Annotated in this window: 53 protein-coding genes and 1 tRNA gene (2 of these 54 running past the window's edge); 30 read left to right on the top strand and 24 right to left on the bottom strand. The window is 64.0% G+C overall.

What is annotated here, in order from left to right:
* Both OEZ71_RS16890 and truB read left to right on the top strand, forming a co-directional pair.
* Nucleotides 1–701 carry the 3' portion of a phosphodiester glycosidase family protein gene (locus OEZ71_RS16890; protein ID WP_412175645.1) on the top strand. The gene continues 40 nt to the left of window position 1, outside the view, so the window shows 701 of its 741 coding nt (coding positions 41–741); its start codon lies off the left edge, out of view; it ends in the stop codon at nt 699–701.
* 52 nt (nt 702–753) lie between these two features.
* Entirely contained in the window at nt 754–1656 is a 903-nt protein-coding gene (truB, locus tag OEZ71_RS16885; RefSeq protein WP_263741224.1) for a tRNA pseudouridine(55) synthase TruB, read from the top strand.
* Between the two features lie 9 nt (nt 1657–1665).
* On the opposite strand, the gene OEZ71_RS16880 is transcribed toward truB, so the two are convergent.
* The 5 genes from OEZ71_RS16880 to OEZ71_RS16860 form a co-directional block, all read right to left on the bottom strand.
* Nucleotides 1666–3012: an aminotransferase class III-fold pyridoxal phosphate-dependent enzyme gene (locus tag OEZ71_RS16880; protein ID WP_263741223.1), complete on the bottom strand. Its 1347-nt coding sequence runs from the start codon at nt 3010–3012 to the stop codon at nt 1666–1668.
* Nucleotides 3013–3058: 46 nt separating this feature from the next.
* A complete protein-coding gene (locus OEZ71_RS16875) occupies nt 3059–5038 on the bottom strand; it encodes an FAD-dependent oxidoreductase (RefSeq protein ID WP_263741222.1) in 1980 nt (659 codons plus the stop codon).
* Nucleotides 5039–5040: 2 nt separating this feature from the next.
* Complete coding sequence (locus tag OEZ71_RS16870; RefSeq protein WP_263741221.1) at nt 5041–7458, bottom strand: GcvT family protein; 2418 nt, start codon at nt 7456–7458, stop codon at nt 5041–5043.
* Nucleotides 7459–7489: 31 nt separating this feature from the next.
* Complete coding sequence (locus tag OEZ71_RS16865) at nt 7490–9037, bottom strand: trimethylamine methyltransferase family protein (RefSeq protein WP_263741220.1); 1548 nt, start codon at nt 9035–9037, stop codon at nt 7490–7492.
* 187 nt (nt 9038–9224) lie between these two features.
* Nucleotides 9225–10676 (bottom strand): aldehyde dehydrogenase family protein, encoded by a 1452-nt coding sequence (locus OEZ71_RS16860; RefSeq protein ID WP_263741219.1) that lies wholly within the window; start codon nt 10674–10676, stop codon nt 9225–9227.
* 196 nt (nt 10677–10872) lie between these two features.
* On the opposite strand from OEZ71_RS16860, the gene OEZ71_RS16855 reads away from it, so the two are divergent.
* Nucleotides 10873–11526, top strand: a complete 654-nt coding sequence (locus OEZ71_RS16855) for a peroxiredoxin (protein WP_263741218.1) — start codon at nt 10873–10875, stop codon at nt 11524–11526.
* 98 nt (nt 11527–11624) lie between these two features.
* On the opposite strand, the gene OEZ71_RS16850 is transcribed toward OEZ71_RS16855, so the two are convergent.
* Entirely contained in the window at nt 11625–12218 is a 594-nt protein-coding gene (locus tag OEZ71_RS16850) for a LuxR C-terminal-related transcriptional regulator (protein ID WP_263741217.1), read from the bottom strand.
* 144 nt (nt 12219–12362) lie between these two features.
* Here OEZ71_RS16850 and OEZ71_RS16845 point away from each other — a divergent pair, with 144 nt between their 5' ends.
* From OEZ71_RS16845 to OEZ71_RS16825, 5 genes are all read left to right on the top strand, one after another.
* Nucleotides 12363–13067 (top strand): CoA transferase subunit A, encoded by a 705-nt coding sequence (locus tag OEZ71_RS16845; protein WP_263741216.1) that lies wholly within the window; start codon nt 12363–12365, stop codon nt 13065–13067.
* Nucleotides 13068–13070: 3 nt separating this feature from the next.
* Nucleotides 13071–13694, top strand: coding sequence for a CoA transferase subunit B (locus OEZ71_RS16840; protein ID WP_263741215.1), 624 nt, complete (start codon nt 13071–13073; stop codon nt 13692–13694).
* Nucleotides 13695–13800: 106 nt separating this feature from the next.
* Nucleotides 13801–14811, top strand: coding sequence for a lysylphosphatidylglycerol synthase transmembrane domain-containing protein (locus OEZ71_RS16835; protein ID WP_318527855.1), 1011 nt, complete (start codon nt 13801–13803; stop codon nt 14809–14811).
* Nucleotides 14792–16105: an FAD-binding oxidoreductase gene (locus tag OEZ71_RS16830; protein WP_263741214.1), complete on the top strand. Its 1314-nt coding sequence runs from the start codon at nt 14792–14794 to the stop codon at nt 16103–16105. The genes OEZ71_RS16835 and OEZ71_RS16830 overlap by 20 nt, the downstream gene beginning before the upstream one ends.
* Nucleotides 16102–16839, top strand: coding sequence for an SDR family NAD(P)-dependent oxidoreductase (locus tag OEZ71_RS16825; RefSeq protein WP_263741213.1), 738 nt, complete (start codon nt 16102–16104; stop codon nt 16837–16839). The genes OEZ71_RS16830 and OEZ71_RS16825 overlap by 4 nt, the downstream gene beginning before the upstream one ends.
* Before the next feature lie 49 nt (nt 16840–16888).
* On the opposite strand, the gene meaB is transcribed toward OEZ71_RS16825, so the two are convergent.
* Nucleotides 16889–17872 carry a methylmalonyl Co-A mutase-associated GTPase MeaB gene (gene meaB / locus OEZ71_RS16820; RefSeq protein WP_263741435.1) on the bottom strand — a complete coding sequence of 328 codons (984 nt, stop codon included), beginning with the start codon at nt 17870–17872 and terminating at the stop codon, nt 16889–16891.
* Between the two features lie 125 nt (nt 17873–17997).
* Here meaB and OEZ71_RS16815 point away from each other — a divergent pair, with 125 nt between their 5' ends.
* From OEZ71_RS16815 to OEZ71_RS16805, 3 genes are all read left to right on the top strand, one after another.
* Nucleotides 17998–18726, top strand: a complete 729-nt coding sequence (locus OEZ71_RS16815; RefSeq protein WP_263741212.1) for a DUF3108 domain-containing protein — start codon at nt 17998–18000, stop codon at nt 18724–18726.
* Between the two features lie 8 nt (nt 18727–18734).
* Nucleotides 18735–21191 (top strand): ATP-dependent helicase HrpB, encoded by a 2457-nt coding sequence (gene hrpB, locus OEZ71_RS16810; RefSeq protein WP_263741211.1) that lies wholly within the window; start codon nt 18735–18737, stop codon nt 21189–21191.
* A gap of 116 nt (nt 21192–21307) precedes the next feature.
* Nucleotides 21308–22213, top strand: coding sequence for a sulfite exporter TauE/SafE family protein (locus tag OEZ71_RS16805; protein ID WP_263741210.1), 906 nt, complete (start codon nt 21308–21310; stop codon nt 22211–22213).
* Here OEZ71_RS16805 and OEZ71_RS16800 read toward each other — a convergent pair whose 3' ends face one another.
* Entirely contained in the window at nt 22214–23209 is a 996-nt protein-coding gene (locus OEZ71_RS16800) for a sterol desaturase family protein (protein ID WP_263741209.1), read from the bottom strand.
* Between the two features lie 96 nt (nt 23210–23305).
* Between OEZ71_RS16800 and OEZ71_RS16795 the strand changes: the two genes are divergently transcribed.
* Complete coding sequence (locus OEZ71_RS16795) at nt 23306–24241, top strand: LysR substrate-binding domain-containing protein (protein ID WP_263741208.1); 936 nt, start codon at nt 23306–23308, stop codon at nt 24239–24241.
* 129 nt (nt 24242–24370) lie between these two features.
* Here the strand turns inward: OEZ71_RS16795 and OEZ71_RS16790 are convergent, their stop codons facing one another.
* Nucleotides 24371–25159, bottom strand: coding sequence for an enoyl-ACP reductase FabI (locus OEZ71_RS16790; protein ID WP_263741207.1), 789 nt, complete (start codon nt 25157–25159; stop codon nt 24371–24373).
* Between the two features lie 6 nt (nt 25160–25165).
* Entirely contained in the window at nt 25166–26395 is a 1230-nt protein-coding gene (gene fabB / locus OEZ71_RS16785; RefSeq protein ID WP_263741206.1) for a beta-ketoacyl-ACP synthase I, read from the bottom strand.
* A gap of 171 nt (nt 26396–26566) precedes the next feature.
* Between fabB and OEZ71_RS16780 the strand changes: the two genes are divergently transcribed.
* Nucleotides 26567–27499 (top strand): homocysteine S-methyltransferase family protein, encoded by a 933-nt coding sequence (locus tag OEZ71_RS16780; protein ID WP_263741204.1) that lies wholly within the window; start codon nt 26567–26569, stop codon nt 27497–27499.
* 23 nt (nt 27500–27522) lie between these two features.
* Here OEZ71_RS16780 and fabA read toward each other — a convergent pair whose 3' ends face one another.
* Nucleotides 27523–28032 carry a bifunctional 3-hydroxydecanoyl-ACP dehydratase/trans-2-decenoyl-ACP isomerase gene (gene fabA / locus OEZ71_RS16775; protein WP_263741203.1) on the bottom strand — a complete coding sequence of 170 codons (510 nt, stop codon included), beginning with the start codon at nt 28030–28032 and terminating at the stop codon, nt 27523–27525.
* Between the two features lie 156 nt (nt 28033–28188).
* On the opposite strand from fabA, the gene irrA reads away from it, so the two are divergent.
* On the top strand, nt 28189–28614 hold the full coding sequence (gene irrA / locus OEZ71_RS16770) for an iron response transcriptional regulator IrrA (protein ID WP_263741201.1): 426 nt from the start codon (nt 28189–28191) through the stop codon (nt 28612–28614).
* A gap of 45 nt (nt 28615–28659) precedes the next feature.
* Here irrA and OEZ71_RS16765 read toward each other — a convergent pair whose 3' ends face one another.
* Complete coding sequence (locus OEZ71_RS16765) at nt 28660–29529, bottom strand: glycosyltransferase family 2 protein (protein ID WP_263741199.1); 870 nt, start codon at nt 29527–29529, stop codon at nt 28660–28662.
* 131 nt (nt 29530–29660) lie between these two features.
* On the opposite strand from OEZ71_RS16765, the gene miaB reads away from it, so the two are divergent.
* Nucleotides 29661–30983 (top strand): tRNA (N6-isopentenyl adenosine(37)-C2)-methylthiotransferase MiaB, encoded by a 1323-nt coding sequence (miaB, locus tag OEZ71_RS16760; RefSeq protein ID WP_263741198.1) that lies wholly within the window; start codon nt 29661–29663, stop codon nt 30981–30983.
* Nucleotides 30984–31039: 56 nt separating this feature from the next.
* Here miaB and OEZ71_RS16755 read toward each other — a convergent pair whose 3' ends face one another.
* On the bottom strand, nt 31040–31963 hold the full coding sequence (locus OEZ71_RS16755) for an aldo/keto reductase (protein ID WP_263741196.1): 924 nt from the start codon (nt 31961–31963) through the stop codon (nt 31040–31042).
* Nucleotides 31964–32150: 187 nt separating this feature from the next.
* Here OEZ71_RS16755 and OEZ71_RS16750 point away from each other — a divergent pair, with 187 nt between their 5' ends.
* Nucleotides 32151–33053 (top strand): AraC family transcriptional regulator, encoded by a 903-nt coding sequence (locus OEZ71_RS16750; protein ID WP_263741195.1) that lies wholly within the window; start codon nt 32151–32153, stop codon nt 33051–33053.
* A gap of 69 nt (nt 33054–33122) precedes the next feature.
* On the opposite strand, the gene OEZ71_RS16745 is transcribed toward OEZ71_RS16750, so the two are convergent.
* The 4 genes from OEZ71_RS16745 to OEZ71_RS16730 all read right to left on the bottom strand — a co-directional run bounded on the left by OEZ71_RS16745 (nt 33123) and on the right by OEZ71_RS16730 (nt 35970).
* Nucleotides 33123–33923, bottom strand: coding sequence for an ABC transporter substrate-binding protein (locus OEZ71_RS16745; protein WP_263741434.1), 801 nt, complete (start codon nt 33921–33923; stop codon nt 33123–33125).
* Nucleotides 33923–34639: an ATP-binding cassette domain-containing protein gene (locus OEZ71_RS16740; RefSeq protein ID WP_263741193.1), complete on the bottom strand. Its 717-nt coding sequence runs from the start codon at nt 34637–34639 to the stop codon at nt 33923–33925. Before OEZ71_RS16740 ends, OEZ71_RS16745 begins: the two co-directional genes overlap by 1 nt.
* Complete coding sequence (locus OEZ71_RS16735) at nt 34633–35337, bottom strand: ABC transporter permease (RefSeq protein WP_263741191.1); 705 nt, start codon at nt 35335–35337, stop codon at nt 34633–34635. Before OEZ71_RS16735 ends, OEZ71_RS16740 begins: the two co-directional genes overlap by 7 nt.
* A gap of 126 nt (nt 35338–35463) precedes the next feature.
* The gene (locus tag OEZ71_RS16730; RefSeq protein WP_263741190.1) at nt 35464–35970 is read right to left on the bottom strand and encodes a DUF2478 domain-containing protein; all 507 of its coding nucleotides are present in this window, start codon (nt 35968–35970) and stop codon (nt 35464–35466) included.
* Between the two features lie 39 nt (nt 35971–36009).
* Between OEZ71_RS16730 and OEZ71_RS16725 the strand changes: the two genes are divergently transcribed.
* The 4 genes from OEZ71_RS16725 to OEZ71_RS16710 are packed head-to-tail and all read left to right on the top strand — an operon-like array spanning nt 36010 to nt 40115.
* Nucleotides 36010–36906: a formate dehydrogenase accessory sulfurtransferase FdhD gene (locus OEZ71_RS16725; protein WP_412175644.1), complete on the top strand. Its 897-nt coding sequence runs from the start codon at nt 36010–36012 to the stop codon at nt 36904–36906.
* Nucleotides 36899–37504, top strand: coding sequence for a molybdenum cofactor guanylyltransferase MobA (gene mobA, locus OEZ71_RS16720; RefSeq protein WP_263741188.1), 606 nt, complete (start codon nt 36899–36901; stop codon nt 37502–37504). The genes OEZ71_RS16725 and mobA overlap by 8 nt, the downstream gene beginning before the upstream one ends.
* Nucleotides 37501–37995, top strand: a complete 495-nt coding sequence (mobB, locus tag OEZ71_RS16715) for a molybdopterin-guanine dinucleotide biosynthesis protein B (protein ID WP_263741187.1) — start codon at nt 37501–37503, stop codon at nt 37993–37995. Before mobA ends, mobB begins: the two co-directional genes overlap by 4 nt.
* Nucleotides 37992–40115 (top strand): molybdopterin-binding protein, encoded by a 2124-nt coding sequence (locus tag OEZ71_RS16710; RefSeq protein ID WP_263741185.1) that lies wholly within the window; start codon nt 37992–37994, stop codon nt 40113–40115. Before mobB ends, OEZ71_RS16710 begins: the two co-directional genes overlap by 4 nt.
* Here OEZ71_RS16710 and doeB read toward each other — a convergent pair.
* From doeB to eutB, 4 genes are read right to left on the bottom strand one after another with little or no spacing between them, the layout of a single operon-like run.
* Nucleotides 40112–41101 carry a N(2)-acetyl-L-2,4-diaminobutanoate deacetylase DoeB gene (gene doeB / locus OEZ71_RS16705; protein WP_263741183.1) on the bottom strand — a complete coding sequence of 330 codons (990 nt, stop codon included), beginning with the start codon at nt 41099–41101 and terminating at the stop codon, nt 40112–40114. The genes OEZ71_RS16710 and doeB overlap by 4 nt on opposite strands.
* Nucleotides 41102–41105: 4 nt before the next feature.
* Nucleotides 41106–42293, bottom strand: coding sequence for an ectoine hydrolase DoeA (gene doeA / locus OEZ71_RS16700; RefSeq protein WP_263741181.1), 1188 nt, complete (start codon nt 42291–42293; stop codon nt 41106–41108).
* An 18-nt stretch (nt 42294–42311) separates the two neighbouring features.
* Entirely contained in the window at nt 42312–43304 is a 993-nt protein-coding gene (gene eutC / locus OEZ71_RS16695) for an ectoine utilization protein EutC (RefSeq protein WP_263741179.1), read from the bottom strand.
* 2 nt (nt 43305–43306) lie between these two features.
* Complete coding sequence (eutB, locus tag OEZ71_RS16690; RefSeq protein WP_263741178.1) at nt 43307–44299, bottom strand: hydroxyectoine utilization dehydratase EutB; 993 nt, start codon at nt 44297–44299, stop codon at nt 43307–43309.
* 95 nt (nt 44300–44394) lie between these two features.
* Here eutB and OEZ71_RS16685 point away from each other — a divergent pair, with 95 nt between their 5' ends.
* The 3 genes from OEZ71_RS16685 (at nt 44395) to OEZ71_RS16675 (ending at nt 47931) form a co-directional block, all read left to right on the top strand.
* The gene (locus tag OEZ71_RS16685) at nt 44395–44877 is read left to right on the top strand and encodes an Lrp/AsnC family transcriptional regulator (protein ID WP_263741432.1); all 483 of its coding nucleotides are present in this window, start codon (nt 44395–44397) and stop codon (nt 44875–44877) included.
* Between the two features lie 190 nt (nt 44878–45067).
* Complete coding sequence (locus OEZ71_RS16680; RefSeq protein WP_263741177.1) at nt 45068–46543, top strand: NAD-dependent succinate-semialdehyde dehydrogenase; 1476 nt, start codon at nt 45068–45070, stop codon at nt 46541–46543.
* Nucleotides 46544–46557: 14 nt separating this feature from the next.
* Nucleotides 46558–47931 (top strand): aspartate aminotransferase family protein, encoded by a 1374-nt coding sequence (locus OEZ71_RS16675; protein ID WP_263741176.1) that lies wholly within the window; start codon nt 46558–46560, stop codon nt 47929–47931.
* A 104-nt stretch (nt 47932–48035) separates the two neighbouring features.
* Here the strand turns inward: OEZ71_RS16675 and OEZ71_RS16670 are convergent, their stop codons facing one another.
* Both OEZ71_RS16670 and OEZ71_RS16665 read right to left on the bottom strand, forming a co-directional pair.
* Nucleotides 48036–48278, bottom strand: coding sequence for a hypothetical protein (locus OEZ71_RS16670; RefSeq protein ID WP_263741174.1), 243 nt, complete (start codon nt 48276–48278; stop codon nt 48036–48038).
* 127 nt (nt 48279–48405) lie between these two features.
* Nucleotides 48406–49266, bottom strand: a complete 861-nt coding sequence (locus OEZ71_RS16665) for a hypothetical protein (RefSeq protein WP_263741172.1) — start codon at nt 49264–49266, stop codon at nt 48406–48408.
* A gap of 180 nt (nt 49267–49446) precedes the next feature.
* Between OEZ71_RS16665 and OEZ71_RS16660 the strand changes: the two genes are divergently transcribed.
* The 3 genes from OEZ71_RS16660 to OEZ71_RS16650 are packed head-to-tail and all read left to right on the top strand — an operon-like array spanning nt 49447 to nt 52020.
* A complete protein-coding gene (locus OEZ71_RS16660; protein ID WP_263741171.1) occupies nt 49447–49962 on the top strand; it encodes a PepSY domain-containing protein in 516 nt (171 codons plus the stop codon).
* A gap of 43 nt (nt 49963–50005) precedes the next feature.
* Nucleotides 50006–50665 (top strand): response regulator transcription factor, encoded by a 660-nt coding sequence (locus OEZ71_RS16655; protein ID WP_263741170.1) that lies wholly within the window; start codon nt 50006–50008, stop codon nt 50663–50665.
* Nucleotides 50665–52020, top strand: a complete 1356-nt coding sequence (locus OEZ71_RS16650) for a sensor histidine kinase (RefSeq protein WP_263741168.1) — start codon at nt 50665–50667, stop codon at nt 52018–52020. The genes OEZ71_RS16655 and OEZ71_RS16650 overlap by 1 nt, the downstream gene beginning before the upstream one ends.
* Nucleotides 52021–52163: 143 nt before the next feature.
* Here OEZ71_RS16650 and OEZ71_RS16645 read toward each other — a convergent pair.
* Nucleotides 52164–52253: transfer RNA gene (locus OEZ71_RS16645), tRNA-Ser, on the bottom strand.
* A 242-nt stretch (nt 52254–52495) separates the two neighbouring features.
* Between OEZ71_RS16645 and OEZ71_RS16640 the strand changes: the two genes are divergently transcribed.
* The 4 genes in view from OEZ71_RS16640 to OEZ71_RS16625 are tightly spaced (at most 20 nt apart) and all read left to right on the top strand, a layout consistent with a single transcriptional unit that may run on beyond the window.
* On the top strand, nt 52496–53542 hold the full coding sequence (locus OEZ71_RS16640; protein ID WP_263741166.1) for an SPOR domain-containing protein: 1047 nt from the start codon (nt 52496–52498) through the stop codon (nt 53540–53542).
* Nucleotides 53543–53562: 20 nt separating this feature from the next.
* On the top strand, nt 53563–54732 hold the full coding sequence (locus OEZ71_RS16635; RefSeq protein ID WP_263741165.1) for a D-alanyl-D-alanine carboxypeptidase family protein: 1170 nt from the start codon (nt 53563–53565) through the stop codon (nt 54730–54732).
* Nucleotides 54733–54740: 8 nt separating this feature from the next.
* Complete coding sequence (gene tmk, locus OEZ71_RS16630; RefSeq protein ID WP_263741163.1) at nt 54741–55352, top strand: dTMP kinase; 612 nt, start codon at nt 54741–54743, stop codon at nt 55350–55352.
* On the top strand, nt 55349–56034 hold the 5' portion of the coding sequence (locus tag OEZ71_RS16625) for a DNA polymerase III subunit delta' (RefSeq protein ID WP_263741162.1). The gene runs 445 nt beyond the window's last position; only the first 686 of its 1131 coding nucleotides appear in the window; it begins with the start codon at nt 55349–55351; the stop codon falls past the right edge of the window. Before tmk ends, OEZ71_RS16625 begins: the two co-directional genes overlap by 4 nt.

The following is a 56034-nucleotide window of genomic DNA, read 5'->3' as shown; positions in this document are numbered from 1 at the left end:
CTCTGGCAGGTGCCGCGCAGGCGGATACCTGCCGGATGACGGACCATGACGGCCAGTCCTATGCGATCTGCGAAGTCGCGGCGGGCGAAGGTCTACAACTCTTCCTGACCGGGACCGACGGCCGCCCGATGGGGACCTTCGACCGGCTGCGCGATCAGGTGGAGGCCGGGGGCGAACGGCTGGTCTTTGCCATGAATGCCGGCATGTATCATCCCGACCGGGCCCCGGTCGGGCTTTTTGTCGAAAACGGGCGCGAGGTCGCAACGATCGTCACGCGCGAGGGGCCGGGGAATTTCGGGCTGTTGCCGAACGGGGTGTTCTGTATCGGCGAGGATGGCTTTGCCGTGGAGGAATCGCGCGCCTTCGCCATCGCACCGCCTGATTGCGCCTATGCTACCCAGTCGGGCCCGATGCTGGTCATCGACGATGCCCTCCATCCGCGCTTTCTGCCCGATTCCGACTCGCGCTATATCCGCAACGGCGTAGGCATCAGCACTGACGGGCAAAGGGCGGTCTTTGCCATCTCGGATGCGCCGGTCACGTTCCACGAATTCGCCCGCCTCTTCCGTGACGGGCTGGGCCTGCCGAATGCGCTTTACTTTGACGGCAAGGTCTCGCGCCTTTACGCACCCGAGATTGGGCGCGACGATATCGGCTTTCCGATGGGGCCGATGGTGGGGCTTGTCGTTCCCGGGCGTTGACGCCGCCCGCCGCATTCGGTAGCTGGCGTCCTTCTTCGGGAAGGAATGAGACATGGCACGCAAGAAAGGTCGCGACATTTCCGGCTGGCTGGTGGTGGACAAGCCTGCGGGCATGACCTCGACCTCGGTCGTGAACAAGGTGCGCTGGGCGCTCGACGCGAAGAAGGCGGGCCATGCCGGAACGCTCGACCCCGAGGCGACGGGCGTGCTGGCCGTGGCGCTCGGCGAGGCGACGAAGACCGTGCCCTACATCACCGACGCGCTGAAATGCTACCGCTTCGCCGTGCGGCTGGGCGTAGCCACCAATACCGACGATGCCGAAGGCGAGGTGATCGCAACATCGGACAAGCGCCCCACGGATGACCAGCTCCGCGCAGCGCTGGAACCGTTCCGGGCCGAGATCATGCAGGTGCCGCCGCAGTTTTCCGCCGTGAAGGTGGACGGCGAACGCGCCTATGCTCTTGCCCGCGCGGGCGAGGAGATGGAACTGGCCGCCCGCCCCCTCTGGGTCGAAAGCCTTGAGATGATCGCGCGGCCCGATGCTGATACGGTCGAACTGGAAATGGTCTGCGGCAAGGGCGGTTATGTCCGTTCCATCGCCCGTGATCTGGGCGCGGCTCTGGGCTGCCACGGCCATGTGATCTGGTTGCGGCGCGAATGGTCAGGACCGTTCGAAGCCGTTGACGGGGTGAGCATCGAGAAGATCGACGAACTGGCCAAGACCGACGCGCTCGATGCGCTTCTTCTGCCCTTGGAGGTCGGGCTGGTCGACCTGCCGGAACTGAAGGCGACGCCCGAAGGCGCGGCGCGGCTGAAAAACGGCAATCCGGGCATGGTCTTCGCCTCTGACGTGGACTGGGGCGACGAGGCCTGGGCCAGCCATCAGGGCCGCGCCGTCGCGGTCGGCGTCTACAAGTCCGGTGAACTGCACCCAAGCCGTGTCTTCAATCTCTGAATTGCCCGGTCAGGCCCCGGTCACATCATCAAGGAACGCGCCCGCGACCTCGACATAGCGGTCGATATCGGCCGCTTCATGCGCGAAACCAACCTGCGGCGCGGCCGAGATGATCGCCTCCCATATTCCGCGATTGGCCATGAACAGCCGCCGTGCGGCGCTGAATGACCGGTCAAGCGAGGGTTTCGCCTCGGTATAGTTCCGTGGCGCTTCCGGCGTAAGACAGAACCCCGCCCGCGGCCCGAGTCGGAATGAACGCCAGGGCAGTCCGTGCCGGGCGATCAGACCGTCGAGCCCGTCGGCAAGGCGGGTTCCGAGCCGAGCAAGGCGGGCATATCCCTCTTCGGTTAGGATCTCGTCCAGACCGGCACGGGTCGCCGATACGCTGAGTGCGTTGCCAAAGAGCGTTCCGCCGATGGCCAACCCGTTGCGGTCACGCGAAATGGATTCAAGCTGGTCTTCGACGAACGCGCCGATCTCAGCCGTCATGCCGTAGCAGGCGAAGGCCACACCGGTGCCAAGGCCCTTGCCAAGGCACAGGAAATCCGCGGTCAAGCCATCGCCCGGCGCGAGGCCGCCATAGGCGAACTGCCAGGTATGGGTCTCATCGAACGCAAAGAGCGTGCCCGCCGCACGGGACAAAGCATGCGCGTCGGTCAGAAAACCCGGCTCGGCGATGACCAGCGTGCAATTGGTCAGCGCGGGTTCGGTCATCACCAGCGCGACGTCCCCGCCCGCAAGTGCGGCGCGCAGGGCATCGGGGTCGTTAAACGGGATCACGACGGTGTCGCGCACCGAGGCTGGCGCCAGTCCCAGAGCGTCCGGCGGGCCATCCTCGGCCAGCGTGGTGTCGAGATGGCCGTGATACTTGCCCTGAAACACCACCACCTTCTGCCGCCCCGTCATGGCGCGGGCGATACGGATGATCTCGGTATTCGCCTGCGAGGCGCTGAGCGTGTACTGCCAGAACCGGAAACCCGTCCGGCGTTTCAGCTCCTCCGCAACCGCAATCGCATCCTCTGACGGCATCAGATACTGCACGCCCCGCGCCGCCGTTTCCGCGGTAAGACGGCTGACGGCGGTCGGTCCGTAACCGATGGTGTTGCTCAGATCGGCGAGGTTGAAGTCGATGTAACGGTTGCCGTCGGCATCCTCGAAGGCGCTGCCTTCGCCCCCGACCGCGCAGATCGGCGGATGCGCGAAGAGACCCGCCATCCAGGCCATCGGCACGCCATCAGGCATCACGTCGCGCGCCCTTGCGATCAGTGCTGCCGACTTCGGCGTTCTGGCAACGAATTCCCGATACTCTCTCTCGAACACGGCGTTCAGCCGTGCCGGATCGATCCCTGCGACCATACCCTTCCCCCCCCGGTGTTCATCGAACGGGCAAAGTATGCGTCCATCACAGGTTCAAGGCTATCTTTCTTCCCTCGTGGAAGGCATAGGGCGCTTGCCGGGGGGCTGAGGCATCTCCGATGAGGTGGGTCTCAATGCCGCCGAGCTCGGCCGAGAGCGGATCGAAGGCGCGGTTCGTCGTGGACATGACGAGGGCCGAGGCCTCCAGCCGGATGTCAGTGCCGGTCAGCATATTACGGACCGTCGCCGCCTGCCCATGCCATTCGGAGATAAGGTGTTCGGTCAGGAAGGACACGCCGAGGCCCGCGAGGCGTGGCCGCAGCGGGATGTCGGACGAGGTCCGCGCCAGTTCCTTGCCGATGAAGGGTTCCGGTGTGACGATCGTGACCTTGTGGCTGCGCTCGGCCATGGCCCAGGCGGTGCCGAGCCCGCGCCAGTGACCCCCTTCGTCATAGAGGATGACGTGATCCCCGAGTTTCGCCTCTCGGCGCATGACCTCCTCGGGCGACCAGACATTGCCCCGATCGATGCCGGGCAGCCGGTCGGCTGCGGGCATCCAGCGCTGAAACCCATCCTCGTCCGGCAGCGAGCCGGTCGCCAGCACCACGGCGTCCGGTTCCAGCGCGCGGATATCGTCTGCGTCCACATAGCTGTTCAGATGCAGCCGCACTTGAAGCTTTTCGAACTGGCGTTCATACCAGTCCATCAGGTCGAGAATCTGGGCGCGGCGCGGCTGTTCGCCCGCCAGCCGGAACTGGCCGCCGATGCGGGGCTGCGCCTCAAATATATCGACGCGGTGGCCGCGTTCCGCCGCCACCCGCGCGGCTTCCAACCCGGCGGGACCGGCACCGACGACGACCACGCGGCGAGGTTTTTCGGCAGGTGTGAAGCGGTCGCCGCCCCATTCGAATTCGCGCCCCGCCGAGGGGTTGATCAGGCACGAAATCCAGTAGTCGCGGCTGCGACGCCCCCAGCACATCTGGTTGCAGGAGATGCAGCCCCGCACATCCTCGGCCCTTCCCTCGGCCGTTTTCTTCGCCAGATGCGGGTCGGCGATCTGGCCGCGGACGATGGAAACGAGGTCAGCCTGACCCGAGGCGATCACCGCCTCGGCATTTTCCGGTGTGCGGATATGCGCCTCGGACGTGACCTTTGCGTGTTTGACGACTTTCTTCAGCTCTTCGGTAAAAGGGGCCGTCAGCTTTTCGGCGTAGAGGAAGGTCGGCATGAGGCGCTGGAAATCCAAATAGCCGCCATGGCCGCAGGTGACATAGTCGATATGGCCGGTGGCGTCGTGCAATGCCACGACCTCGGCCAGGGCCTCGCCCTGAAGCGTCACGTCGTAGGCATCGGAAGTGCTGATCGCGAGGCCGATGATGAAATCCTCGCCGCAGGCCTTGCGGATGCCCTCGATGATCGTTCGCGACATGCGGGTGCGGTTCTCAAGGCTGCCGCCCCACTTGTCATTGCGCTTGTTCGACCATGGGGTCCAGAACTGGTCCAAGAGGGAATGGTACGCCCCCCAGACCTCCACCCCCTGAAAGCCGCCTTTCTGGCAGCGCACGGCAGCGGCGATGTGGGCCTCTATCAGCTCCTCGATCTCGGCCTCGGTCATCGCGTGCGAGCCGTCCGAGTCGTGATAACTCGGCCCGCCCGACGGCCCCCAATGGGGTGAAAAGCTCAGGTCGGAATCACCGTGCGAGCCGATGTGGTAAAGCTGCTGAAGCAGCACCGCCCCCGCCTCTTTCACCGGTTCGGTGATCTTGCGGAAATGCGGGATGACGTCATCCGTGCCATGGCGGAAGTTGCCTCGGGTGAGGACGCCGGTTCGATGGACCGGCATCGGTTCGGCCACGATCATCGCCGCGCCGCCGAGCGCGCGTTCGAGGAGATAGGCGCCGAACCGCTCGCCGGGCAGGCCCTCGACCGACATGTTCGCTGTATGGGCGCCGAAAACGATACGGTTGCGAAGCGTATGTCCCCGAAGCTCGATCGGGGACATGAGGCGGGGGTGGGCGGTGGTCATGCTCAGCTCCTCATACGCTCGCCGGCTGCGTCGTAGAGCGGCTCGGCCACGACCTTCGCGGCACAGAAGGTGCCGTTGATCTCGACCTGCAGCGCGGTTCCGTCGTCGGCCGCCGCGGGCGGCACATAGCCAAGCGCCACGGACTTGCCAGCATGGTGGGCGTAGCCGCCCGAGGTCACATGACCGATGCAGGCGCCGTCTTGCAGGATAGCCTCGTCGCCGACCACGTCACGGTCAGTCTCGATGACCATAGTGACGAGCTTCGCCTTCGGCCCGCTCTTCGCCTCGGCCTCGGCCGCCGCCTTGCCGATGAAGTCCTTCTTCCAGTCGATGAAGGCGTCGAGCCCGCTTTCCGCAGCGGTGTAGTCGGGGCGGAAGTCCATCGTCCAGACCCCCCAGCCTTTCTCAAGCCGCAGGCTCATCAGCGCCCGCGCGCCGTAGGGCTTCAGCCCGAGATCGGTACCTGCCGCTTCAAGCTCTTCCCAGAGCTTAAGCTGATACTGCGGCGCGACATAGATTTCGTAGCCGAGCTCGCCCGAGAACGAGAGGCGCATCAGGATCGCCGGCACACCGCCGACGAAGGTCTTGCACACGTCGCGGAATTTCAGCGCGTTCGCGGAAACGTCGTCGCGGGTGACACGCTCGAGAAGCTTCCGGGCATTCGGCCCGGCGATGGCGACACCGTGCAGGCTGTCGGTGATGTTGGCGTAAGCGACGCCCTCCCCCGGCAGGTGACGGGTGAACCAGCGGCGGTGCATCTCCTGCGCCGCTCCCGAGCCGAGCAGGAGGAAGTGATCCTCTGCAAGGCAGGTGACGGTCAGGTCGCCGTAAAGCTTTCCGTTGTGGGTGAGCACGGGCGACAGCGCCACCCGGCCGGGCTTCGGCAGCTTGCCCGCAAGCATCCGGTCAAGGAAGGCGCGCGCGCCCGGCCCCTTGATCTCGTGCTTGCCGAAGTTGGCGATCTCGATCATGCCGACCGCCTCGCGTACCGCCTTCACCTCGGCCGCGACATAGGCGTGGCTGCGGTTGCGGTCGAAGGTCGGCGCCTCGTGCGCGTCATCGGGACCGTTCGCGAACCAGAGCGCGTGTTCGAGCCCAAAGGACGTGCCCATGACCGCACCGCGCCCGACCAGCCGGTCGTAAAGCGCGGTGGTCTTCTGGCGACGGCCCTTCGGCAGGGTCTCGTTCGGGAAGGTCATCACGAAGCGGCGCTCGTAGTTCTCCGACGACTTCACCGTGCCCCAGTCGGGCGTCGCGAAATCGCCGAAACGGGCAATATCCATGGCCCAGACGTCGATCTCGGGCTCGCCCTCGATCATCCATTCGGCCAGACACTTGCCGACGCCGCCGCCCTGGCAGAAGCCCGCCATGACGCCGACCGCCGCCCAGTAATTGGTCAGCCCCGGCACCGGGCCGATCATCGGGTTGCCATCCGGACCGAAGGTAAAGGGACCGTTGACGACGTTCTTGATCCCGGCCCGCCCGAGCGCCGGGATGCGGTCGAACGCGAGTTCCAGCCGGTCGGCGATTCGATCGAGATCGGGGGGCAGAAGTTCGTGCCCGAAATCCATCGGTGTACCGCCCACCTTCCAGGGCGTCGATTTCGGCTCGTACGTGCCAAGGAGCATCCCATTCCTCTCCTGACGGAAATAGATGTTGGCCTCGTAGTCGATGCCCGCGGGCAACCGCTCACCCGCCTTCATCCGCTCGGCAATTTCGGGGATCTCCTCGGTGACGAGATAATGGTGCTCCATCGGCTGCACCGGCAGGTGGATGCCCGCCATCCGACCCGCCTCGCGCGCCCAGAGGCCGGCCGCGTTGACGACATGCTCGGTGTTGATTGTGCCCTTCTCGGTCACGACGTCCCAGCTGCCGTCCTTGCGCTGGCGCGTCTCGATCACCGGCGTGTGGGTGTAGTATTTCCCCCCGTGGACACGCGCCGATTTCGCATAGGCGTAGCAAACGCCGGACGGATCGACATCGCCGTCGAGCGGATCCCAGAGCGCGGCGATGTAGTGCTTGGGGTCGATCAGCGGGTGGCGCCGCGCGGCCTCCTCGACGGAGATAAACTCCTGGTCAAGGCCCATGTAGCGGGCCTTTGACCGCTCGCGCTTCAGATAGTCGTACCAGACCTCGTTCGAGGCGAGGTAAAAGCCGCCAGTGTTGTGCATCCCCACCGACTGGCCCGAGGTCTCCTCGATCTCCTTGTAGAGATTGATCGTGTAGCCCTGGAGCCGGCTGATGTTCGGGTCGGACGAGATCGTGTGGATCTGGCCGGCAGCGTGCCAGCTCGAGCCGGACGTCAGCTCGTCGCGTTCCAGAAGGATGACATCCTTCCATCCGAACTTGGCGAGGTGGAACAGGATCGAGCAGCCGACAACGCCGCCGCCGATGATGACAACACGTGCGTGAGATTCCATGAATAGTCTCTTGGTTCGTTAGGTTTTGGTCTCAGTACCAGGCGTCTGGCATCGAGGCCTTCTTCTTCGCCATGAACTCTTTCAGCGCCTCGTCGATGCCTTCATCGAGATGCGGCGCTTCATATTCGCGCAAGCGCTGCTTCCACAGCCGGTTGGCCCGCGTCGCCGCATCGTCGCTGCCCGCCGCTTCCCATTTCTCAAAGGGCTCGTTATCGGCTGTCTCGCTGTCCCAGAACGCGGTCTCGTAGTTCGCCATCGTATGCGAACAACCGAAGAAGTGGTTGCCGGGGCCAACCTCGGCAAAGGCGTCGACGGCCAATTCGTTGTCGTCGATCTTCACCCCGTCGAGATAGGTATGCAGCGCGCCGCAAAGATCCGCATCGAGCATAAACTTCTCGTAGGACATCGACAGCAGGCCGTCGAGGAAGCCCGCCGAATGCATCAGGAAGTTTGCACCGCAATGCACCGCGGCGAGCATCGACATCACGCCCTCGGTCATCGCCTGCGCGTCAGGCAGTTTCGATGTCGTGAAGTTGCCCGAACAGCGCAAGGGCAGGTTCAGCCGCCGGCAAAGCTGACCGATCACCATCGAGCCGATCGCCGGTTCCGGCGTACCGAAGGTGGGTGAGCCGGAGCGGAGGTTCATCGATGAAAGGAAGTTGCCGAAGATCACCGGGGCGCCCTTGCGCTCAAGCTGGGTGAGCGCGCAGCCCGCCATCGTCTCGGCCAGCGACTGGGCAATGGCACCAGCGGTGGTAACCGGACCCATCGCCCCGCCGAGGATGAAGGGCACGACGATCGCGGCCTGATTGGCGCGGGCATAGGCGCGCAATGACTTGGTCATGGTGCCGTCCCATACGAGCGGCGAGTTGACGTTAACGTTGCCGAGGATGACGCAGTTCTGGTCAACGAAGTCATTGCCGAACACGATGCGCGCCATGTCGATGGAATCCTCGCTGCGCTCTTCGGCGGTGACCGAGCCGGAAAACGGTCGGTCGGAATAGCGAAGATGGGAATAGACCATGTCGAGGTGACGCTTGTTGACCGGGATATCCGTCGGTTCGCAGATCGTGCCGCCGGAATGGTGGAACCACGGGGACGACTGCGCCAGCTTCACGAAATTCTCGAAATCCTGGATCGTGCCGAAGCGGCGGCCACGGTCGAGGTCCATCACGAAGGGGCAGCCGTAAGACGGGGAAAAGACGACATTCCTGCCGCCGATCTGAACCGTGTTCTCGGGATTGCGGGCGTGTTGGGTGAATTCGGCGGGCGCGGATTTCAGGATCTCGCGCAGCATGCCGGGCTCGAATTTCACCAACAGGCCATCGACCTTGGCGCCAGCACGCTTCCAGAGTTCGATCGAGGTATCGTCGTCGCGAAACTCGATGCCGGTTTCGGCCAGGATGCGGTCGGCGGCCGCCTCGATCTTCACAAGGTTCTCTTCCGACATGATGTCGTAGGTCGGGATGTTGCGGGTGATATAGGGCCGCCCCAAACCCGTCGCCTTATGCGACCTTTCGCGCCGCCGCGCTTCGCGCCCGCCATGCCTGACCCGTGCGGTTGCGTCCTGACCCGTCATGCTTCTCTCCCAAAAAAGCGCGTCCCTCTCAATTCTAGGGGCAGCGCGACCGTCGGGGAAAGTAGCCATGGCGACATTCGACCGGGGTGAAATGTCGTTTTGAACCGGCAGGCCTCTGGTGGCCCGCCGGCGTCAGCTGGCGCGGTCCGGAGGGGCTCGATGCCCCGACCGGACCGGGCTGGTCAGCCTATTCGGCCGCGATGTCGCTGGCCCAGCCGGAGATCGCCTTGACCTCCAGGAATTCCTCGAGGCCCCAATGTCCGCCCTCGCGGGCGCGGCCGGAGGCCTTGACCCCGCCGAACGGCGAGCCTGCCCCGCGGCTCTGGCCGTTCATCTCCACCATGCCGGATTTCAGAGCCAGCGCCATGCGGTTGCGTTTGGCGCCGTCCTGGGTCTGGACATAGTTCGTCAGGCCATAGGGCGTGTCATTGGCGATCCTGACAGCATCCGCCTCGTCCTCGAAGGGGATGATCGACAGGACCGGGCCGAAGATCTCTTCGCGCTCGATCGTCATGCCCGGCTTCACATCGGCAAAGACGGTGGGGCGGACATAGTAGCCCTTGTTCATGCCCTCGGGCAGGCCGAGCCCGCCCGCGACCAGTCGTGCGCCTTCGTCGATGCCCTTCTGGATATAGCCCTGAATCTGCTCCCACTGGCGCTTGTTCACCACCGGGCCGATATGGCGGCCGGGTTCCGAGGCCGGGCCGACCGTGACCGATTTCGCGACCTCGGCCGCCTCATCGACCACGCGGTCATAGACCGAGCGTTCGACCAGCATGCGCGACGGCGCGTTACAGCTTTGACCCGAATTCTGCATCATGTGGATAACGCCGCGTTTGACCGCCTTTTCATCGGCATCGGCGAAGATGACATTGGCGCCCTTGCCACCGAGTTCCAGCGTCACGCGCTTCAGCGTCTCGGCAGCGGCCTTGGAAATCGCCTTGCCTGCACGGGTCGAGCCGGTGAAGGAAATCATCTCCACATCCGGATGTTCCGACAGCCGCGCGCCTACGCCCATGCCGTCACCGTTCACCAGGTTGAAGACGCCTGGCGGCACGCCCGCATCATGGCAGAACTCAGCGAAGATCATCGCGTTCAGGGGCGATTCCTCGGACGGTTTCAGTACGCAGGTGCAGCCGGCCAAAAGCGCCGGAATGGCCTTCAGCGCGATCTGGTTCATCGGCCAGTTCCACGGCGTGATCAGGCCGACGACGCCGATCGGCTCAAGCGAAATCCGGTCATTCGGGGCATGGGGGCCGAGGGGTTTGACCCATTCGATTTCATCAAAGGCCTTGAGGAAATTGTTCAGATGCCAGGGCAGGCAGGGCGCCTGACTGCCCTTCGCCATGTCGATGGGGGCGCCCATCTCACAGGAAATCGCCTCGGCCAGTTCATCCTTGCGCTTTTCATATTGCTCAAGGATGCGCACCACGACCGCGCGGCGTTCGGCCGGGGGTGTTGCGGCCCAAGCCGGGAACGCGGCCTTGGCGGCGGCTACGGCGGCGTCGGCATCAGCCGCCGAACCGAGCGTGATCACCGCACAGGGCTCCTCCGTCGAGGGGTCGATGACCGGGCAATCGCGCGGGGCAATCGGCGCGGTCCAGCGCCCGTTGATGTAGAACTCGCGTTTCTCGATCATGGCAAACCTCGTCTGTTGGCGGCGGGACACTACAGCAGCGAATCCTCACCGCAAGGGTTGCGCATAATTTGATCAAATTGTTTTTGCCGTCAATCCCGGCTTTTTGTCGCGGCTTGACCAATCATGGTGCAATCGCATCGCTGCGGGCTTATGTTTGGTTCAACACCAAGAATGATGAACAGGAAAGGAGCATCCGATGGGGTTGCGCATCAACGACACCGTTCCCAACTTTACCGCCCAGACCGATCAGGGCGTCATCCAGTTCCATGACTGGATTGGCGACAGCTGGGCCATCCTCTTTTCCCACCCGAAGGATTTCACCCCGGTCTGCACCACCGAGTTCGGCGCCGTCGCACGGCTGGCCGAGGAGTGGAGGAAGCGCAATACCAAGGTGATCGGCATTTCAGTCGACGGGATCGAGGAGCACAAGCGCTGGAAGAACGACATCCATGTCGCGGGCGGCGCCCATCCCGGCTTCCCGATCATCGCCGATGACGGGCTGCATGTCTCGAAAGCCTTCGACATGCTGCCGCACGAGGCTTACCTGCCGGAAAACGCCACCGCCAATGACAGCCAGACCGTGCGGTCGGTCTTCATCATCGGGCCGGACAAGAAGCTGAAGCTGTCGATGACCTATCCAATGAATGTGGGCCGCAACTTCGCCGAGGTGCTGCGCGCGCTCGACGCGCTTCAGACGGCGAATGGCAAGGGCGTGGCGACACCTGCCGACTGGGTTCCCGGGGGCGACGTGATCATTCCGCTGTCCAATGACGACAAGGCGGCGAAGGAAAAGTTCGGCGAGTTCAACGCCGTCCTGCCCTATCTGCGCTATACGAAAGTGCCGGAATAAAACGGACCAAACGGGGCGCCGTCAGTTCGGTCGCGCGCCCTGTCCCGCACTTCCCGTTCGACGAATTCGTGTGACTTTGCCGACTTAGCGGGCAGCGTCTAGCCTCCCTGCCCGGCTGCGGTATCGGGGTCAGGTGTCATCAGAAGTTTGCGGACCAGCTCGAAACTGTTACGGACTTGCATCTTGCGGATCATATTGGCGCGGTGCACCTCGACTGTCCTGTGCGAACAATTCAGCGCCAGCGCGATCTCCTTGCTGGTGAAGCCGTTGACCAGATACCGCGCCACGCGTTTTTCGGCCGCTGTCAACGGCCCGAACTGCGCCGCCTTGCGGTCGGTGGGGCGATAGGTCCAGATCGCCAGCCGTTGCGGGTCGGCCCGGTCTAGCGCCGCGCCGCAGCCCTCCATCCAGACGACCTGCCCGTCCTTGCGGCGCATGAAACGTTCGTCCTGATAGACGGGCTGTTCCATCAATGCCCGCCGCGCTCTCTCTCCTATGACCTCATAATCGCTCTGGCCAGGATAAAGCAGGCGGATCGACTGCCCCTCCAACTCGGCAGGGGTCCAGCCGAAAACCTCGAGAACGCGCAGGCTCGCGCGCAGGATCACCCGGTCCTTGAGGATCAGCGTCGCATCCGGCGCGTGCAGGAAGGCAAGCCGTTCGTAGTCGCGGGTCATGGCGGATGCGGGCATGACACCCCCCTCAAAATACGTATCTCTCTACGTATTCTTACGGATGGCAGTCCGTAGTGCAATCCGTCACGGTCGTGCCGACCAACGGCGCCCGCGCCTCGCGGCACGGTTGCCCGTACCCAGAACATCGGAAGGAGGATGCCGGTGAAGAAAGTCTATGGAAGCGCGAAAGAGGCCCTCGACGGGCTGCTTTTCGACGGCATGTTGATCGCGGCGGGGGGCTTTGGCCTCTGCGGCATTCCCGAACTTCTGATCGCGGCCATCCGCGACGCGGGCACCAAGAATATCACGGTCGCCTCGAACAATGCAGGTGTTGACGGCTTCGGCCTCGGCCAGTTGCTGGAGACCCGGCAGATCAAAAAAATGATCTCGTCCTATGTCGGCGAGAACGCCGAATTCATGCGCCAGTACCTGTCGGGTGAGCTGGAGCTGGAATTCAACCCGCAAGGCACACTCGCCGAACGCATGCGCGCAGGCGGCGCGGGCATTCCCGGTTTCTACACCAAGACCGGCGTCGGTACGGTGATCGCCGAGGGTAAAGAGCATAAGGACTTCGACGGCCAGACCTACATCCTCGAACGGGGGATCGTGGCCGACCTCTCCATCGTCAAGGCATGGAAAGCCGATGACACCGGCAACCTCGTCTTCCGCAAGACCGCCCGCAACTTCAACCCGCCTGCGGCCACCTGCGGCAAGGTCTGCGTCGCTGAGGTAGAAGAGATCGTCCCGCGCGGTAGCCTCGACCCCGACAAGATCCACCTGCCTGGCATCTACGTGCACCGGATCATTCAGGGCACACAGGAAAAGCGCATCGAAAACCGCACCACCCGCAAGCGTGAGGAGGCCTGAATCATGCCCTGGGACCGCAATCAGATGGCGGCGCGCGCCGCGCAGGAACTGGAAGACGGCATGTATGTCAATCTCGGGATCGGCATCCCGACGCTTGTTGCCAACTATGTCGGCGACAAGGACATCACGCTGCAATCGGAAAACGGCATGCTGGGTATGGGCCCCTTCCCCTACGAGGGCGAGGAAGACCCCGACCTGATCAATGCCGGCAAGCAGACGATCACCGAGCTTTCCCGCACATCATATTTCGACAGTTCGCAAAGCTTCGCGATGATCCGCGGCGGCAAGATCGCGGCAGCGATCCTCGGCGCGATGGAAGTGGCCGAGAACGGCGACCTGGCGAACTGGATGATTCCTGGCAAGCTGGTCAAGGGCATGGGCGGCGCGATGGACCTCGTGGCCGGGGTCGGCAAGGTCATCGTGGTGATGGACCACACGTCGAAGCACGGCGAATCGAAGGTGCTGAAGGAATGCACCCTGCCCCTGACCGGCAAGGGCGTGGTGGACCGGATCATCACCAATCTCGGCGTGTTGGACGTGGTTCCGGGCGGGCTTAAGATCGTTGAAGTGGCCGATGGCGTGACCGAGGCCGAGTTGCGGGCAGCGACCGAAGCAACGATCGTCTGACAATTTCATCGCGGCCGGGACAGCGATCCCCGGTCGCGATATTGTCAACTTGACCGAAACAAATCCATATTGCTGCCCTAATCCGTTGCTAGCCACCGGTGCAATGATGAGCGCCGATCTGCCTTCTCCGAAAGATACGCTCCGCAGACCCGAACGGCGTCTGCGGGACCGCCTGATCATGGCGGGTCTTGTCGTGTTGTTCGCCGCGGGGCTGATCGGACTGGCCGCCGCCACCGGATGGGAAGAAACCCGCGCCCAGATCGCGCGTCTCGCGCTTTGGCAAGGCGCGGTTCTGCTGGCCCTGTCTCTAGTGAACTACGGGTTTCGCGGGTTGCGCTGGCACCTCTTCGCGCGGCGCCTGGGCCTCGTCACCACCCTTGCGCAGGACATGCGACACTTCCTTGGCGGCTTCGCCATGGTGGTGACGCCCGGACGGGTGGGCGAACTCGTCCGCATGCGCTGGCTGAAGCGCGAGACCGGGTGGAGTTTCGAACGCACCGCGCCGCTTGCGCTGATGGACCGCGCCTCGGACCTCGCGGCAATGGCGCTGATCCTCGGCCTCTCCATTTCGCTCGCGGCGACCGGCGTCGCGGGCGCGGTACCCGTCACGATCCTTGCCCTGACGGCGGCCTTCGTTGCGACTCGGCCAAGGCTTCTTGCCGGGATTGTCGGGCTCGCCTACCGCCTGACTGGCCGCCTGCCCCGGCTTTTCGGCAAGACCCGCCGCGCCGCAAGGTCGCTCGCGCGCTTCACCGGCCCTTCGACGATGATCCCCGCCCTCGCGCTTGGCATGTTGGGCTGGGCCGCCGAGGGCTATGCCTTTCACTTGCTTCTGGGCTGGATGGGCACCGATATCGGCCTGATGAAGGCTGTCGCGATCTTTGTCTTCGCCACGCTCGCAGGCGGGCTGACCGGCGCGCCGGGTGGCGTCGGCGGGGCCGAAGCCGCGATGATCGCGCTTCTGGCGCTCGACGGCGTGGCGATGGAAGTATCCGTCCCGGCCACCGCCATCATCCGCGTCACCACCTTGTGGTTTGCCCTGATCCTCGGCATGGTCATCTTCCCCTTCGCCGAACGGATTTCCCTGAGAGAGAGCCATGCGCTGGAAAACGACTGATTACACCGGCTGGGGCCGGGCCCTGACGGCGAGCGGAGACATTGCACGTCCCGAACGGCGCACGGCGCTTGAGGCTATCCTGAAGGACGGGCTGGTCCCGGCCATCGGCATGCGCCGCAGCTATGGCGATGCGGCGCTGAACGATGGCGGGCGGGTGATCGACATGACCCGGCTCGACCGGATGCTTTCCTTCGACACGACAACCGGCATTCTCGATGTCGAGGCCGGGGCCCGGATCGGCGAGATCGCTGCGGCCTTCGCTCCCCGGGGCTGGTTGCCAGCCGTTATGCCGGGCACGGGTTTTGCCACGGTTGGCGGCTGCATCGCACAGGACGTGCACGGCAAGAACCACCACAAGGCCGGGTCCTTCTGCGAACACGTCGTTTCACTGACACTTCTGACCGGCACCGGCCCGGTCGAGGTTTCACCCGAAAAAACGCCGGACCTCTTCCGCGCCACGGCGGGCGGGCTGGGCCAGACCGGGGTGATCGTCTCGGCACGGCTGAAACTCCTTGCGGCCAAAGGCGACGTCATGGTCGTGACCGAGCGGCGCATCGCCGACTGGGACGAGTTCCTCGTGCGCCTCGATGCATCCGATGCCACCTACACAGTCGGCTGGATCGACGCCACGGCGACCGGCGCGAACCTCGGGCGCGGCATCCTTGAGGAGGGTGAGACGGGTTCGGGTCTGATCACCCAGCGCGGCAAATACCGCAAGGTCCCGTTCAACGCGCCGCATTTCGCGCTGTCCGCGCCGATCGTAAAGGCCTTCAACTCGGCCTATTACCGCCGCGTCCCGGAAACCGGGCGCACCGTCGTACGGCCGATCTCGGATTTCTTCTTCCCGCTCGACAAGATCCACGACTGGAACAAGCTTTACGGCAAAGCGGGCTTTCACCAGTTCCAATGCGTCGTGCCCTTGGGCGCAGCCCCGGCTTTGCGGGAAATGCTGGAGGAAATCGCAGGCTCCGGCCTCGCCTCGCCGCTTGCGGTGCTGAAACGCATGGGACCGGGCCGTGCAGGCTATCTGAGCTTTCCGATGGAGGGCTATACGCTCGCCGTAGACTTTCCCAACCGCGCCGCGGCGCGTGACCTCGCCAAGCGGCTCGAGGGCCGCACTGCCGCTGCGGGGGGACGCATCTATTTCGCCAAGGACAGCCTTGCCGAGGGCACCGATCTGGGTGCGATGTATCCCGACCTGCCGGACTGGCAGGCCGAGGTCGCAAAGCTGGACCCCGAGGCGCGTCTTGCCACGGACCTGACCCGCCGACTGTCCCTGAGGAGCGCCCAATGAACTCGACATGGATCATTCTCGGCGCGACCTCTTCAATGGCCCGCGCCTTTGCCCGCGCCGTCGCCGCCGAAGGCGCGGCCGTCCTGCTGGCAGGGCGGGACATCGACGATCTGATGGTGATGGCGATCGATTGCCGCCTGCGCGGCGCGCGTCTTGCCGAACCCGTCATGTTCGACGCGCGCAAGCCCGGTGGCTTTGCCGACCTCATCGAACGAATGGAGAAGGAAGAGGGCGAGCTGAACGCCGCCGTGTTCGTCGGCTCCATGCCCGAACAATCCGCGATCGACGAGGACCCGTCGCTGATCGACGGCGTCATTGCCGACAGCCATACCGGCCCTGTGCGGTTCCTGCAGATGCTGGCCCCCCTGATGGAGGCGCGCGGCGGCGGCACCGTTGTCGGGGTCGCGTCGGTCGCCGGTGACCGGGGGCGGCTTGGCAACTATGTCTATGGCTCGGCCAAGGCAGGCTTCGCCACCTATCTTTCGGGCCTTAGGAACCGACTGACGCGGGCGGGCGGACATGTCGTGACCGTCAAACCCGGCTTCGTCGATACAGCGATGACCTGGGGCCTGCCGGGCATGTTCCTCGTCGCCACACCCGAGGCGGTAGCGAAGGACATCCTGACGGCCGTGCGGAAGCGGAAGAACACGATCTACACGCCGTTCTTCTGGCGTTACATCATGCTGATCATCCGCCATATCCCGGAGCCGATCTTCAAGAAGATGAAGATCTGAAGCGTGAGCTTTTACAGGTAAGGTGGGCTTAAACCCACCTTGCAAGCGCCTATTCGCGGGCATTCTGCAGACCGCGCAGCATCTCCGCAGCCGCCTGCACCGGCGCGGCTTTGCCTTCGGCCACCGCGCGGCCCAGATCCTGCATCCGCGCCCGCGTCGCGGGATCGGAGGTCAGCCGGGCGAGCAGGCCCTGGCGAACCTCTTCCTCGAACCAGTGCCGCGCCTGTTCCGCCCGGCGTGCCGCGAAATGCCCGTTCGCCCGGCGCCAACCGGCCAGTTCCTGCATCTCCGCCCAAGCTTTATCCAGACCCGTCTCCTCCGCCGCCGAAACACAGAGTGCCTTCGGGAACCCCTCGGGGTCCTGCGCCCGCTTGCGCAGCAGCCGGAGCGCGCCGGCATAGTCGGCGCAGGTCCGCGTCGCCGTGTCCTTCAGCGCACCGTCAGCCTTGTTCACGAGGATCAGGTCGGCCATCTCCATGATGCCGCGCTTCACGCCCTGCAATTCATCGCCCCCGGCGGGCGCGAGCAGCAGGATGAAAAGGTCCGACATCTCGGCCACGACCGTTTCGGACTGGCCCACCCCCACCGTCTCGATCAGCACCACGTCAAAGCCCGCCGCCTCACAAAGCGCGACCGCCTCGCGCGTGCGCCGCGCCACACCGCCGAGATGGGTCTGGCTGGGCGAGGGGCGGATGAAAGCGTTGGGGTTTCGCGAGAGCCGTTCCATCCGTGTCTTGTCGCCAAGGATCGAGCCCCCCGACCGCGCGGAAGAGGGATCGACCGCCAGCACGGCCACCTTCAGACCCTGCCCGGTCAGCATCGTCCCGAACGCCTCGATGAAGCTCGACTTGCCGACGCCGGGCGTTCCCGACAGCCCGATCCGAAGCGCCTGACGCGCGGTTCCGAGCGTGTCCAGAAGTGCTGCCGCATCGGCCCGGTGATCTTCGCGCCGGCTTTCCACCAGCGTGATCGCCCGCGCCAGCGCCCGCCGGTCGCCTGCTTCCACCTTCGCGGCAAGCTCATTCAACTCGATGTTACGCAAATGGCGGCCTTTCGCTGACGGAACGGGGTTGTGAGTTGACCTCACCGGGGTTTTCTTGCCTGTTCGGATGCGCCGATGTCCAGAGCCACGGCGAGAAAAAGACAACGGGCAGAGTGATGACGATTGCAATCCGTACCCTTGGCGCAACGGCGCTGATCCTTGCATTGACGCAGGCGCCTTTGCGCGCCGATCAGACCGACAGCGCGATCTTCGACCTGACGCTGAAAGGCATCTATGCCGGTACGCTGTCGGTTTCCGGCTCCATTCAGGGCACCAGCTATGCCGCGTCCGGCGTCCTGAAATCCGGCGGCCTCGTCGCCCTGGTCAAGAAGGTGCGCTACGATGCCCGATCGGCGGGTCGTGTCTCGGATGGCCGCTTCACCCCGTCCCGGTACGAGGAGGACGCCGATACCGGAAGCCGCCAATCGCAATCGGTGATGGAATACATTGCCGGCGTGCCGCAGGTGAAGAAATACAACCCACCCCGGACGGAAAAGGAGGGCGGTGTCGACCCCGCCACGCAAGGCGGCACCCTCGACCCGCTGACCGCGCTTTACGCGGCTTTGCGCGACGTGCCCGAGGGCGAGGCCTGCAAGCTCGCCGTTTTCATGTTCGACGGCAAGCGCCGCAGTCAGGTCGTGCTGGGCGATCCGAAGCCCGATGGCTCCGGCGTCTCCTGCCCCGGCGAATATCGCCGGCTGGAGGGGTTCTCGGCCCGCGAGATGGCGGAGAAAAGCCGCTTTCCCTTCATGATGCATCTGGAGCCTCTCGGGAACGGCATGCTGCGAGTCACCGAGATTTCGATGGACACGCTCTATGGCAAAGGCCGTCTGAAACGGCGATAAGCGCCGGTGTGAAGGATCGTTTGCCGATAGACGAAGCGCTGCCCGCGCTGACCGACGCGCTTCGCCGCGCGGGCCGGGCCGTCTTGCGGGCGCCCCCGGGCGCGGGCAAGACGACGCGGGTTCCTCTGGCCATGCTGGAAGCCGGGTTGACCGATGGCCGCATCGTCATGCTGGAACCCCGCCGCCTGGCAGCCCGCGCCGCCGCCGAACGCATGGCCGAGACTTTGGGCGAAAGCGTCGGCCAGACGGTCGGCTACCGCATCCGGGGCGAGGCGAAAGTGTCGACGGTCACGCGGATCGAGGTCGTGACCGAAGGCATCCTGACAAGGATGATCCAGTCCGACCCCGAACTGACCGGCATCGGCGCGGTGATCTTCGATGAGTTCCACGAACGCTCGCTGAACGCCGATCTGGGGCTCGCGCTGGCATGGGAGGTGCGGCAGGCTTTGCGCCCCGACCTCCTGATCCTCGCAATGTCGGCGACGCTCGATGCCGCCCCGGTCGCGGCGATGCTGGACGATGCGCCCGTCATCACCTCCGCAGGCCGGGCCTTTGCCGTGGAAACCCACTGGCTGGCGCGCCCGGTTGACAAGTCAATGCGGTTCGAGGCGGCTGTCGCGGGGCTCGTCACTCAGGCGGCCGAAGAGACCGACGGCGGCATTCTCGTCTTCCTGCCGGGCGAGGGCGAAATCCGGCGCGTCGAAAGCCTCCTGTCCCGCCGCCTGCCCGCCGGATGCGCCATCCGCCCCCTTTTTGGCGCGATGGACTTCGCCGCCCAGCGTGCCGCCATCGCGCCCATGCGCGAGGGGCGCAAGGTGGTGCTTGCCACCTCCATCGCCGAAACTTCGCTAACGATCGAAGATATTCGGGTCGTGGTGGATGCGGGCCGTGCCCGCCGGGCGCGGTTCGATCCGTCTTCCGGCATGTCACGGCTTGTGACCGAGCGGGTGACGAAGGCCGAGGCCGAGCAGCGGCGGGGCCGTGCGGGCCGTGTGGCCGAGGGCACCTGCTACCGGCTCTGGACGAAGGGTGAAGAGGGCGGCATGGCCCCCTTCCCGCCTGCCGAGATCGAGGCAGCGGATCTCTCAGGCCTTGCACTGGAACTCGCGCTCTGGGGGTCCGATGGGGCGGACCTAGCCTTCCTGACGCCACCGCCCGGCCCGGCTTTGGCCGAAGCGCGGGCGCTTCTCACCGATCTCGGCGCGCTCGAAGGGGCGGGCCGGATCACCGATCACGGCAAGGCGCTGGCCGCCCTGCCGCTGCATCCCCGCCTTGGCCATATGCTGCATACGGCAGGACCGGAGGCCGCGTCACTGGCTGCGCTTCTCGCCGAACGCGATCCGCTGCGCGGCGCGCCCGCCGATCTGGCCCTGCGTCTTGCCGCGATCCGCGACCCCAAGGGTTATGAGGCCGACCATCCCCACCGGGTGGACCGGGGCACGGTGGAACGCATCCGCACCGAGGCGCGACGCCTCTCGCGCCTGACCAAGCCCGTGACCGAAACCTACAGCCCCGCCGAGATGGCCGCGCTCGCCTATCCCGACCGGATCGGGCTGCGCCGCAAGGGCGATGCGCCACGCTATGTGCTGTCGGGCGGCAAGGGCGCGGTCGCGAACGATGCTGACCCTTTGGGCGCGGAGCGGTTGATCGTCGTCACCGACCTCGACGGTGACCCGCGCGAGGCGAAGGTCCGGCAGGGCATCGCCATCCGCGAGGCTTCGCTCCGCCGCCTCTTGGTCGAACGGATCGGCTGGCAGGATGTCTGCGAATGGTCGCGGCGCGAAGGCCGCGTGGTGGCCCGGCGTCAGGAACGGCTGGGCGCGCTGATCCTCGACGACCGCCACTGGCCGGACGCAGACCGCGAGGCTATGGCCCGCGCAGCACTCGACGGGCTGCGCCAGATCGGCCTCACATGGTCCGAACCCGCCCGCCGTTTCCGGGCGCGGGTGGAACTCTTGCGCCACGAAGGTGCCGACCTGCCCGATTTCGGCGATACGGCCCTTCTGGAACGCGCCGGAGACTGGCTTCTGCCCCATCTCGCGGGCAAACGCACCGAAGGCGAATTGCGCAATCTGGACCTGACCGAGCCGCTGCGGAACGCATTGACATGGGACCAGCTTCAGCTTGTCGACCGCCTTGCGCCGGGGCATTTCGAAACCCCGCTCGGCCGCCGTGTGCCCATCGATTACGAGGGCGACCACCCCGGTATCGCGATCCGGTTGCAGGAGATGTTCGGCGTGACCGAACATCCCACGGTCGGACCGAAACGCCTGCCCCTGCGCATTACGCTCCTCTCGCCCGCGCAGCGCCCGGTCCAGACCACGCTCGACTTGGCCGGCTTCTGGGCCACCTCCTATGCCGATGTCAGGAAAGACATGCGCGGGCAGTATCCCAAGCACCCATGGCCCGAGGACCCGACAGAGGCGGAACCGACGCTGAGGGCCAAGCCGCGCAGCAGGCCCTGAACTCTGGACCTATCAGCGCCACAGCTCTGGCGCGATGAAAGGCGCGCGCTGCATTTGACACAGACAGCAATGGGATGCATGACGCTGCGGCATAACCCGGCCAGCGCGGCAACCCAATGCATCTCTACCTGCCCATCGCCGAAGTATCGGTCAACGTCTTCCTCCTCTTGCTGATCGGCGGAGGTGTTGGCGTGATGTCGGGCATGTTCGGCGTCGGCGGCGGGTTCCTGATCACGCCGCTTCTTTTCTTCATCGGCGTACCACCAGCAGTCGCCGTGGCGACCTCGGCCAACCAGATCGTCGCCTCTTCCGTTTCGGCGATCCTCGCCCATATCCGCCGCCGGACAGTGGATTTCCGAATGGGCTGGATACTTCTGGGTGGCGGCATAATCGGATCCGGCCTCGGGATGGTGGTTTTCAACTACCTCAAGGCTTTGGGTCAGGTGGAGCTTCTTATCCGGCTCTTCTACGTCATCTTCCTCGGCGGCATCGGCGCCCTGATGTTCGTCGAAAGCCTGCGGGCGATCCTGCGGGCGCGCGACGCCTCGCGCCCGGTCGTCACCCGGCGGCCGCGCGGCTGGGTCACGGCTTTGCCCTTCAAGATGAAGTTCCGCACCTCGGGGCTTTACATCTCGGTCATTCCGCCCCTGGCCGTCGGTGCGCTGGTGGGCTTCCTTGCCGCGATCATGGGCGTCGGCGGCGGCTTCATCATGGTGCCCGCCATGATCTATATCCTCAACATGCCGACCAAGGTCGTTGTCGGCACCTCGCTTTTCCAGATCATCTTCGTCTCAGGCTTCACCGCGATGATGCATGCGACGACGAATTACAGCGTCGACATGATCCTTGCCGTGCTTCTGCTAGTCGGCGGCGTCATCGGCGCCCAGATCGGCGCGGGAATCGGCGCGAAACTCAAGGCCGAACAGTTGCGCATCCTTTTGGCGATCATGGTGCTGGGCGTCTGCGTCAAGATCGCGCTGGAACTCGGGCTGCGACCGGACGAACTCTACTCTCTCAAGTGATCACCGCCCGATCCGCTTACGACGTTCCTTCATCCGCTCATGCGCCTCTGCCGTGCCGTCGTGGAACGATCCGAACCACTTGTCCCAGGGCATTTCCAGATTGCCGTAATTCACCTCGAAATAGCGGTGATGCATCTGGTGATGGAAGGTGCCGAGAGCAAGTCGTTTGCGGTCCTTCACCAAAAGGTTCTCGAACCCGGTATGGGACGTCGCTGCGGTCAGAGACTGATGCTGCATGTGAAAGAGGATGTGCAGTGGATGGGCCGGGACGATGAAATGAATCAACACACTTGAGAAAAAGATCAGATGCTCCACAGGATGCATCGACAAGCCCGACCACGGGCCGACATTGACATTGCGATGATGGAGCGCATGGGCCAGCCGGTAAAGCGGCCCCCAGTGCAGCGCCCGATGCACCCAATAGAAATGGAGCGAAATCCAGACTGGCGTCAGCAGGAACAGGGCCACGAACCAGACCGGATGCGCCCCCCATGTCAGGACCGGCGCCCAGCCATTGCCCATCGCCCAGAACATCAGGACCTCATAGCCGGTCCAGAACCCGACGCCGCTCGTCAGAGTCCAGAACATGTTGTCGCGCACCTGCCCGCCAAGGGTGAATTGCCGCCCTTCGCGCGCAAGGTCGCGGGGGTCGTATTTCAGCCGGTCCCCCTGCTTGCGGAAGGTAAAAAAGAACAGGTGCAGACCGCCCGCGACCAGAGTGATAAGGATCAGGTTTCGAAGCCAGATCCCTATTATCCAGCCGGGCGCGAGCGTCTGGGTTACCTCCAGCGAGGGCTGGAACCACGCCCATGAAACCAAAGCTATCCCGACCAAAATCGCGTTTTCGGCGAATGCGAGCCAGCGTACAGCCAGCCAGTGAACCATCCGCACAGGATCAGGCGGCCACGAAAAGAATGGTGACACTTGGATCGGTACTTCTGGGATATGGTGCCAGCCTTTCAGCGCCGGGCCGGTTGTGTCGTTGTGGTTGGTCATGGCGGTTCCTCCTGATCGGGGAAGGATGCCGCAACTGCATTTTCTTGAAAAACAGATTTAATCTGTCATTTTAGACTAAAAATCAGAGGTTCTAACATGCAAGGCGATCTGCGCCTGTCCCTCCGTCTTATGCGCGCCTATCTGGCCGCGGTGGATCATGGCTCAATCGCGGCTGCGGCCGCCGCTCTGAATGTCGCGTCCTCGGCCGTGGCGACCGCCATCGACAAGGTGGAGGCAGAGTTCGCCACGACCCTTGTAACCCGGACCCGTGCACGCGGCGTTACGCCGACCACAGCCGGGCGGCTTCTGGCGGATCGCATCAGGGCGCTTTTGGAGGACTATGAGGCGGTTATGTCCGAGGGCCACGCGCTAGGTTCCGCGCTCACGGGTGAGTTGCGCATCGGTTACTATGCCCCGGTTGCACCAGCCTTCCTGCCCGGGATCGTACAGCCGCTTCTGGCCGCTCATCCCGGCCTGACGGCGCATTTCCGCGACTGCGACAATGACAATGCGCAGGCCGGGCTACTGGACGGAACGCTTGACGTCATCATTTTCGCAGGAGGCGAGGTTCGCGTGGGCATCGCGACGGAAGTGCTGATCGAGGTTCCACCCTACCTGCTGGCCCCTGCAGGGCACGCGTTCACCTTACGCGAACATGCATCCCTGAAAGATCTCGAAGGCGCGGACCTTGTCCTGCTCGACCTACCGTTGGCCGGGGCCTATACGCGACGGTTGTTCGAGGCGGCGAATGTCACGCCGCGCATCGTTGCAACGGCCAGCACGACCGAAATGGTCCGCAGCCTTGTCGGTGCGGGGGTAGGTCTGGCGGTATTGAACATGCGGCCCCGGACGACGGTCAGCTATGGCGGCGACGAACTGACCGCCGTTCCGCTCAGCCCGGCAGCGCCGGGCCTGATACTGATGGCCGGATATGTCGACGGCCGACCGCGCCGTGTTGTCACGGCGTTCCTCGACGCGCTTCGCGACTGGTTCTCGGGCCCGAATGCCCATGCTCTAACCGTCCGGGGATAAGTCGTCCCCGACAATGCCTTCAGGCCGTACGCACCCGGCGGCACCGTGTGAGACTTAGACGACAGGCGGCATCAAAAAACCGAATAAAAGGACCGGCAGATGCGCCGGACCATCGCTGGTCGCTTGCGCTCAGAGGTTTTCCTGCTGCGGCATGCCGAGGACGTGGAAGCCGCCATCGACGCGGATGATCTCTCCGGTCGTGAAGGCGCCGTAGTCCGAGCACAGATAGACCGCCGTACCACCGACCGATGCGAGCGTGGCATTGGAACGTAGGGGCGCATTCTCCTCCGTGTGCCGGAAGGTCGCCCGCGCGCCGCCGATCGCGGCCCCGGCGAGTGTCTTCATCGGACCGGGTGACACCGCGTTGACGCGGATCTTCTGGGGCCCAAGGTCATTGGCGAGATAGCGCACCGAGCTTTCAAGCGCCGCCTTGGCGACGCCCATCACGTTGTAGTTAGGCGTCACCCGGTTCGACCCGCCATAGGTCAGCGTGATCAGCGACCCGCCCTCGGGCATCAGGTCGGATGCGCGTCGGGCCACGTCGATGAAGGAAAAGCAGGAAATGTCGAGCGAATGCTTGAAGTTCGCGCGGCTCGTATTGATAAACCTTCCCGTCAGCTCGTTCTTGTCGGAATAGGCGATGGCATGGACGAGGAAATCCATCGTCCCCCAGCGGTCCTTCAGCTTGCCGAAGCAGGCCTCAAGGCTCGCATCATCCGTGACGTCGACGTCAACGAGGAAATCCGATCCGACGGAAGCAGCCAGCGGCTCCACCCGTTTGCCAAAGGCCTCTCCCTGATAGGAAAAGGCCAGTTCCGCGCCTTCGGCGGCCAGTGCCGAGGCAATGCCCCAGGCGATGGAGCGTTCATTCGCGACGCCCATCACGAGGCCGCGCTTGCCCTTCATGAGATCTGCCATGGGAAGTTACCCCTGATACTTGCTCATCACGAGCGTGGCATTGGTGCCGCCGAAACCGAAGCTGTTCGACAGGACGGAATCAAGCTCCACACCCTCGCGGTATTCGGTGCAGATCTCTTCCGGCTTCAGTTCGGGATCGAGCTGGGTCACGTTGGCCGAGGCGGTGATGAAATTGCCGTTCAGCATCAGAAGCGAATAGATCGCCTCGTGCACGCCGGTCGCACCCAGAGAATGGCCGGTCAGCGATTTCGTCGAAGAAATCGGCGGCACGCTCCCCTCGCCAAAGACCCGGCGGATCGCCTTCACCTCGGTCACGTCGCCTGCGGGCGTCGAAGTGCCGTGGGCGTTGATGTAACCGATCCTGCGGTCCTTCGGCAGGGTCGCAACGGCCAGCCGCATGGAGCGTTCGCCACCCTCACCGGACGGCGCCACCATGTCGTGCCCGTCCGAGGTCGCGCCATAGCCGGTGACTTCTGCATAGATCTTCGCGCCGCGCGCCTTGGCATGTTCCAGCTCTTCCAGCACGACAACCCCGCCACCACCACCGATGACGAAGCCATCGCGGGTCGCGTCGAAGGCGCGGGACGCGGTTTCGGGCGCGTCGTTGTATTTCGACGACATCGCCCCCATCGCGTCGAAGAGGCACGACAGCGTCCAGTCCAGCTCCTCGCCGCCGCCGGCAAAGACGATGTCCTGCTTGCCCATCTGGATGAGTTCGGTGCCGTTGCCGATGCAATGGGCCGAGGTCGAGCAGGCCGAGGTGATCGAATAGTTCACGCCCTTGATCTGGAACGGTGTCGCCAGACAGGCCGAGTTCGTGGACGACATGCAGCGCGTGACCATGAAGGGGCCCATGCGCTTCGGGCTGCCCTTTTCGATGACGATCTGATGCGCCTGAAAGAAGTTCGAGGTCGACGGCCCGCCCGACCCCATGACAAGGCCCGTGCGCTCGTTGGAAACGTCAGTCTGCTCCAGCCCGCTATCGGCAATGGCCTGTTCCATGGCGAGGAAGTTGTAGGCCGCGCCCGGACCCATGAAGCGCAGGTTGCGCTTGTCGATATGGTCCTCCAGCACGATCTGCGGCATGCCGTGAACCTGACTGCGGAAGCCATGTTCGGCATATTCCGGGGCGAAGACGATGCCGGACTTTCCGGCCCGCAAGCTGGCTTCGACCTCGGCGGCATTGTTGCCGATGGGAGAGACGATTCCGATCCCGGTAATAACGACGCGGCGCATGCGGCCTCCTTGATCCCGTTTCTGCCTGTCTAGGATAGGAGGGGGAAAGGGGCAAGCCGTTAGAGGTAATGTTGCTGGCGGCGCTCAAGGTGACAAATCCCGCCCGTTTCGCTAATTTTTGGTGCAGGGACAGGGGGAAATCAGATGTCAAACGGGCAAACGCTTCCACAAATGAACGGTACGGACATGACCTGTGGCGGCGGCATCGAGACCTGGCTGCAATATGTCGATGGCTTCAAACTTCGGCACTTCTGCCTCTTCGAATTGCTCGACGACAAGCGCGGCCTTGCCTGCCTGACGGACTATCATCGCAAGCTTGTCGAAGCGGCGGTTGAAAACGGGTTCGGCGTGATCAACGAGGGCCTTCACTACCGCGCGAGCCGCGACTGGGGAGAACTGATCGGCTATTCCCGCGAGGGGTTGGAAGAGATCAACATCCGAGGCATCGAGTTCTACAAGGATTTCGCCCGTGAATATGGCAGCCCCGAAACGCCGATGACGGTGGGCGGCGTCATCGGGCCGCGCGGCGATGCCTATGATGTCGGCCGGACGCCGGAAGCAGCGGAATCCGAGGACTATCATTCCGAACAGGTTCTGACGTTCAAGAAAGCGGGTGCGGACCAGATCAGTGCGCTCACCCTGTCAAGTGTCCATGAGGCAATCGGAATCAGCCGCGCGGCGAAGGCGGCAGACATGCCCGTTGTAATCTCGTTCTTCGTGAAGCTCGGCGGAAAGCTGTCGGGCGGCGAAACGCTGGAAGAGGCGATCACGCGCGTGGATGCGGCGACCGGCAGTGCGCCCGCCTATTACATGATCAACTGCACCCACCCGTCAGAGTTCGAACCGGCGCTTACACCCGGTGACTGGACCGGGCGGCTTGGCGGCTTCATGCCGAACGCCGTGGCGATGGATACGCTGTCGCTCTGCAAGCTCGGTCATCTCGAAGATGGCGATCCCGAAGAGCTCGGCGGTCAGATGGCCGATCTCGCCCGGCGTTTCCCGCATATCCATGTCTGGGGCGGCTGTTGCGGCACCGACGGGCGCCATATCGGTGAAATCGCGCGGCAGGTGCGCGGGGTCCGCGCGGCGATGGCGGGCGGATAGCGCCTCCGCCCGTCCGACGGAAATTAGGCCTCGCTCAACGCAACCTTCATGTCCTTGACGAGATAGATGGTCTCGCCATCCGCCTCGACCCGTCCATCCGCGACGCCCATTGTCAGGCGGCGGGTCTGCACAGCCTTGGTAAAATCAACGTAGTAGGTCAGCATCTTCCGGTCCGGCCTCACCATGCCCGTCAGCTTGACCTCGCCCACGCCCAGTGCATAGCCTCGGCCCTGCCAGCCGCGCCAGCCAAGGTTGAAGCCGGTCAACTGCCAGAGCCCGTCGAGCCCGAGGCAGCCCGGCATGATCGGGTTGCCCGGGAAATGGCAGTCGAAGAACCAGAGATCTGGGGTGATGTCGAACTCGGCGACGACATGGCCCTTGCCATGCTCGCCGCGGTCCTCCGAGATATCGGTGATCCGGTCCATCATTAGCATCGGAGGGGCGGGAAGCTGGGCATTGCCGGGGCCGAAAAGCTCACCCCGGGCACATTTCAGCAACCCTTCCTTGTCGAAACTCGTCGGAAATCCGGCCATTCTACCTGTCCCCCAAACCGCTTGTTGTTATGACCCCTCTACCACCCGTCACAACAGCAGGGCAAGGGCACCGGCCCGCGGACGCATGGGGTAATTATGATTGAAAAGTTCAGGCGGTACAGCCTATATATCCTATTGCAATACGAAGGGCGCCGAATGGACGGGATCGAGACTCAGGCGGTGAAACGCGGAACACGCTGGCTGGCGCGGGCTGGGCTGAGGCCGACGCGGCAGCGGGTGTCGCTGGCAGCACTTCTGGTCGGTGACGGCAAGGACCGGCATGTCACGGCGGAAAGCCTGCATGCCGCTGCCAGTGAAAGCGGTGAGCCGGTGTCGCTCGCAACCGTCTACAACACGCTCAGGGCCTTCTGCGAGGCAGGGCTGATCCACGAAATCTCGGTCGACGGGTCGCGCAGCTATTTCGACACGAGGCTCGACGACCACCCGCATTTCTTCTGGGAAGAGGAAGGGCGGCTGGTCGATGCCCCGGTCGAGGATCTGGAAATCGCCCGGTTGCCGCAACTGCCAGAAGGGGCAGAGCTTGCGCGGGTCGATGTGGTGATCCGGCTGCGCCGGTCGTGACACGGCGGAGCGTTTAAACCCACATTAGACAAGAACCAGTGGATTTCAGAACCACTGCCCCGGCTCCATCAGCCCCAGATCCATCAACTGCTGCGAATGCCAGTCGAACTTCGCCGAATTGTGCCAGTTGAAGGTCCAGATATCGAACATCGACCCGGGATTGGTTTTCAACGCCTTCGCCGTGCGGAACGACGCGATCGCGGCCGTCAGGTTGTGATGCCAGGGGCAGGAATAGGTGTTCATCTCCTCGACGTTGAACCTGTGATCATCCCTCAGCTTCACGCCCGGCGCGCTCCGGAACAATGCGGTGCGGCCGATCTTGCGGCGATCAGCCGGGATATGTTCCTCGAACCGCCACCTGAGTCCGCCGAAGAAATCCAGTTGCCGTTCCATGGGATGCCCCGTCGCCGGGTCTTTCCGCGCCAGTGCGTAATAGCCCGACCGGTCCAGCATCGCCTCATCGCGGCTCACGGCATCGGGGAAACGGTCGAGGTCAGGGGCATAGAGGTCGACGACATAGGCCAGCATCGCCTCGCGCCGCTCCTCGGCATGGAAGGCCAGCAGTTCGCCCACGCTGCGGTGCTCGCAAAACGGGAAGAACAGGTATTCGGCATTGTAGCAGTAGTAGAACCACGTCCCCGCAGGCGCCTTCTCGATGATCGCATTCACGGCATCCGGCACGGCTTGCCGGGCCAGCGTGTGGTACCGTACCCAATGCGCGAGGGTTTCGACCTCATCGGGAATAGTAAAATCATCGGGCAAAAAGACGATGACCTCGCGAAACCGCGCCCTGACATGGTGAAGGACGGTCGAGGCGATCTCCACCGGGTCCTCGGCAAAGATCAGCGCGACCGGGCCCTTGGCGATCAGTCTCTGACCATCAGCGAGAAGAGCATCGAGCGAGGGAAACTGCATAGTCCATTCCGTGCGGTCAGAAAGCCTGCGCAGATTCGGGCAAGCACCGTCTGAATGCAAGCACCCGTCGCCCGATTGCCTGCCGGTCCCGTTTGCGCTAGGAACCGCGGGTCCCGGCCCAAGGTATCGCCATGTCCGCCCCTAAGAAGCTTTTCATCAAGACTTACGGCTGTCAGATGAACGTCTATGACAGCGAGCGTATGGCCGAGGCCATGGGGGCCGAAGGCTATGTCACCACCGAGGTGGCCGAAGACGCCGACATGGTGCTTCTCAACACCTGCCATATCCGCGAAAAGGCCGCCGAAAAGGTCTATTCCGATCTCGGCCGCCTGCGCCCCCTGAAGCTCGCGAAACCCGATCTGAAGATCGGCGTTGCGGGCTGCGTGGCGCAGGCCGAGGGCGAGGAGATCCTGAAGCGCATGCCGCTTGTCGATCTGGTCGTCGGACCGCAAAGCTATCACCGCCTGCCCGCGATGGCGAAGGCCGCCGAGGCCGGGGAAAAGACCGTCGATACCGACTTTCCCGAAGAGGACAAGTTCGACCATCTGCCCGAGCGCCCGAAGGCCTCGGTGCGCCCCACCGCCTTCCTCACCGTGCAGGAAGGCTGCGACAAGTTCTGCGCCTTCTGTGTGGTGCCCTATACGCGCGGGTCGGAGGTCAGCCGCCCCGCCGACCGGATCATGTCCGAAGCGCGGGGGCTCGTGGGAAAGGGCGTGCGCGAGATCACGCTTCTGGGCCAGAACGTCAACGCCTATCACGGGGCGGGCCCCAATGGCGACTGGACGCTCGCGCGGTTGGTGCGGGAACTGGCGAAAGTCGATGGGCTGGAGCGCATCCGCTACACCACCTCGCATCCCAACGACATGGGCGATGACCTGATCGCCGCCCATGGCGAAGAGCCGAAACTGATGCCCTATCTGCACCTGCCGGTGCAGTCGGGCTCGGATCGCATCCTGAAGGCGATGAACCGCAAGCATACGGCGGAAGAATATCTCGGTCTGATCGAACGAATCCGCGCCGCGCGGCCCGACATGATGATGTCAGGCGATTTCATCGTCGGCTTCCCGGGTGAGACGGATGCCGATTTCGACGCGACGATGGACCTGATCCGCGCGGTCAATTACGGCATGGCCTATTCTTTCAAATACTCTGCCCGCCCGGGCACCCCTGCGGCCGAAAAAACGCCGGTCGCGGCGGACATCGCCGATGCCCGCCTCCAGACCCTTCAGGCGCTGATCAGCGAACAGCAGCGCGCGGCGCAGGAGGCGATGGTCGGGCGCGAAGTTTCGGTCCTCTTCGAGAAACCCGGGCGCCTGCCGGGCCAGATGGTCGGCAAGTCCGACTATCTGCACGCGGTCCACGTCCAGACTGACGCGCAACCGGGTCAGATCGCGAAGGTCCGGATCACCAAGAGCGCACCGAACTCGCTGGCCGGGGAAATTCCGGGCCGGTAGGCGCGGCCAAAAGGGATCGGAGGCCGGAAGCCCCCGAAACTGTGATCTCTACCGTCTCACCCCATGAAGCGTGGATCGCCGGTCGCCCAGGCGACGCCGTCGCCACGGTCCATGCCCTCAATCATCGCCATGTCGCCTTCATCAATCTCGAACCCGAAGAGATCGATGTTCTGGCGCATGCGCTCCGCATTCAGGCTCTTTGGCAGGACAGCGAACCCCTTCTGCACCCCCCAACGAAGCAGCACCTGCGCTTCCGTCACCCCGTACTTGGCAGCCATCGCCTTGAAGGGTGAGCCTTCCGCTTCCCCTGCGGCCTGCATCTCGGCGGTCTTCGCGCTGGCCTCGCCGGGCGTGGTGCGCCAGGTCGAAAGCGGCACAAGCGAGCTGTAGGCGATCGGCGCGATCCCGTTCTCCGCCATGAATTTCAAAAGCCGGGGCTTCTGCGACCACGGATGCAACTCGATCTGATTGTATTCCGGCATCGGCAGCCCTGCGGCCTGGATTTCCCCGATATGCGCTTCGGTATAGTTGCTCACCCCGATCGCCCGCACTTTACCCTGCGCCTTCAGATCGACCAGCGCCCGCCACTCATTCACCCGTTCTGACCCGCCGGACGGCGCATGGATGAGGTAGAGATCGACATAGTCCAAACTCAGCGCCGCACGCGATGCCTCGAAAGCCGCGATGGTCTCATCGTAATCCTTGGGCGTGTCTCCCCAGGCGGCATTTCCGGGCCAGAGCTTGGTCGTTACATAAAGGTCCGCACGGTCAAGCGCACCGGCAGCCAGACCCTTGCGGATGCCTTCGCCCACGCCCGCCTCATTCTGGTAGCCCGCCGCGGTGTCGATGTGACGGTAGCCAGCGCGGATTGCCGCGGCGACAGCGTCCGGCGCGTCCTCGTTGGAAATGAGATAGGTGCCGAACCCGACCAATGGCAGTGCGATGGATGTCATGGGCTTGGCAGTGGAATGGCTGGTCATGATGATCTCCGGCTTAAACCCCGGATTGGGGGATAATTGACTGTATGAAACAGATTAATCCAGTGAATGACGTGATACCTGCCAAATAGTTCCTTAAATTTGTCAAATCCTCTAAAGTTATGGAATCAGCGTAAAGCGACGAGCAAACTGTGCTATCGGTCTTTCGTATCAATTCGATGGAGGATTCATGCGACCAGAGCTGAGCCGACTGATTGGAGAGTGCACGTCTTCCGGCGCCGCGGATGGCGTTACAAATCTAGGCTTGGGAGACGCCGTCATTCTCCGGCGCAGCCATCCGTCCGATATCGAGGGCACATTTTATCGGCCGCTCATTTGCGTGATCCTGAAGGGCGCAAAACAGGTGACAGCGGGTACGCTGTCAGTCCATTGCCCGGCAGAGCATGCGATCATTGTCAGCCACGATCTTCCTGTATTGTCGCGCATCACCGAAGCATCACCGGACGCGCCTTATATCGCCTTCGTGCTGCCAATCGATCTCGGCCTGCTGAAAAGCTTCTATGACCAGATGCCGGACTTCACCGACGGTCCTTCGAATGCGGCGGCGCTCACATGCCATCCGGTGGAACCTGACCTTCTCGACGCCATCACCCGGTTCCTCGCTCTTGCCCGGGGCAATGACGCCGCGCCGCTTCTTGGTCCGATCCTTATTCGCGAGATTCACGCACGCCTTCTGCTGTCGGCCCAAGGCTCCATCCTCCGACGGTTTCTGCGCCGCGACGATCCTTCAAACCACCTCGCGCGGGCAATCGCGTCGATCCGCGCCTCGATCAATGAGCCGCTTTCGGTGGCCGCGCTGGCTGAACTTGCCGGGATGAGCAAGTCATCGTTCCACGCGCATTTCAAGGCCGTAACCGGCCAAACCCCCGGGCAGTATAAGAAAGAGGTCCGCCTGCTGGAAGCACGCCGCCTGATCCTTGAAACCACCGACGCGATTTCCTCGGTCGCGTTCGATGTCGGCTATGAAAGCCCCGCACAGTTCAGCCGCGACTACGCCCGGAAATTCGGGCTTCCACCGCGCGAGGAACGCAACCGGCAGCGTCAGCAATTGGGGAATGCGCGGGCCGCATAGGCGGTTTCGGACATTCTTCACGTGACGTCCGGATAGGGCGCGGCGACCGCAGCCGCCGCGCCATCAATCTCACATCGCTTCCGCGTTGAAGTGGAAGAGCTTCTGGCCACCGATCTGGTAGCCTTCGATCAGGCCCTTGGCCTTGTCGCTGACCAGCCAGTCCTCCAGCGCCTTCGCAGCGTCGGCCTTCACATGCGCATGCTTCTCGGGATTGACCGGCAGATAAGCATATTGGTTGAAGAGCGCCGGATCGCCTTGGAACAGCAAATCCAAGCCCGCCTTGTTGTCGAAGTTCAGCCAGCTCGCCCGGTCGGCGAAGATATAGGCGTCCATCCCGGCAGCGGTGTTCAGTGCCGCGCCCATGCCCTGACCGACGGCCTTGTACCAGTCGCCCGCGGGCTCGATCCCGGCCGAGGCCCAGATCTTCAGTTCGGCCTTGTGCGTGCCGCTGTCATCACCGCGGCTGACGAAGGGGGCCTGCGCCTCTTCGATCAGTGCGAATGCCTCGGATGCCGAGCCCGCCGCCTTCGCACCGGCAGGGTCACCCGCAGGTCCCACGACGACGAAATCGTTGTACATGATCTCGCGCCGGTGGGTGGCGTTGCCTGCCTCCACGAAAGCTTCCTCGGCGGCCTTGGCATGCACCAGAACCGCATCCACATCGCCGGCTTCGCCGAGCTTCAGCGCCTGACCCGTGCCGACGACCAGAAGCTGCACCTCGATCCCGGTATCCTTCTGGATCTCCGGCAAAAGCACCTCGGCAAGGCCGGAATTGGCGAAGGAGGTCGTCACGGCCATCTTCAGCTCCTCGGCCCCGGCCGCAGTCGCGAGCCAGAGCGCCGAAAGGGCGGCAAAGGCGGTCTTGAACATCATGGTAAAAGGTCTCCGTTGATATGGGCTCTGGCTTCCGGCGTTCCCGGCCCGGCAAAGAAAGCGTCCCCGCTGCCGGTCTCGATCAACCGGCCATCGAAGAGGAAGAGGATATCGTCGGCAAGGCGGCGCGCCTGACCGACATTGTGGGTGGACATGACGATGCGTGTGCCCCGGTCGCGGGCAGCCGTCAGCACGCGCTCGATCTCGGCCGTCGAATGCAGGTCGAGATTGGCGCAGGGCTCATCGAGGAACAGAACCTCCGGCGCCCGGATCAGCGCGCGGGCCAGCGCCATCTTCTGCCGCTCACCGCCCGACAGAACACTGACCGGCGCGGACAGCGTGACATGCAGCCCGACCTCTTCCGCCGCCGCCTCGCCCCGCGCCCGGGCATCCCTGCGCGCGACCCCGTCAAGGATCAGCGGATAGGCGATACAGTCGAGAACGCTGCGGCGCATCAGGACAGGCGTCTGAAAAACGAAAGCCTGCCGCGCCCGGACATCCTCGGCGCCGCCCTGCCAGACCGCGCGGCCCCGGTTGATCCGTTCAAGCCCGTGCATGGCCCTCAGAAGCGAGGTCTTGCCCGCCCCGTTCGGCCCCATGACGACGGTGATCCCCTCGCCCTCCAGTGTCAGGGATACCGGACCGAGGATGCGCTTGCCCTGCCGGCGCAGTTCGACGTCTTCCAACACAAGGGGCAGGATCGCGCTTACCATCGGCTGCCCCTTTCGGTGCCCGAGAGCATGTGCAGCGCAAGGTTCACCGCGATGGCGAGGGCGATCAGGACGAAGCCCAGCGCCAAAGCGAGCCCGAAATCGCCCTTCCCCGTCTCCAGCGCGATGGCCGTCGTCAGGACCCGCGTCGCATGGTCGATATTGCCGCCGACGATCATGATCGCCCCGACCTCTCCGATCGCGCGCCCGAACCCGGCGAGCGACGCGGTCATCAGCGCCCGCCGCCCGTCCCACAGAAGCGTCTTGATCCGTTGCGCCCGCGTGGCATGAAGCGAGATCAGAAGGTCATGGTAATCCGCCCATAATTCGCGGATCGCCTGATGCGAGATCGAGGCGATGATCGGCGTGATGATGATCACCTGCGCGATGATCATCGCCGTGGGCGTGAAGAGAAGCCCCAGAACGCCCAGCGGACCCGAGCGCGACAGAAGCACATAGACGATCAAGCCGACGACGACCGGCGGCAATCCCATAAGCGCGTTCAGTATCGCGATGGCGAAGCGGCGCAGACGGAACCGGTTGACCGCGATCCAGGCACCCATCGGCAGACCGATGGCCGAGGCGATCACCGTCGCGGTCACCGTAACCTGCAAGGATCGCAGGGTAATCTCGGCCAGCCCGGGGTCGAGCGTGACGACGAGCCTTGCGGCTTGCCAGAGCCCCTCGACGATATCGTTCATGCCTCAGCCGCCCTGCCGGTTGCGAATCTCTCTTCCTCCATAGAGGGACATTATGGGGGTGAAAACGGACAAGGTGACGTTCTGGAGGGACATTTTGTCCACTTTTGCCGGTCAGGCCTGAAGCCCCTATTCCGCCGTGCGGTGACACCAGTCCAGAATGGCGTCGAAATCCAGTGGCAGGGATTCGGCCAGCCCATGGGCAAAGGCCTCGAACCCCGGCAGGTTGGCCTTGTTGACCGCCGTCAGAACCGGCACCCCAGCCGCAAGCGCGCGGCCAATGACGGGCCGGAAGCCGCGGCCGTCGATTTCCTGCTTGCCGAACTTATTGACGATCAGAAGGCGCGGCCCGGGCTGTGCCTCCAGCGCCGCCTCGACCATGCCGACAGCCTGTTCCAGCCCCGACGGGTCGAGCCTGCACCCCTTGGCGAGCGACCCGAGATTCTGCGATATCCGCACCATCCGGTCAGCGGCCAGCACATGCAGGTCCATGTCGCAGGGATGCATCTCGCCACGTTCGGAATTGACCTGAACGGCTCCGGCCAGCGGCCAGCCTTCGTCATGCAGATGCCGCGCCAGATCGGCCAGCACCCGGTCCGCCGCGCCCCGTCCTTCCGCGATGACATAGCCGAGCATGCCCGCATCCCCTTGAAACCGCTTCCGCCGGAATACAAGATGCGGGCCGAAACGGAAAGCCGCCCGATGATCCCTGACCTGCCGATCCTTCCCCACCCCGCCGACCCGCGCCTGACCCGCCGCGTCACTGGCACCGATCAGACCGGCGCCCCCACCGAAATCGCGGTGGTGGAGGAGCGGCCGTTGACGATCTTCCTGAACAGTCAGGAGATTGTGACGGCGATGACCATCGGCGATTACCCCGACTATCTCGCGCTCGGCTTCCTGCGCAATCAGGGGATGCTGAAGGCCGACGATGTGGTGACGGGCGTCGATTACGACGAGGAGATCGAGACCGTCGTTGTCCGCACCGAACGCGCGACCTCTTACGAGGAGAAGGTGAAGAAAAAGACCCGGACCAGTGGCTGTGCGGTGGGCACGGTCTTTGGCGACATGATGGAGGGGCTGGAGGGGCTGGTGTTGCCCGAAGCAGAGGTCCGCACCAGCTGGCTCTACAAGCTGGCGAGAGAGATCAACACCACGCCTTCGCTCTATCTCGAAGCCGGGGCGATCCACGGAACCGTGCTCTGTCAGGGGGACCGGCCCTTGGTGTATATGGAGGATGTCGGCCGACACAATGCGGTAGACAAGATCGCGGGTTTCATGTTCCGCCACGCTGTGCCCGCAGACGACAAGATCCTTTACACGACCGGACGGCTGACCTCGGAAATGGTGATCAAGACCGCCCAGATGGGCATCCCCGTCCTCGCCTCACGCTCGGGCTTCACCGCGTGGGGGGTAGAGATCGCGCGGCAGATCGGGCTTACCCTGATCGGCCGGATGCGGGGACAAAGGTTCGTCTGTCTCTCAGGCGAGGACCGGTTGATCCGCGACGCCGCGCTGACTGGCGAGGATGAGGATCGCAAGCACCGGCGCAAGGGGGCGGGGGATGACTAGTACGCCCGGCGTCATCCTCGCCGGTGGCAAGGCGACCCGGATGGGCGGCGGCGACAAGGGGTTGAAACGCGTGGCGGGCGAGCGGCTCATCGACCGGGTGATCGCACGGCTGGGGCCCCAATGCGCACCCCTCGCGATCAACGCCAACGGCGATCCGGCGCGGTTTGCCGAATTTGGCCTGCCCGTCCTGCCAGACAGCCTGCCCGACCATCCCGGCCCGCTAGCCGGTGTCCTCGCCGGGCTCGACTGGGCAGCGGGGCTGGGCGCCGCATCCATCGTCACGGTCGCCGCCGATACGCCCTTCTTCCCCGCCGATCTGGTCGCCCGGCTTCAGGCCGCCGCCGGCCCCTCGGGCCTCGCGCTGGCCGCCAGCCGAGACGATACCGGCAAGCTCTGGCAGCACCCGACCTTCGGCCTCTGGCCGGTCGCGCTGCGCAACGATCTGCGCGCCGCATTGGAAGGCGGTCTGAGGAAGATCGTCCTCTGGACCGACCGCCATGAGGCTGGCATCGCCGAGTTTCCCTCGGACCCCTTCGACCCCTTCTTCAACATCAACACGCCCGAAGACATCGCAGAGGCGGAAAGGCTGATCGCATGAGGGTCTACGGCGTCACCGGCTGGAAGAACTCCGGCAAGACCACGCTGATGGAGCGGCTGGTGGAGGAGATCACCGGTCGCGGCTTCAGCGTCTCGACCGTCAAGCACGCCCATCATGCGACCGAGATCGACCACGAGGGCCGCGACAGTTTCCGCCACCGGCAGGCGGGCGCGCGCGAAGTTCTGGTCGCCTCGCCCGTCCGCTGGGCGCTCATGCATGAATTGCGCGGCGCGAACGAGCCGCCCTTGGCCGAGCTTCTGACAAAACTCTCCCCCGTCGATCTGGTGCTGATCGAGGGTTACAAGCGCGAAAGCCATCCGAAGGTTGAAGCCCATCGTGCCGAAACCGGCCGTCCCCTGCTTGCGCCCGACAATCCGACGGTGCGGGCGGTGGCCTCAGATACAGTGCCTGCGGGTCTCGACGTGCCGGTCTTCGATCTGAACGACATCACCGCGATCGCGGATTTCATACTGAAGGAGGTCGGGCTGTGAGCTTCGACACAATCGTCGTTGTCGATTGGTCTGGGACCGCTTCACCTTCACCCGAGCGGCCCTCGAAGGACGCGATCTGGATCGGAGTTGCGAGCAGAGCAGGTGATGCCGGTACGGAGTACTACCGAACCCGCGAGGATGCGGTACAGGCGCTTTGCACTTTGTTCGAGCGTGAATGCTATAAAGGCCGCCGCGTATTGGCAGGGTTCGACTTTCCCTTCGGATATCCGCGCGGTTTTGCCAAAGCCCTATGTGGAAGCGATGATCCACTCGCACTCTGGACCGAGATCGCAGCTCGGATCCAAGACGGCACCGACAACGCGAACAATCGGTTTGATGCTGCGGGTGCGATCAACCGTTTATTTCCAGGAAGCGGCCCGTTCTGGGGCAACGGTCTGCAACGCGACATTGCAGACTTGCCGCGCAACAAAGCCAGCTATGAGAACCCCTTTGCCGAAAGGCGTGTCTGCGAAGCCGCCCCGGGCACACAACCTGTCTGGAAGCTGTCCGGCGTCGGCTCTGTCGGTTCTCAAGCGCTACTTGGAATCGCGCGACTTCAGCAGCTTCGGAAACGCTTCGGCGCCGCACTCGCGGTACGACCCTTCGAAAGCAGACAGGCGCCAATCACGCTGGTCGAACTCTTCCCCTCGCTGATCGCAAAAACCATTGCCGAACTGGCAGAGCCGAACGAGATCAGAGATCGTGCGCAGGTGCGTATTCTCTCCGCTGGTCTGGCCGCGCTTGAACCGGGAGTCCTTGAGGCCATGACACGCGAAGGTGACCCTGAGGAGGGTTGGATTCTTGGCCTCGGCCATCAGGCATTGATTGAGAAAGCCGCCCGTACAACTCTTTCCTCGGCTTTGATCCCACCCCGACTTCGCGATGATTGCTTTGCCATGCCGCAGGGCGTGGAATGGGTGCCGGTGGATGACGCGCTAGAACGGCTGCGCGTGGCCCTCGTCCCGATCACACAAACCGAAACCCTGCCCGTGGCGAAGGCGTCCGGCCGGGTTCTGGCCGCCGATTGCATCGCGCGGCGGTCGAACCCGCCACGGCCCAATTCCGCCGTCGACGGCTATGGCTTTGCCCATGCCGCGAACGGTACGGGCGTCCAGCGCCTGCCGCTGGTGGCGGGACGGGCAGCGGCAGGGCAACCCTTTGGCGGCACCGTGCCAGAGGGCCATGCGATCCGCATCCTGACCGGGGCGATCTTGCCCGAAGGCGTCGATACTGTGGTGCTGGAAGAGGATTGTGCGACCGATGGCGCGACGGTTGCGTTCGACGGCCCGGTGAAACCGCGCGCCAATACCCGCAAGGCGGGCGAGGACGTGACCGAAGGCGCAGTGGCGCTCAGCGCGGGTCACCGGCTGCGAGCGCCAGACCTTGCCCTGCTTTCCGCCCTTGGCATTGCCGAAGTCGAGGTCTTCCGGCCGCTTCGTGTCGGCGTCCTTTCAACCGGGGACGAAATCATCGGCAGCCCGGCGGACCAGGCCGAACCACACCAGATCTACGACGCCAACCGGCCGATGCTTCTGGCCATGGCGGCTGCGTGGGACGCGGTGCCGGTCGATCTCGGCCATGTCCGCGACGACCCGACCTTGATCGCCGCCGCACTCGACCGCGGCGCGGCGGAGGCCGATGTGATCCTGACCTCGGGCGGAGCATCGGCGGGGGATGAGGATCACGTCTCGGCCCTCCTGCGGACACGCGGGCACCTCACAAGCTGGCGCATCGCGATGAAGCCCGGGCGGCCCCTCGCGCTTGCGCTCTGGTCCGGCGTGCCGGTCTTCGGCCTGCCCGGCAACCCGGTCGCGGCCTTCGTTTGCGCGGCGATCTTTGCGCGCCCCGCCATCAGCCTCCTGTCCGGCGCGGGCTGGGCCGAGCCCCTGGCCATGACCCTGCCCGCAGGTTTCGCCAAGTCCAAGAAGGCAGGACGGCGCGAATATCTCCGCGCCCGGATCGGCGCGGATGGGAGGGTGGAGGTCTTCGCCTCGGAAGGTTCGGGCCGGATCAGCGGACTGAACTGGGCTACCGGCCTCGTCGAACTGCCCGACGAAGCGCTGGCCGTCCAGCCCGGCGATCCGGTGCGGTTCCTGCCCTATCAGGGCTTCGGGCTCTAGACCTCGACCGCGATCACCGCGACACAGTCGCCCGCCTTGACGAGACCGGGGAAATGCCGTGCGGTCAGAAGCCCCGCACGTTTCGCCGCAATGGTCACCGGCGGCACGCCGGTCCGGTCCGGTGCCCAGATCCGGGCCAATGGCTGGCCCTTCGCGACCACATCGCCCAGATCGGACATCGGCTCGATCAGTCCGTCACCTTCGGCGAAGTGGAAGCAGTCGCCATCCGGCATATCGAGGTTGACGGTCGGCCCCGTCTCCAGCGCGCCCTTCAGGATACCGGCATGGATCAGGAGATTGCGCACCCCTTTCTTGGCGATGCCGATCGACCGCGCCGTGGCCGTGCCGCCGCCGCCCAGCTCGGTCGTGACAAAGACCTTGCCCTGTTCCTCCACCGCCGTGTCGAACATGCCGACCGCGTCAATCTCCAGCATCATCATCGACCAGGGCGCGTTGAAGGCCTTCATCGCGGCGACTGAGGCTGCCTCCTGCGCCTTGTCCTCGAGCACGTGGACCGCGGCGAAGGGCAGGAAGTCGAGCGTTTTGCCGCCTGAATGGTAGTCGAGGACGATATCGGCCATCGGCACCAGCGTGCGCTGGAAATAATCCGCGATCTTCTGCGTCACGGTGCCATCAGGCGCACCGGGGAAAGACCGGTTCATATTGCCCTTGTCGATGGGCGAGGTGCGCGTGCCCGCACGGAAGGCGGGATAATTGAGGGCGGGCACGATGATCACCCGCCCCGTGACCTCGGCCGGATCGAGCGTTGCCGCCAGATCCATCAGCGCCACCGGCCCTTCATATTCGTCGCCATGATTGGCGCCGGTCAGAAGCGCGGTCGGGCCATCACCGTTCCGGATCACGGTGATGGGCATCATCACCGACCCCCAGGCGCTGTCGTCACGGCTGTAGGGCAGGCGCAGGAAGCCATGGTGGGCACCGTCCTGATCGAACGGAATCGTCGGCATAATCGGGTTCGGTTTCACGGGCTTACCCCTTCACAACCATCTGCCGGGGCACATCGGCCAACAGCTCGGGCGCACCCTTGCCGATGACGATGCTCTCGGTGATCTCGAAGCCCCAATCCTCCATCCAGAGGCCGGTCATGAAGTGGAAGGTCATGTTCTCTTCCAGAACGGTCTTGTCGCCGGGGCGCAGCGACATGGTGCGCTCGCCCCAGTCGGGCGGGTAAGAAATCCCGATCGGATAGCCGGTGCGGTTGTCCTTGGTGATCCCGTATTTCTTGAGGACCCCGAAGAAGGCATGGGCGATATCCTCGCAGAGATTGCCCGCCTTCGCGGCTTCAAGCCCCGCCTCCATGCCTTCCAGCACGGCCTTTTCGGCATCGAGGAAGGTCTTCGTCGGCTTGCCGAGGAAGACGGTCCGCGACAGCGGGCAGTGATAGCGGTGATAGGCACCCGCGATTTCAAAGAACGTGCCCTCGCCCGACTTCATCGGCTTGTCATCCCAGGTCAGGTGCGGGGCAGAGGCATCGGCACCCGAGGGCAGAAGCGGCACGATGGCGGGATAATCGCCGCCCGCGCCGATCCCTTCATCGTAGCGCAACCCGGCATCATAAATCTCGGCCACGAGGTCGCATTTCCTCATCCCCGGTTCGACGGTGTCGAAAATGCGCCGGTGCATCTTGCTGACGATCTTGCCCGCAACGCGCATGTAATCGAGCTCCTGCTCGGACTTCACCGCTCGCTGCCAGTTCACCAGCGCCGTCGAGTCGCTGAAACGCGCATTGGGCAAATGCTTTTGGAGTGACGCGAAGGCAGCAGCCGAGAACCAGTAGTTGTCCATCTCGACCCCGATCCGGGCGCTTGCCCAGCCACGCTCGGCAATACGCTCCGACAGGTAATCCATCGGATGCCGCTCGGTCGACTGCACGTAGTGGTCAGGATAGCCGATGATGTCGTCATGGGACATGAAGACGGTGCGCTTGGCCCCGTTCGCGTCCTGCCCGCGCCCGAACCAGACGGGATCGCCCTCCATCCCCAGCAGCACGCATTGGTGGACGTAGAAGGACCAGCCGTCATAGCCTGTCAGCCAGGCCATGTTGGACGGGTCCGAGACGATGATGAGATCGACCCCCTTCGCCTCCATTGCCTTGCGCGTCTTGGCGATGCGGGCGGCGTATTCTTCCCGGGTGAAGTAAAGCGTTGCCATGGTCATCTGAGGCTACTTTCGCGGTTAGCTGTTGAAATCTGTGCCGATGCCCGCCGCGTCGGCACGTTGGCGGGCAAAGGTGGCGATGGCGGTGTCCTGAACGCCGGTGCCGGTCAGGTCGGCGATGGTGATCTGATCGGGCGAGGTGCGGCCCGGGGCCTTGCCCGCGACGATGTCACCCAGTTCGGTGAAGGTGCGGTCGGGCGGGACCAGCCCGGCCTCGATGGCCCCGCGCAACTCACCCATCAGCGCGGTCTGGCTCTGACGGTCGGGCACATAAAGATCGGCAAGGGTCAGGCAGGCGGGCTCAAGTTCCGCCTTGTGATGCTGGTCGGAGCCCATGGCCGTCACATGCTGGCCCGGGCGCAGCCAGTCGGCCTTGATCAGCGGCTCGGCGGCGGGGGTCGTGGTCACGATCACATCGGCACCCGAAACCGCGCCGGCGAGATCGGACGACGCCGTAACCGGGATGCCAAGGTCAGCGGAAAGCTCTTTCGCCGCCGCCTCGGCCTTGGCCGTATCCCGCGCCCATATCACTGCCGAGGTGATCGGCCGGACAAGGCAGAGCGCCTTCAACTGCAGCCGCGCCTGCATCCCCGCGCCGACGATGCAGGCGGTCGCGGCGTCCTCGCGCGCCAGCGCCCGGGCCGCGACGGCCCCGGCGGCGGCAGTGCGCACTTCCGTCAGATAGCCATTGTCCAGAAGCAGCGCCTCGACCTGCCCGGTCTTTGCCGAGAATACCACCATGATCCCGTTCGTGGTTGGCAGGCCGATTGCGGGATTGTCGTAAAATCCCGGCGACATCTTGATCGTGAAGCTTTCGGCCCCGGTAATATGGGCGGTCTTTACATCGACCTCGCCGTTATTCTCCCGAATGCCCATGGACAGGATCGGCGGCATTTCAACCGTGCCGCCGCCTAACGCGGCAAAACCCTCCGCCACGCAGTTCACGGCCGCAAGATCGAGCGGGATGGCCTGCCGCAGTTCCGTTTCGCTCAGTATCCGTATACTCGGCATGTCTATCCTTTCGCCACGTCGACATCCTCGCCCGAAACTAGGCGGTGATGCAGGCCCATGTCGATATTACCGCCCGACAGAAGAACTGCCGTCTTGCCCGAAGGCCGCACCTTACCGGCCAGCAGCGCCGCGATCCCGACCGCGCCCGCGCCTTCGACGATCTGGCGTTCCTGCCAATAGGCGTGGCGGACACCTTCGGCGATCTCCGCCTCAGTCAGAAGCACGACCTCATCCACCAGATCGCGCACCATCGCGAAGGTGTGGCGGTTTTCCAGCCCGATGCCGCCGCCAAGGCTGTCAGCCAGCGTCGGCAGTTCCTCCACCTCGACCGGGCGCCCCGCCGCCAAAGACGCCTGCATCGCCGCCCCGCGTTCCATTGAGATGCCAATGACCCTGATATCGGGCCGCATCCCCTTCAGTGCCGCGGCAACGCCAGCGATCAGGCCCCCGCCCGAAAGCTGCACCAGAACCGTCTCCACATCAGGAACCTGTTCCAGAAGTTCGAGCCCGAGCGTGCCCTGACCGGCAATGATATCGGCGTGATCGAAGGGCGGCAGCATGACCATGCCCGCCTCGGCCACCAGCCGCTCGACCTCTTCCTGCGCATCGTCCTGCGAGCGTCCGACAATGCGGATCTCGGCGCCCAGCGCCCGGATCGCCTCGACCTTGTTCGCGGGCACGAGGTTGGACATGCAGATGACGGCGGGCAGACCGGCCTCGCGCGCGGCATGGGCAAGCGCCCGTCCGTGATTGCCGGTGGACGCGGCAACGACACCCTTCGCGCGGTCTGCATCCGACAGGCATAGCACGGCATTGGTCGCGCCGCGCAACTTGAAGCTGCCGGTGATCTGCCGATGCTCCAGCTTCAGATGGACCGGCACGCCCATTATCTCCGACAGGCTCGCCGACACCTCGACCGGCGTCCGGCGAAGCGCCCCCCCGATCCGATCCCGGGCGGCCAGTATTTCATCGAGCGTCACCGACGCTGAAGACATGTCAGCGGCCCTTTCCGAATTTGACCTTGGACCTTGGCACCGAAGTCCAATATGTCTGACCTCCACGGTAACGTGACCGGGAGGCGGTGTCTTTGCTGAAACTCGACAGGCGGGATATCGCCATATTGAAGGTTCTCTCGACAGAGGGCCGCATCACCAAGGCCGAGCTTGCGTCACGCATAAACCTGTCCCCCACGCCCTGCTGGGAGAGGCTGAAACGCCTTGAAAAGGCCGGGATCATCGAAGGCTATCACGCGGCCATCTCGCTCAGAAAGCTCGGCCCCAACGTGACTGTCTTCGTCACCGTCGAACTTGCCGATCACGGCGCCAAGGCGCAGCGCGATTTTGAGGAAACCACCCGCCGCCATGACGAGATCACCGCCTGCTGGGCGCTGGGGGGCGGATTCGACTACCTTTTGCAGATCGTCACCCGTGATATCGACGCCTATCAGCACTTCATCGACGACCTTCTGAACGGCGATGCCCGCATCGCCCGCTATTTCACCTATGTCGTGACCAAACCGGTCAAGGGGCCCTCGGTGCCGCCTATCGAAGCTCTGGTCGAAGGACTCGGCTGACCCGGACGCCCGGCAGAACCCTAGAATAACCCGCCCCAAAATTTTGACTGTATTTGCGGCCGATTTCAGATGAATCGTCTGCCAGAATCGGGAAATTCAGACCCGGTCCCATCCGCTCCCGGGCGATACTTCCCCCGCAAGCCTGATCGTCATGACGTCGAAGGCGGCTGGAAACTGCGGAGCACTGAAGATGAACGACATAAGCGCCATCGGCACCGACCTGCGGGCGGACACATCCCTCCTGCGTACCTCCTCCTATGTCGATGGCCAATGGATAGAGGGCCACGACGGCGCGACCTTCCCCGTCACCGACCCCGCGACCGGACAGATCGTCGCCAGCGTGGCGAAGCTGACCGGGGCGGACGCGACCACGGCTGTCGATGCCGCTGCCCGCGCCTTTCCGTCCTGGGCCGCGCGCCTGCCGCAGGACCGGTCGCACCTCTTGCGGAACTGGTTCAACCTGATCGTGGCCCACCGTGAAGAGCTTGCGCAGATCATGGTCGTCGAGCAGGGCAAACCGCTTTCCGAGGCGCGCGGGGAAATCGACTACGCCGCCTCCTTCGTGGAGTTTTATGCCGAAGAGTCCAAGCGGCCGAATGTCGAAGGCGTCACCTCGCATCTCGCCGATGCCGAGGTGGAGGTCTGGCGCGAACCGGCCGGGGTGGCCGCCCTCATCACGCCGTGGAACTTCCCCGCCGCCATGCTGACCCGCAAGGCCGCCGCCGCGCTGGCCGCAGGCTGCACAATCGTCGCGCATCCCTCGGCCGAAACCCCGCTGTCGGCGCTGGCATTAGCCGAACTGGCCGCCCGCGCTGGCCTTCCCGCAGGTGTCTTCAACGTCGTCACCGGCGACGCCCCCGAGATCGTCGGGCCGTGGACCGATGACCCGCGCGTGCGTGTCCTGTCGTTCACCGGCTCGACCGAGATCGGGCGGTTGCTCTACCGCCAGTCCGCTAAAACGGTAAAACGGCTGGTGATGGAACTTGGCGGCCACGCGCCAGTTCTTGTCTTCGCGGATGCCGATCTTGAGGTGGCGGTGACGGAGACCATCAAGGCGAAATTCGCCACCTCCGGGCAGGATTGCCTTGGCGCGAACCGGATCTTCGTCGAACGACCGGTCTATGACGCGTTCTGCCGCCGATTCACGTCGGCGACGCAAAACCTTTCCATCGGGCCGGGGCTAGAGGATCGCGATATCGGTCCGCTGATGAACGAAAAGGCCGTCGCCAAGCAGGAAGAACAGGTTGCGGACGCGCTGTCCAAGGGCGCGACGCTCGCCTGCGGCGGCAAGCGCCATCCGCTCGGCCCGCTCTTCTATGAGCCGACCGTCCTGACCGACGTGCCCGCCGATGCCGAAATCCTGCACGAAGAAACCTTCGGTCCCGTCGCCGCCATCGTGCCTTTCGATACCGAGGAAGAGGCGCTGACCCGCGCCAACGACACTGAATACGGGCTGGTTGCCTATGTCCACACGCAGGACCCGCGCCGCATCTACCGTGCAAGCCGTGCGCTTCAGTTCGGCATGGTCGCGGTCAACCGGACCAAGGTGACCGGCGCGCCGATCCCCTTCGGGGGCATGAAACAATCCGGCCTCGGTCGCGAAGGATCGCGTCTGGGCATGGAGGAATTCACCGAAATCAAGTACGTCTGCCGTGACTGGGCATGAGAAGGGAAAGACCGATGCTGACGAATGACCAAATCGACCGCTGGGACCGCGAGAACTTTTTCCACCCTTCGACCCATCTTGCCCAACATGCGCGCGGCGAAAGCCCGAGCCGGGTGATCAAGACCGCCTCGGGCGTGCATATCGAGGATCGGGACGGCAACCGGCTGCTGGACGCCTTCGCGGGGCTCTACTGCGTCAACGTGGGCTACGGACGACAGGAGATCGCCGAGGCGATTGCGGCGCAGGCAAAGGAACTGGCCTATTACCATTCCTATGTCGGCCACGGCACGGAGGCCTCGATCACGCTCGCCAAGATGATCGTCGACCGGGCGCCGTCGAACATGTCGAAGGTCTATTTCGGGCTCGGCGGGTCCGACGCGAACGAGACGAACGTCAAGCTCGTCTGGTATTTCAACAACGTCCTCGGACGGCCCGAGAAGAAAAAGATCATCTCGCGCTGGCGCGGCTATCACGGCTCTGGCCTCGTGACCGGCTCGCTGACGGGGCTGGAACTCTTCCACAAGAAGTTCGACCTGCCGCTGGCGCAGGTGATCCACACCGAGGCGCCCTACTACTACCGCCGCAAGGACCTGAACCAGTCCGAGGCCGATTTCGTGGCCCATTGCGTGGCCGAGCTTGAGGCCCTGATCGAGCGGGAAGGCGCGGACACCATCGCGGCCTTCATCGGCGAACCGGTTCTGGGCACCGGCGGCATCGTACCGCCGCCCGCAGGCTACTGGGCGGCGATCCAGAAGGTTCTGAAAAAGCACGATATCCTGCTGATCGTGGACGAGGTCGTGACCGGCTTTGGCCGTCTCGGCACGATGTTCGGATCGGATCACTACGGGATCGAGGCCGATATCATCACCATCGCCAAGGGCCTGACCTCGGCCTATGCGCCGCTATCGGGCTCCATCGTCTCGGACCGGGTCTGGAAGGTGCTGGAACAGGGCACCGACGAAAACGGCCCCATCGGTCATGGCTGGACCTATTCCGCCCATCCAATCGGCGCGGCGGCGGGGGTCGCGAACCTTCAGCTCATCGACGATCTGAACCTCGTGCAGAACGCGGGTGAGGTCGGGGCCTATCTGAAAAAGACCATGGCCGAGGCGCTGGCCGATCATCCCCATGTCGGCGATATCCGCGGCGAGGGCATGCTCTGCTCGGTCGAGTTCGTCGAGGATAAGGCCGACCGTCGTTTCTTCGACCCGGCAAAGAAGATCGGCCCGCAGGTCTCGGCCACGCTGCTGGCGCAGGATAAGGTCATCGCCCGGGCCATGCCGCAGGGCGACATCCTCGGCTTCGCGCCGCCCTTCTGCCTGACCAAGGCCGAAGCCGATAAGGTCGTCGCGGCGACAGCGCGGGCGGTGAAGACCGTATTGGGGTGATCGTTTCGCGGACCGACTCACCTACCAAAACGAAAGAAGCCCGCACTGCGGGCTTCTTTTCGAACCGGCTCCGGTAGAAAACGCACCGGTCGCGGGCGGGCTGTTCAGTCTGCAATCCTGTGCGAAGTGCTGTCACCCAGCGACTGCTGATACTCTCTCGAGCGGACCAGCGGCTGGTTGGTGAAGAAGACGAAGAAAACGTCCACGACCGAGATGATCCCACGGGTCAACGGCCAGATTGTCAGCGCTGCGATACAGGCCTCGGGTTGCTGCAGCAGCAGCATGGTCGAAGACGTGCCGATCGCCGTTACAAGCGCCAGGCGGTCGATGATCCAATACAGTGGCATATCGTACTTCCCCTTCTAATTCAGCACGAAGTCTGCACTGCCCTTCCTCATATTTATCTTATTGTTTTTATTATTTTATCAGCCCCAGGACCGTTGAAACCGGGGGCTGTTCTTGCCTGCGTGGCAGTTACTCTGCCACGGTTTCTTCTGCCGGTGCCTCCTCGTCTTCGACCGGAAGCGCGCGGGTGACGCCGAGGGCCGAAGCCAGCTCATCGAGAAGATCCTCGGTGCGCTCGGGCGACAGTTCCTTGTTGGATTCATCGACGATCCGCGCCTCGGAGTCAGAGAGAAGATCATCCAGCGCGGCTTGATCGGCCTCATCCTGGGCGCTGTCGACCGCCGCGTCGACGATATCCTGTGCGGCAGCCTCGTCGGCGGCGTCGCAGTTTGCACTGCACGACACCACACCATCTTGGACCGAATACTGCGGATCACCTTCGACGGTATCCGCGTTGAGCAGATCTTCGAGTTCCTGATCCGACACTTCCACCGGCTCACGCTCACCAAGGAGCGAGTCGAGCGCGGCCTGTTCGTCCTCGGTCAGTTCCTCGCCCGCGGCAGCCTTTGCGGCCAACTGGTATTGCGACAGCGCGCCGATCGTGCCGTTGAAATTCTGGTTGCGGATATGCGCATCAAGCGCGGCCTGGTTCGCATTCTTGGCGTTCCACTTGCCCAACTCGCTCGGATGCAGCGGCTCGCCCGGGACAGCAGAGACAGTCGTCGTCTTCTTGATGACCTTGGTGGATTTCGCGGCGGTCGTTCGCTTGCCACCGCCCTTATTCACGTTCCCGCCCTTGCCGTAACCCTTTCCATTACCGCCTTTGTCGGCGCTCTTTCCGCCTCCCTTGCCACCGCCATTGCCGCCACCGTTGCCGTTCTTGGCATAGGCTGCATCCGGCATTGCAACAGACGTCACGAATGCCACCGCCCCGAGCGACGCGACGGCGAAACAGGCGGCTTTCATCAACATATGCGGTGAGCGTGTCATGATTCGTCCTCGTATCGTTGCATCTCCCGATCTCGCCTTTTAGACACCGCCCGCCGTTATTCGGCGACAACGACCGGCGAATCGGTCAATCGTTAACCAATTAGAGACCACATTCGCATTGAACCGGGCGACAACACCCTATTCATGCCCCATTCACTGCGTATTTGATACGCAATGCATATGATAAAGCGCATTCTCACGGTTGGCATTCTTGCCCTGATGCTTGCACCCCTGACGGTGCAGGCGGCCGGTATGCGTGAACTCAGCCAGGCAGAGTTGCGCGACAGCGTGAAGGCCGGGCAAAGCCAAAGTCTGGCGAACATACTACGTTCAGTGCAAAGCAGCGTTTCAGGTGAAGCGGTGGATGTCCGCGCCTTTGAAGCGGATGGCATCTACTATCATGTTCTGGTGATGCAGCCGAACGGCAAACTGGCCAGCGTCGTCGTCGATGCCGCGACCGGCAAACCTTTACCCGGTGCTTCGGAAAGCGCCAGGGCGGTGCGTCAGGCCGCACGTGCCAACCCGGGCGGCAAATCGAAGAAGGGCGTCGGCAATTCTGGCACGGCCAATCCCGGCAAGGGCAATTCCAGCGGCGGCAACAGTGGCGGCAGCGGCAATAGTGGCGGCAACGGCGGTGGAAACGGTGGCGGCAACGGTGGCGGCAACGGCGGTGGTAGCGGCGGCAGTAAAAAGTAGTGTATCACGGCACCACTAGCCACGGATCACGCCAGGATCGACCATGCGAATACTAATTGCCGAAGACGAAACCGTTCTGTGCGACCAGATCAAGCGGGCGCTCAGCGCCGAGGGACAGGTTGTCGACGTCGTACATGATGGCGAGGAGGCGGTTTTCCGCGGCTCTAACGAAGCCTACGACGTCATCATACTTGATATCGGCCTTCCGAAGAAGGACGGCCTGTCGGTTTTAAAGGAATGGCGCGCCTATAAGGTCGACACACCGGTCCTGATCCTGACCGCCCGGGACGGATGGACCGACCGGGTCGACGGGCTTGACGCAGGGGCCGACGATTATCTGTCGAAACCTTTTCACATGGCGGAGCTTTCGGCACGCGTCCGCGCACTTCTGCGCCGCAAGACCGGCATTGCCAACCCGGTGTTCCGTAAGGACGATGTCGAGTTCGACACCCGCAACGGCCGCGTCACCAAGGGCAGTTTCCCAGTCGAGCTGACCGCTCAGGAAAACGCCGTGCTTTCCTATCTGTTTCATAATGCCGGTCGTCTCGTGTCCCGGACAGAGCTGTCCGACCATATCTACGAATATGACGGCGACCGGGATTCCAATACGATCGCCGTGTTTATCACGCGGCTTAGGAAGAAGCTCGGCAGCGACTTCATCCAGACGGTCCGCGGCCGCGGTTACATGATCGATTCCGATTGATGCGTTCGCTTCGGCAGCGTGCAATCGTCGGCGGATTGCTTTGGGCCGGCCTGATCATTGCCATCGGCGGCGTCGCTCTGTTCTATTATTTCGACGCGCTGAGCCTTCACCGGTTCGATACCGCGCTTCGCGATCGCTACCTTCAGGTCGTCGCCGCGCTCGGTAACAGCGGCGGCGATGCCGATGCGATGGAAGGATTGCTGACAGACCCCGCCTATCAGCGGACCTATTCTGGACGCTACTGGCAGGTCATCGCCTCGGACGGCGAAGCAATCGCGTCGCGGTCGCTCTTCGATACCCTCCTAGATCATCCTCAAGTGGACACGATCGATCCGGACTACTGGAACGGTCCCGGCCCCGAAGGTCATCTGCGCGGTATCGCCAGCATGGTGCAGCTGGACGACGGCACAGCCTGGACTGTTGCCGTAGCCGAGTCCCTCGACTCTCTGGATGCCGAGCGTAGTCAGATCCGGCAAAGCCTCTTGACCACATTCGCGTTCATCGGCGCGCTGGGCGTTGCTGGCGCAATGCTGCAGATGTCGGCCGTCATCCGGCCGCTGAACAAGCTGCGCAAGGATGTCGCGCACCGCTGGGACAGCAACGATACGCTTGACCCGGCCGATTACCCTGACGAAGTGGCGCCCCTAGTCACCGATATCAACACGCTCCTGCACCGCAACCGCGAGATCGTCGAACGCGGCCGCAGGCAGGCGGCGGACCTTGCGCATGCGCTCAGAACACCCACGGCCATCCTGCGCAATGAACTCGACGCGCTGACCAGTCAGGGGATCGAACTGGACCGAGCACATGAGGCTCTCGACCGCGTTGACGCGCAATTGCAGCGCTCGCTTGCCCGCATCCGCGCCGAGAACACCGGCGCGACGACGAAGACGCAAACACGACTCTCCAAATCGGTGGACCGTCTTGCGCGCCTCTTCCGTTCGATGCCCAACGCCAAAGACAAATCCCTGAAAGTGGACCTGTCAGACCGCATCCATATCCCGATGGATGCGCAGGACCTGGAAGAGATCCTCGGCAATACGCTTGAAAATGCGTTCAAATGGGCCCGGAAGGCCGTCCGTGTCATCGGCGGCGAGTCCCCCGACGACATATGGTTCGCGATCGAGGATGACGGCCCCGGTATTCCCGAGGAAAGCCGGCGCGAGGCGCTGCGGTCGGGCGGACGCCTCGATACTTCGATGCCGGGCACCGGGCTCGGCCTCGCCATCGCCGCCGATCTGATGCACGCCTATGGCGGCCGCATCGCGCTGTCGCAGTCCGAAGACCTGGGCGGGCTGCGGGTCACATTCTCAGTCCCCGCCCGCCGCGGGCTTGGCGCATCCGAGACCGAATAATTCCTTGGAATAAGAATGATATGCGCCCGGTCATCTGAGATCGCTGGCCGGTCATACCGATGTTCACCGGACAGCTGTCAGCGGTGGCGGTTAGGATCACGAAGCCCGCCCGACCGTCAGAAAAACAACCTATTCCCAAGGAATGGCGGAAGCGGTGGGATTCGAACCCACGAACGAGTTTCCCCGTCGCTGGTTTTCAAGACCAGTGCCTTCAACCACTCGGCCACGCTTCCGGCAAACCGGCCTTATCCTGCCGCTCGCGATTCTGAAAGACTACATGGCTGATTTCCGCAACAAGGTCTGGCGCAGCCTTTTCTTGAAGGTGCCGAACCGCTACAATAAACAATCAGGCGCGGAACACCGCATGTTCTTGGGGTAATACGACCGATTTGATCCGAGTCAGGGGGTCGGTTGCCGTACAAAAATATTAGGCAGACAAGCACGACGCAGAGCTCGTGCAAAATCGGGGGCGAGCATGAATAGGCAGGGATTGGCGTGGCTCGGGGCGGCGTTGCTTTCGCTTGCTCTTGGCGGGTGTCAGCAGACCGGGACGTCATCGCAGTCCTCCGGACCAGAAACCGGGCAACCGGCTGCTGCTAAAGCCGCCGTCGGTGCCGAGGTTGAAGCCCCCGATGTGTTTCAACTGACCGCAAAGGGTCTCTGGGATGGGCGCCCCTCGCTTGGCGGGATTTGGGTCGCCCACGCCGATGTGACCGACCCCGAACGCGTCATCATCCGCAACGCGACCAACGGCAAGTCAGTCACCGGCGCCCTGTTCCGGCGCGAACGTGACAATCCGGGACCGAGCGTTCAGGTCTCATCGGATGCAGCAGAGGAACTTGGCATGCTGGCAGGCCAGCCCGCCGAACTCAGCATCGTGGCCCTGCGACGCAAAGAGGTGGAACTGCCACCCCCGTCCGACGCCGAACAGGTCGACGAACCGGAGGCCGAGGCCCAGGCCGCCGCTGTCGAACCCGCCCCGGAAACTGCGCCTGCCGCCGCCCCGGCTGCAGCTGCTCCGGCCGCCGAGATCGCTGCGGAAACCCCCGTCGAACCCGCCGCCGAAGCCCCTGCGGCCGAGCCCGCCCCAAAGAAGAAGTCCGGCGGTCTCTTCGGGTTCCTGCGCAAGAAACCGCAGGCCGATCCGGCACTAGACGCGCCGGTGACCGGCGGCATCACGTCAGGTCAGATCGAACAGGCCCCGCTCGACCCGATCGCGGGTGCAGCCGCCGCCATCGACCGGGCCGAGGTTGGCGAACCGCTGAGCGCCACCGCACCGGCGGCCACGCTGAAACGTTCCTACATCCAGATCGCCACCTTCACCGCCGAAGCCAATGCCAACAAGGCAGCAGAAAAGGCAAAGGCGGCCGGCCTGACGGCCACGATCATCCGTGAACAGGGCAACGAAAAACCCTATTGGCGCGTCCTGATCGGCCCCGCTGCCTCGGTGGCCGAACGCGACGCGCTGCTCGCCCGGGTCAAAGAAGCCGGCTTTGCCGACGCCTATCCCGTGACGCAATAAGCAAAGGACTGAGGTCTCAGATGTTCCGCCACCTCGCCGCGCTCCTCCTCGGGCTCGTTATCGCCATTCCGGCCCAGGCTTTCGACACCCGCGCGCAGGCGGCCTGGGTTTACGACATGACAACCGGCACCGTTCTTCTTGAAAAGAACGCGGATGCCCCCCTGCCGCCCGCCTCGATGTCCAAGCTGATGACGCTGAACATGCTCTTTGAGGCGGTCAAGGACGGGCGGGCCAGCATGGACACGACCTTCTCCGTCTCGACCAAGGCCTGGCAGATGGGCGGGTCGAAAATGTTCGTGAAGCCGGATGACCGTCCCACTGTCGAAGAGCTGATCCACGGCATCATCATCAACTCGGGCAACGATGCCTGCGTCGTGGTCGCCGAAGGCCTCGCCGGTTCCGAGGAAAACTTCGCAAAGCTTATGACACAGCGCGCCAGGGACCTTGGTATGACCCAGTCGACCTTTGCGAATTCGTCTGGCTGGCCCGACCCAAACCAGCGGATGAGCCCGCGCGACCTCGGCTTCATAGCCACGCGTCTGATCACCGAGTTTCCCGAGTTCTACCCGTATTTCGCGATGACGGAGTACAACTACAAGGATCGGGTGCCCGCCAACTCCCGCAACCGCAACCCTATGTTGCGGACCGGTGGCAACGGAGACTGGACCGCTGATGGGCTGAAGACCGGCCATACGTCCGAAGCCGGTTATGGTCTCGTCGGCTCGGCGGTGCATCAGAACGGTCGGCGCATCGTCTTCGTCCTTACCGGGATGGCCAGTGAGGCCGAGCGCGCGCAGGAGGCCGAGGCGATCACCAACTGGGCCTTTCGCGAATTCGTCCAGAAGACGGTCGCCCAGAAGGGCACCCGCATCGCCGAGGCCGATGTCTGGCTGGGCGAGGCGACAAAAGTCGGCCTTGTCGTCGGCGATGACGTCGAATTGCTTCTGCCCTCGCTCGCGCAGGAAACGCTGAAGGCCAATGTGGTCTATTCCAGCCCGATCGAGGCGCCGATCGAAGACGGTCAGAAACTGGCCGAGATGCAGATCGACATCCCGGGTATTCCGATGGTGACCATTCCGCTTGTGGCGGAACAGGCCGTGCCAAAAGGCGGCTTCACCAGCCGGTTGCGCACCGCCTTCGGCATCTTGGCCAAACTGGTTGTGGCCGAAGTCGCCGAGTTTCAAAGCTGACCGGCGGCATGTTCATCACGTTTGAGGGGATCGACGGGTCCGGCAAATCGACCCAGGCGCGGATGCTGGCCGATCGCCTGCGGGCTGCGGGCCGCGATGTCGTCCTGACCCGCGAACCGGGCGGCTCTCCGGGCGCCGAGGAAATCCGGCGGCTGGTCCTGGAAGGCGACCCCGACCGCTGGTCGGCCGAGACGGAAATCCTCCTTTTCACCGCCGCCCGCCGCGATCATCTCGAACGGGTGATCGAACCCGCGTTGAAGGCGGGCAAGGTCGTCATCTCTGACCGCTTCGCCGATTCAACCCGGATGTATCAGGGCCTTTCGCGGGGCGATCTGCGCGGCACGGTGGACCGCCTGCACCAGATGATGATCGGCCGTGAACCCGACCTAACCTTCCTGATCGACATGGACCCGGAGGTCGGCCTTGCCCGTGCAAAGGGGCGCAACGGCACTGAAGAACGGTTCGAGGATTTCGGCGCGGGCTTGCAGGCGCGCATGCGTGACGGTTTCCTCGCGCTGGCCGCCGAATTCCCGGCCCGATTCCGGGTCATCGACGGCAACCGCTTGCCGGAAACCGTCGCCGAGGAGGTCGCCGCCATCGCCGAAGGGGCGCTGGCATGAGCGATGAGGGTCATCCCGAACCCGACCGGGTCGAAGGCGCGCCGCATCCGCGCGACACCGCCCGCCTGATCGGGCAGGACACCGCCGAGGCCGCCTTTCTCGATGCCTATGGCTCGGGCAGGCTTCATCACGCCTGGCTTCTGACCGGTCCGCTCGGGGTCGGCAAGGCAACGCTCGCCTGGCGCATCGCGCGCTTTCTTCTGGCCACGCCCGAAGACGACGGCGGCGGCCTTTTCGGTGATCCGGCCCCGGCGCCCGCATCGCTTGAGATCGCCCCCGACCACCCGGTCGCCCGCCGCATCCATGCCGGTTCGGAGCCCCGGCTCTTTCCCCTGCGCCGGGCCTGGGACGACGACAAGAAGCGGCTCAAGACCGTCATCACCGTCGATGAAGTCCGCCGGATGAAAAGCTTCCTGCACCTCTCCGCCACCGATGGCGGCCGCCGCGCGGTGATCGTCGATCCGGCGGATGAGATGAACACCGCCGCCGCCAATGCGCTTCTGAAGATGCTGGAGGAGCCGCCCCATGGCGTCACCTTCCTCCTGATCTCGCACCAGCCGTCGCGCCTTCTGCCGACGATCCGCTCGCGCTGTCGCGAACTGCGGCTCACCACGCTCAGCCCCGACGCCCTCACCAAAGCCATGACCGCCGCCGGGGCCGACGCCGGAAATGGCGCCGCCCT

Source organism: Albidovulum litorale (genome assembly GCF_025751495.1).
Classification (GTDB): Bacteria; Pseudomonadota; Alphaproteobacteria; order Rhodobacterales; family Rhodobacteraceae; genus Albidovulum; species Albidovulum litorale.
Note: the sequence above shows the minus strand (reverse complement) of the source record. Positions and strands in the feature narration are given on the sequence as shown.

Coding starts and splice junctions, on each gene's coding strand:
- truB (WP_263741224.1), top strand. CDS start 754: ATGGCACGCAAGAAAGGTCGCGACATTTCCGGCTGGCTGGTGGTGGAC.
- OEZ71_RS16880 (WP_263741223.1), bottom strand. CDS start 3,012: ATGGTCGCAGGGATCGATCCGGCACGGCTGAACGCCGTGTTCGAGAGA.
- OEZ71_RS16875 (WP_263741222.1), bottom strand. CDS start 5,038: ATGACCACCGCCCACCCCCGCCTCATGTCCCCGATCGAGCTTCGGGGA.
- OEZ71_RS16870 (WP_263741221.1), bottom strand. CDS start 7,458: ATGGAATCTCACGCACGTGTTGTCATCATCGGCGGCGGCGTTGTCGGC.
- OEZ71_RS16865 (WP_263741220.1), bottom strand. CDS start 9,037: ATGACGGGTCAGGACGCAACCGCACGGGTCAGGCATGGCGGGCGCGAA.
- OEZ71_RS16860 (WP_263741219.1), bottom strand. CDS start 10,676: ATGATCGAGAAACGCGAGTTCTACATCAACGGGCGCTGGACCGCGCCG.
- OEZ71_RS16855 (WP_263741218.1), top strand. CDS start 10,873: ATGGGGTTGCGCATCAACGACACCGTTCCCAACTTTACCGCCCAGACC.
- OEZ71_RS16850 (WP_263741217.1), bottom strand. CDS start 12,218: ATGCCCGCATCCGCCATGACCCGCGACTACGAACGGCTTGCCTTCCTG.
- OEZ71_RS16840 (WP_263741215.1), top strand. CDS start 13,071: ATGCCCTGGGACCGCAATCAGATGGCGGCGCGCGCCGCGCAGGAACTG.
- OEZ71_RS16835 (WP_318527855.1), top strand. CDS start 13,801: ATGAGCGCCGATCTGCCTTCTCCGAAAGATACGCTCCGCAGACCCGAA.
- OEZ71_RS16830 (WP_263741214.1), top strand. CDS start 14,792: ATGCGCTGGAAAACGACTGATTACACCGGCTGGGGCCGGGCCCTGACG.
- OEZ71_RS16825 (WP_263741213.1), top strand. CDS start 16,102: ATGAACTCGACATGGATCATTCTCGGCGCGACCTCTTCAATGGCCCGC.
- OEZ71_RS16815 (WP_263741212.1), top strand. CDS start 17,998: ATGACGATTGCAATCCGTACCCTTGGCGCAACGGCGCTGATCCTTGCA.
- OEZ71_RS16805 (WP_263741210.1), top strand. CDS start 21,308: ATGCATCTCTACCTGCCCATCGCCGAAGTATCGGTCAACGTCTTCCTC.
- OEZ71_RS16800 (WP_263741209.1), bottom strand. CDS start 23,209: ATGACCAACCACAACGACACAACCGGCCCGGCGCTGAAAGGCTGGCAC.
- OEZ71_RS16795 (WP_263741208.1), top strand. CDS start 23,306: ATGCAAGGCGATCTGCGCCTGTCCCTCCGTCTTATGCGCGCCTATCTG.
- OEZ71_RS16790 (WP_263741207.1), bottom strand. CDS start 25,159: ATGGCAGATCTCATGAAGGGCAAGCGCGGCCTCGTGATGGGCGTCGCG.
- fabB (WP_263741206.1), bottom strand. CDS start 26,395: ATGCGCCGCGTCGTTATTACCGGGATCGGAATCGTCTCTCCCATCGGC.
- OEZ71_RS16780 (WP_263741204.1), top strand. CDS start 26,567: ATGAACGGTACGGACATGACCTGTGGCGGCGGCATCGAGACCTGGCTG.
- fabA (WP_263741203.1), bottom strand. CDS start 28,032: ATGGCCGGATTTCCGACGAGTTTCGACAAGGAAGGGTTGCTGAAATGT.
- irrA (WP_263741201.1), top strand. CDS start 28,189: ATGGACGGGATCGAGACTCAGGCGGTGAAACGCGGAACACGCTGGCTG.
- OEZ71_RS16765 (WP_263741199.1), bottom strand. CDS start 29,529: ATGCAGTTTCCCTCGCTCGATGCTCTTCTCGCTGATGGTCAGAGACTG.
- miaB (WP_263741198.1), top strand. CDS start 29,661: ATGTCCGCCCCTAAGAAGCTTTTCATCAAGACTTACGGCTGTCAGATG.
- OEZ71_RS16755 (WP_263741196.1), bottom strand. CDS start 31,963: ATGACCAGCCATTCCACTGCCAAGCCCATGACATCCATCGCACTGCCA.
- OEZ71_RS16750 (WP_263741195.1), top strand. CDS start 32,151: ATGCGACCAGAGCTGAGCCGACTGATTGGAGAGTGCACGTCTTCCGGC.
- OEZ71_RS16745 (WP_263741434.1), bottom strand. CDS start 33,923: ATGTTCAAGACCGCCTTTGCCGCCCTTTCGGCGCTCTGGCTCGCGACT.
- OEZ71_RS16740 (WP_263741193.1), bottom strand. CDS start 34,639: ATGGTAAGCGCGATCCTGCCCCTTGTGTTGGAAGACGTCGAACTGCGC.
- OEZ71_RS16735 (WP_263741191.1), bottom strand. CDS start 35,337: ATGAACGATATCGTCGAGGGGCTCTGGCAAGCCGCAAGGCTCGTCGTC.
- OEZ71_RS16730 (WP_263741190.1), bottom strand. CDS start 35,970: ATGCTCGGCTATGTCATCGCGGAAGGACGGGGCGCGGCGGACCGGGTG.
- OEZ71_RS16725 (WP_412175644.1), top strand. CDS start 36,010: ATGCGGGCCGAAACGGAAAGCCGCCCGATGATCCCTGACCTGCCGATC.
- mobA (WP_263741188.1), top strand. CDS start 36,899: ATGACTAGTACGCCCGGCGTCATCCTCGCCGGTGGCAAGGCGACCCGG.
- mobB (WP_263741187.1), top strand. CDS start 37,501: ATGAGGGTCTACGGCGTCACCGGCTGGAAGAACTCCGGCAAGACCACG.
- doeA (WP_263741181.1), bottom strand. CDS start 42,293: ATGACCATGGCAACGCTTTACTTCACCCGGGAAGAATACGCCGCCCGC.
- eutC (WP_263741179.1), bottom strand. CDS start 43,304: ATGCCGAGTATACGGATACTGAGCGAAACGGAACTGCGGCAGGCCATC.
- eutB (WP_263741178.1), bottom strand. CDS start 44,299: ATGTCTTCAGCGTCGGTGACGCTCGATGAAATACTGGCCGCCCGGGAT.
- OEZ71_RS16680 (WP_263741177.1), top strand. CDS start 45,068: ATGAACGACATAAGCGCCATCGGCACCGACCTGCGGGCGGACACATCC.
- OEZ71_RS16675 (WP_263741176.1), top strand. CDS start 46,558: ATGCTGACGAATGACCAAATCGACCGCTGGGACCGCGAGAACTTTTTC.
- OEZ71_RS16670 (WP_263741174.1), bottom strand. CDS start 48,278: ATGCCACTGTATTGGATCATCGACCGCCTGGCGCTTGTAACGGCGATC.
- OEZ71_RS16665 (WP_263741172.1), bottom strand. CDS start 49,266: ATGACACGCTCACCGCATATGTTGATGAAAGCCGCCTGTTTCGCCGTC.
- OEZ71_RS16660 (WP_263741171.1), top strand. CDS start 49,447: ATGATAAAGCGCATTCTCACGGTTGGCATTCTTGCCCTGATGCTTGCA.
- OEZ71_RS16655 (WP_263741170.1), top strand. CDS start 50,006: ATGCGAATACTAATTGCCGAAGACGAAACCGTTCTGTGCGACCAGATC.
- OEZ71_RS16650 (WP_263741168.1), top strand. CDS start 50,665: ATGCGTTCGCTTCGGCAGCGTGCAATCGTCGGCGGATTGCTTTGGGCC.
- OEZ71_RS16640 (WP_263741166.1), top strand. CDS start 52,496: ATGAATAGGCAGGGATTGGCGTGGCTCGGGGCGGCGTTGCTTTCGCTT.
- OEZ71_RS16635 (WP_263741165.1), top strand. CDS start 53,563: ATGTTCCGCCACCTCGCCGCGCTCCTCCTCGGGCTCGTTATCGCCATT.
- tmk (WP_263741163.1), top strand. CDS start 54,741: ATGTTCATCACGTTTGAGGGGATCGACGGGTCCGGCAAATCGACCCAG.